45 protein-coding genes and 2 pseudogenes (1 of these 47 cut by a window edge) are annotated in these 57,671 nt (G+C 71.9%); 22 read left to right on the top strand and 25 right to left on the bottom strand.

Translation table 11 applies throughout. The features are described 5' to 3' along the window. Nucleotides 1-549: the 3' portion of a hypothetical protein gene (locus ACLQ27_RS21815; RefSeq protein WP_425868378.1), read on the top strand. 411 nt of this gene lie to the left of the window's left edge; the window shows 549 of its 960 coding nt (coding positions 412-960); its start codon lies beyond the left edge, outside the window; it ends in the stop codon at nucleotides 547-549. Nucleotides 550-614: 65 nt separating this feature from the next. Here ACLQ27_RS21815 and ACLQ27_RS21810 read toward each other — a convergent pair whose 3' ends face one another. Together ACLQ27_RS21810 and ACLQ27_RS21805 are read right to left on the bottom strand one after the other, a co-directional pair. Further along, the gene (locus tag ACLQ27_RS21810) at nucleotides 615-3,281 is read right to left on the bottom strand and encodes an AAA family ATPase (protein ID WP_425868377.1); all 2,667 of its coding nucleotides are present in this window, start codon (nucleotides 3,279-3,281) and stop codon (nucleotides 615-617) included. 113 nt (nucleotides 3,282-3,394) lie between these two features. Then, nucleotides 3,395-4,498, bottom strand: a complete 1,104-nt coding sequence (locus tag ACLQ27_RS21805; protein ID WP_234582260.1) for an NYN domain-containing protein — start codon at nucleotides 4,496-4,498, stop codon at nucleotides 3,395-3,397. 220 nt (nucleotides 4,499-4,718) lie between these two features. On the opposite strand from ACLQ27_RS21805, the gene ACLQ27_RS21800 reads away from it, so the two are divergent. Beyond that, nucleotides 4,719-6,755 carry a glycosyl hydrolase family 28-related protein gene (locus tag ACLQ27_RS21800; RefSeq protein ID WP_357574457.1) on the top strand — a complete coding sequence of 679 codons (2,037 nt, stop codon included), beginning with the start codon at nucleotides 4,719-4,721 and terminating at the stop codon, nucleotides 6,753-6,755. Nucleotides 6,756-6,795: 40 nt separating this feature from the next. On the opposite strand, the gene ACLQ27_RS21795 is transcribed toward ACLQ27_RS21800, so the two are convergent. The 5 genes from ACLQ27_RS21795 to ACLQ27_RS21775 form a co-directional block, all read right to left on the bottom strand. Beyond that, the gene (locus tag ACLQ27_RS21795; protein ID WP_357495183.1) at nucleotides 6,796-7,428 is read right to left on the bottom strand and encodes a CG0192-related protein; all 633 of its coding nucleotides are present in this window, start codon (nucleotides 7,426-7,428) and stop codon (nucleotides 6,796-6,798) included. A 15-nt stretch (nucleotides 7,429-7,443) separates the two neighbouring features. Next, nucleotides 7,444-8,541 carry an SRPBCC domain-containing protein gene (locus ACLQ27_RS21790; protein ID WP_357574459.1) on the bottom strand — a complete coding sequence of 366 codons (1,098 nt, stop codon included), beginning with the start codon at nucleotides 8,539-8,541 and terminating at the stop codon, nucleotides 7,444-7,446. A gap of 67 nt (nucleotides 8,542-8,608) precedes the next feature. Continuing rightward, entirely contained in the window at nucleotides 8,609-9,658 is a 1,050-nt protein-coding gene (locus tag ACLQ27_RS21785) for a nitronate monooxygenase (RefSeq protein WP_357574460.1), read from the bottom strand. An 84-nt stretch (nucleotides 9,659-9,742) separates the two neighbouring features. Further along, nucleotides 9,743-10,864, bottom strand: coding sequence for a hypothetical protein (locus ACLQ27_RS21780; RefSeq protein ID WP_357574461.1), 1,122 nt, complete (start codon nucleotides 10,862-10,864; stop codon nucleotides 9,743-9,745). A gap of 168 nt (nucleotides 10,865-11,032) precedes the next feature. Further along, nucleotides 11,033-12,142: a lectin gene (locus ACLQ27_RS21775; protein ID WP_357495191.1), complete on the bottom strand. Its 1,110-nt coding sequence runs from the start codon at nucleotides 12,140-12,142 to the stop codon at nucleotides 11,033-11,035. A 331-nt stretch (nucleotides 12,143-12,473) separates the two neighbouring features. On the opposite strand from ACLQ27_RS21775, the gene ACLQ27_RS21770 reads away from it, so the two are divergent. The 7 genes and pseudogenes from ACLQ27_RS21770 to ACLQ27_RS21740 all read left to right on the top strand — a co-directional run bounded on the left by ACLQ27_RS21770 (nucleotide 12,474) and on the right by ACLQ27_RS21740 (nucleotide 20,191). Continuing rightward, on the top strand, nucleotides 12,474-12,941 hold the full coding sequence (locus ACLQ27_RS21770) for a hypothetical protein (RefSeq protein WP_234582301.1): 468 nt from the start codon (nucleotides 12,474-12,476) through the stop codon (nucleotides 12,939-12,941). After that, complete coding sequence (locus ACLQ27_RS21765; protein WP_425868372.1) at nucleotides 12,941-14,332, top strand: hypothetical protein; 1,392 nt, start codon at nucleotides 12,941-12,943, stop codon at nucleotides 14,330-14,332. The genes ACLQ27_RS21770 and ACLQ27_RS21765 overlap by 1 nt, the downstream gene beginning before the upstream one ends. Then, nucleotides 14,329-14,589, top strand: a pseudogene (locus ACLQ27_RS21760) (VWA containing CoxE family protein); the annotation flags it as partial. The gene ACLQ27_RS21765 and the pseudogene ACLQ27_RS21760, both read left to right, overlap by 4 nt. Nucleotides 14,590-14,742: 153 nt before the next feature. Beyond that, a pseudogene (locus tag ACLQ27_RS21755) lies at nucleotides 14,743-15,825 on the top strand (VWA domain-containing protein); the annotation flags it as partial. Nucleotides 15,826-15,839: 14 nt separating this feature from the next. Next, entirely contained in the window at nucleotides 15,840-16,952 is a 1,113-nt protein-coding gene (locus ACLQ27_RS21750; RefSeq protein ID WP_234582269.1) for an ATP-binding protein, read from the top strand. Then, nucleotides 16,949-19,801, top strand: coding sequence for a DUF5682 family protein (locus ACLQ27_RS21745; RefSeq protein ID WP_425868370.1), 2,853 nt, complete (start codon nucleotides 16,949-16,951; stop codon nucleotides 19,799-19,801). The genes ACLQ27_RS21750 and ACLQ27_RS21745 overlap by 4 nt, the downstream gene beginning before the upstream one ends. A 117-nt stretch (nucleotides 19,802-19,918) precedes the next feature. Next, complete coding sequence (locus ACLQ27_RS21740; protein ID WP_425868368.1) at nucleotides 19,919-20,191, top strand: hypothetical protein; 273 nt, start codon at nucleotides 19,919-19,921, stop codon at nucleotides 20,189-20,191. A 137-nt stretch (nucleotides 20,192-20,328) separates the two neighbouring features. Here ACLQ27_RS21740 and ACLQ27_RS21735 read toward each other — a convergent pair whose 3' ends face one another. Next, nucleotides 20,329-21,597 (bottom strand): Nramp family divalent metal transporter, encoded by a 1,269-nt coding sequence (locus ACLQ27_RS21735; RefSeq protein ID WP_425868366.1) that lies wholly within the window; start codon nucleotides 21,595-21,597, stop codon nucleotides 20,329-20,331. A gap of 179 nt (nucleotides 21,598-21,776) precedes the next feature. On the opposite strand from ACLQ27_RS21735, the gene ACLQ27_RS21730 reads away from it, so the two are divergent. Genes ACLQ27_RS21730 through ACLQ27_RS21720 form a run of 3 tightly spaced genes read left to right on the top strand, consistent with a single transcriptional unit; the run spans nucleotide 21,777 to nucleotide 24,072 of the window. Then, nucleotides 21,777-22,184 (top strand): GntR family transcriptional regulator, encoded by a 408-nt coding sequence (locus tag ACLQ27_RS21730; protein ID WP_007457663.1) that lies wholly within the window; start codon nucleotides 21,777-21,779, stop codon nucleotides 22,182-22,184. A gap of 20 nt (nucleotides 22,185-22,204) precedes the next feature. After that, nucleotides 22,205-23,095 (top strand): ABC transporter ATP-binding protein, encoded by an 891-nt coding sequence (locus ACLQ27_RS21725; protein ID WP_425868364.1) that lies wholly within the window; start codon nucleotides 22,205-22,207, stop codon nucleotides 23,093-23,095. Then, nucleotides 23,092-24,072 carry an ABC transporter permease gene (locus ACLQ27_RS21720; RefSeq protein WP_357495206.1) on the top strand — a complete coding sequence of 327 codons (981 nt, stop codon included), beginning with the start codon at nucleotides 23,092-23,094 and terminating at the stop codon, nucleotides 24,070-24,072. The genes ACLQ27_RS21725 and ACLQ27_RS21720 overlap by 4 nt, the downstream gene beginning before the upstream one ends. Nucleotides 24,073-24,162: 90 nt before the next feature. On the opposite strand, the gene ACLQ27_RS21715 is transcribed toward ACLQ27_RS21720, so the two are convergent. From ACLQ27_RS21715 to ACLQ27_RS21690, 6 genes are all read right to left on the bottom strand, one after another. Continuing rightward, nucleotides 24,163-25,356 carry an ROK family transcriptional regulator gene (locus ACLQ27_RS21715; RefSeq protein WP_425868697.1) on the bottom strand — a complete coding sequence of 398 codons (1,194 nt, stop codon included), beginning with the start codon at nucleotides 25,354-25,356 and terminating at the stop codon, nucleotides 24,163-24,165. Between the two features lie 168 nt (nucleotides 25,357-25,524). Beyond that, complete coding sequence (locus ACLQ27_RS21710; protein ID WP_357495208.1) at nucleotides 25,525-26,628, bottom strand: sugar-binding protein; 1,104 nt, start codon at nucleotides 26,626-26,628, stop codon at nucleotides 25,525-25,527. Nucleotides 26,629-26,682: 54 nt separating this feature from the next. Beyond that, nucleotides 26,683-27,981: a multiple monosaccharide ABC transporter permease gene (gene mmsB, locus ACLQ27_RS21705; RefSeq protein ID WP_357495210.1), complete on the bottom strand. Its 1,299-nt coding sequence runs from the start codon at nucleotides 27,979-27,981 to the stop codon at nucleotides 26,683-26,685. Continuing rightward, the gene (gene mmsA / locus ACLQ27_RS21700; RefSeq protein WP_357495212.1) at nucleotides 27,978-29,525 is read right to left on the bottom strand and encodes a multiple monosaccharide ABC transporter ATP-binding protein; all 1,548 of its coding nucleotides are present in this window, start codon (nucleotides 29,523-29,525) and stop codon (nucleotides 27,978-27,980) included. Before mmsA (ACLQ27_RS21700) ends, mmsB (ACLQ27_RS21705) begins: the two co-directional genes overlap by 4 nt. A 534-nt stretch (nucleotides 29,526-30,059) precedes the next feature. Next, nucleotides 30,060-31,238: a glutathione-independent formaldehyde dehydrogenase gene (locus ACLQ27_RS21695; protein WP_425868361.1), complete on the bottom strand. Its 1,179-nt coding sequence runs from the start codon at nucleotides 31,236-31,238 to the stop codon at nucleotides 30,060-30,062. Nucleotides 31,239-31,325: 87 nt separating this feature from the next. Beyond that, on the bottom strand, nucleotides 31,326-31,718 hold the full coding sequence (locus ACLQ27_RS21690; protein ID WP_357495216.1) for a PPOX class F420-dependent oxidoreductase: 393 nt from the start codon (nucleotides 31,716-31,718) through the stop codon (nucleotides 31,326-31,328). Between the two features lie 158 nt (nucleotides 31,719-31,876). Here ACLQ27_RS21690 and ACLQ27_RS21685 point away from each other — a divergent pair, with 158 nt between their 5' ends. Then, complete coding sequence (locus ACLQ27_RS21685) at nucleotides 31,877-33,616, top strand: ATP-binding cassette domain-containing protein (protein ID WP_425868358.1); 1,740 nt, start codon at nucleotides 31,877-31,879, stop codon at nucleotides 33,614-33,616. Continuing rightward, nucleotides 33,606-35,054, top strand: coding sequence for an aminotransferase class V-fold PLP-dependent enzyme (locus tag ACLQ27_RS21680; RefSeq protein WP_357495220.1), 1,449 nt, complete (start codon nucleotides 33,606-33,608; stop codon nucleotides 35,052-35,054). Before ACLQ27_RS21685 ends, ACLQ27_RS21680 begins: the two co-directional genes overlap by 11 nt. Nucleotides 35,055-35,066: 12 nt before the next feature. Here the strand turns inward: ACLQ27_RS21680 and ACLQ27_RS21675 are convergent, their stop codons facing one another. Then, nucleotides 35,067-35,465: a hypothetical protein gene (locus ACLQ27_RS21675; protein ID WP_425868356.1), complete on the bottom strand. Its 399-nt coding sequence runs from the start codon at nucleotides 35,463-35,465 to the stop codon at nucleotides 35,067-35,069. 277 nt (nucleotides 35,466-35,742) lie between these two features. On the opposite strand from ACLQ27_RS21675, the gene ACLQ27_RS21670 reads away from it, so the two are divergent. The 4 genes from ACLQ27_RS21670 (at nucleotide 35,743) to ACLQ27_RS21655 (ending at nucleotide 39,863) form a co-directional block, all read left to right on the top strand. Continuing rightward, entirely contained in the window at nucleotides 35,743-36,999 is a 1,257-nt protein-coding gene (locus tag ACLQ27_RS21670) for a family 16 glycosylhydrolase (RefSeq protein ID WP_357495222.1), read from the top strand. A 169-nt stretch (nucleotides 37,000-37,168) separates the two neighbouring features. Beyond that, on the top strand, nucleotides 37,169-38,191 hold the full coding sequence (locus ACLQ27_RS21665) for a DUF4331 family protein (protein ID WP_425868354.1): 1,023 nt from the start codon (nucleotides 37,169-37,171) through the stop codon (nucleotides 38,189-38,191). A 126-nt stretch (nucleotides 38,192-38,317) separates the two neighbouring features. After that, complete coding sequence (locus tag ACLQ27_RS21660; RefSeq protein ID WP_425868352.1) at nucleotides 38,318-38,863, top strand: hypothetical protein; 546 nt, start codon at nucleotides 38,318-38,320, stop codon at nucleotides 38,861-38,863. Nucleotides 38,864-38,990: 127 nt separating this feature from the next. Beyond that, a complete protein-coding gene (locus tag ACLQ27_RS21655; RefSeq protein WP_357495228.1) occupies nucleotides 38,991-39,863 on the top strand; it encodes a hypothetical protein in 873 nt (290 codons plus the stop codon). Nucleotides 39,864-39,966: 103 nt separating this feature from the next. On the opposite strand, the gene ACLQ27_RS21650 is transcribed toward ACLQ27_RS21655, so the two are convergent. The 3 genes from ACLQ27_RS21650 to ACLQ27_RS21640 form a co-directional block, all read right to left on the bottom strand. Beyond that, on the bottom strand, nucleotides 39,967-42,948 hold the full coding sequence (locus tag ACLQ27_RS21650; protein ID WP_425868350.1) for a fibronectin type III domain-containing protein: 2,982 nt from the start codon (nucleotides 42,946-42,948) through the stop codon (nucleotides 39,967-39,969). Nucleotides 42,949-43,134: 186 nt separating this feature from the next. Further along, nucleotides 43,135-43,365, bottom strand: a complete 231-nt coding sequence (locus tag ACLQ27_RS21645; protein WP_357495232.1) for a DUF2188 domain-containing protein — start codon at nucleotides 43,363-43,365, stop codon at nucleotides 43,135-43,137. Between the two features lie 73 nt (nucleotides 43,366-43,438). Then, entirely contained in the window at nucleotides 43,439-44,125 is a 687-nt protein-coding gene (locus tag ACLQ27_RS21640; protein ID WP_425868348.1) for a M23 family metallopeptidase, read from the bottom strand. 89 nt (nucleotides 44,126-44,214) lie between these two features. Between ACLQ27_RS21640 and ACLQ27_RS21635 the strand changes: the two genes are divergently transcribed. Together ACLQ27_RS21635 and ACLQ27_RS21630 are read left to right on the top strand one after the other, a co-directional pair. Then, complete coding sequence (locus ACLQ27_RS21635) at nucleotides 44,215-44,880, top strand: hypothetical protein (RefSeq protein WP_357495234.1); 666 nt, start codon at nucleotides 44,215-44,217, stop codon at nucleotides 44,878-44,880. A gap of 45 nt (nucleotides 44,881-44,925) precedes the next feature. Beyond that, nucleotides 44,926-45,504, top strand: coding sequence for a TetR/AcrR family transcriptional regulator (locus ACLQ27_RS21630; RefSeq protein ID WP_357495236.1), 579 nt, complete (start codon nucleotides 44,926-44,928; stop codon nucleotides 45,502-45,504). 17 nt (nucleotides 45,505-45,521) lie between these two features. Here the strand turns inward: ACLQ27_RS21630 and ACLQ27_RS21625 are convergent, their stop codons facing one another. Next, a complete protein-coding gene (locus ACLQ27_RS21625) occupies nucleotides 45,522-45,857 on the bottom strand; it encodes an SH3 domain-containing protein (protein WP_357495238.1) in 336 nt (111 codons plus the stop codon). A gap of 10 nt (nucleotides 45,858-45,867) precedes the next feature. Here ACLQ27_RS21625 and ACLQ27_RS21620 point away from each other — a divergent pair, with 10 nt between their 5' ends. Further along, nucleotides 45,868-46,488: an ATP-binding cassette domain-containing protein gene (locus ACLQ27_RS21620; RefSeq protein WP_357495240.1), complete on the top strand. Its 621-nt coding sequence runs from the start codon at nucleotides 45,868-45,870 to the stop codon at nucleotides 46,486-46,488. Between the two features lie 16 nt (nucleotides 46,489-46,504). Here ACLQ27_RS21620 and ACLQ27_RS21615 read toward each other — a convergent pair whose 3' ends face one another. The 4 genes from ACLQ27_RS21615 to ACLQ27_RS21600 all read right to left on the bottom strand — a co-directional run bounded on the left by ACLQ27_RS21615 (nucleotide 46,505) and on the right by ACLQ27_RS21600 (nucleotide 51,753). Further along, nucleotides 46,505-47,821, bottom strand: a complete 1,317-nt coding sequence (locus tag ACLQ27_RS21615) for a hypothetical protein (RefSeq protein ID WP_425868345.1) — start codon at nucleotides 47,819-47,821, stop codon at nucleotides 46,505-46,507. A 12-nt stretch (nucleotides 47,822-47,833) separates the two neighbouring features. Continuing rightward, complete coding sequence (locus ACLQ27_RS21610) at nucleotides 47,834-49,360, bottom strand: alkaline phosphatase D family protein (protein ID WP_425868343.1); 1,527 nt, start codon at nucleotides 49,358-49,360, stop codon at nucleotides 47,834-47,836. 123 nt (nucleotides 49,361-49,483) lie between these two features. Further along, nucleotides 49,484-50,470: a TolB family protein gene (locus tag ACLQ27_RS21605; protein WP_425868341.1), complete on the bottom strand. Its 987-nt coding sequence runs from the start codon at nucleotides 50,468-50,470 to the stop codon at nucleotides 49,484-49,486. Further along, nucleotides 50,467-51,753, bottom strand: a complete 1,287-nt coding sequence (locus ACLQ27_RS21600) for an MFS transporter (RefSeq protein WP_357495248.1) — start codon at nucleotides 51,751-51,753, stop codon at nucleotides 50,467-50,469. The genes ACLQ27_RS21605 and ACLQ27_RS21600 overlap by 4 nt, the downstream gene beginning before the upstream one ends. A gap of 215 nt (nucleotides 51,754-51,968) precedes the next feature. On the opposite strand from ACLQ27_RS21600, the gene ACLQ27_RS21595 reads away from it, so the two are divergent. Beyond that, the gene (locus ACLQ27_RS21595) at nucleotides 51,969-53,345 is read left to right on the top strand and encodes a DUF7594 domain-containing protein (RefSeq protein WP_425868340.1); all 1,377 of its coding nucleotides are present in this window, start codon (nucleotides 51,969-51,971) and stop codon (nucleotides 53,343-53,345) included. A gap of 1,409 nt (nucleotides 53,346-54,754) precedes the next feature. Here ACLQ27_RS21595 and mmsB (ACLQ27_RS21590) read toward each other — a convergent pair. Both mmsB (ACLQ27_RS21590) and mmsA (ACLQ27_RS21585) read right to left on the bottom strand, forming a co-directional pair. Then, entirely contained in the window at nucleotides 54,755-56,005 is a 1,251-nt protein-coding gene (mmsB, locus tag ACLQ27_RS21590; RefSeq protein WP_234582840.1) for a multiple monosaccharide ABC transporter permease, read from the bottom strand. Further along, on the bottom strand, nucleotides 56,002-57,540 hold the full coding sequence (gene mmsA / locus ACLQ27_RS21585) for a multiple monosaccharide ABC transporter ATP-binding protein (RefSeq protein WP_357495254.1): 1,539 nt from the start codon (nucleotides 57,538-57,540) through the stop codon (nucleotides 56,002-56,004). The genes mmsB (ACLQ27_RS21590) and mmsA (ACLQ27_RS21585) overlap by 4 nt, the downstream gene beginning before the upstream one ends. Between the last annotated feature and the right edge of the window lie 131 nt (nucleotides 57,541-57,671).

Raw genomic sequence — 57,671 nt, 5'->3', positions numbered from 1 at the left:
GGGGACGCGCTGCCCGAGGGGCAGGGCGAGCCGGTGGGCGACGCCGTTGAGGAGGGTGAACCGGTGGGCGACGCCGTCGAGGTGGGGGCGGTGGCGGTCGCGGCGGGAGCCCGCTGCGCGACAGGCTGGGCCGTCACCGGCGGCCGGGTCTGCCGGGTCGGTGTCGCCGACGTCGAGGCCGACGGCGAACCACTCGGGTCCGGGCAGTCGGCGGCGGCAGCCGCGTTCTGGGTACGGATCTGCGCGAGCCGCGCCTCGACCTCCACCGGAAGTTTCCCGCCCGCCTTGACGCACGGGTCGAGCAGCCAGGTCGTGCCCTCCAGCTCCCGGGTGCAGGGCGGCGCGTCGTACGACACCGCGGCGGGTGTGGCGCTCACCGGGGTGGGCGAGGCGCCGCCGGCTGCCGGAGCGACGACCGCGGTGACCATGGCGACCGCCACCGCCACCGTGGCGGCGAACAGAACATTGTGGACGTGGAACGACCTGGTGGGTCGCTGTCCTGGTGGTCCGCTTGGATCCAGTTGGCTCATGCCGTCCTCCAGGGACTGAGTGCACCGGTAGGTGTGTTACCGCACGGTAGAAAGGTGTGCGGTAACCCGGTAGATCAGTCGCCCTTACCTACTGTCGAGGCTGGATCGCTCGCGGTGACCCGCCGCCCGTACGTCCGGCCGCTCGTGGCCGAGCACGACTGCCAGCTCCCGGCGGTTGCGCACGCCCAGTTTGGTGAAGACGCGGGCCAGGTTGTTGTTGACGGTGTTGACCGACAACCCGAGTCGGTCGGCGATGCTGCGGCTGGACAGGTCGACCGCGAGCAACGCGACGTCCCGTTCGCGGCGGGTCAGCGTCGCCTGCTCCGCGCCCGGAGCGGTAGCGGCGAGCAGTGGTGTGCGGACGCCGTGGCAGGCACGGGCCAGCGTCGCCGCTCGCTGCGCCACCGCCAGCCGGGGTCGACCACTGCGGGCGTACGCCCGGGCGGCGGCGCCCAGCGCCTCGGCGGCGAGCAGGGTGTGGCCGCGGGCGACGAGGTCGTCCACGGCCGCCTCCAGGGTCGGTCCGTCGTCGCGGAGCAGACCGTCGGCAGCGGTGGCGAGGGTCGACGCGAGCCCGCCGAGCCGGTCCGCGAGGGCGGTCAGCCGGTCCCGCACCGGCTCCGGTGCGCCCAGCCGCGCGCACTCGTAGAGCGCCACCGCCTCGATCGTGGGCTGCTCGCTGCCCCGGGCCAGGTCGGCGGCATTCTGGGCGGTGCGGATGGCGGCGGTGAGATCCCCCTCGGCGACCTGCACCCAGGCGCGGTTCAGCTCCACCCACGGGTGGAAGATCCGGTTCGCGGTCCGCTCCCGCGCGTCCGCCGCGGCCAGCCAGCGGCGGGCGCCGGGCAGGTCGCCGGCCAGGGCCCGGACGCCGGCGAGCTCGGCCCAGTACGTCCGCACCAGGTGGTACTGGTCGTTCTCCTCGACCAAGGCGACGGCTTCGCGCAGGTCGGCTTCCGCGCCGTCGAGCTGCCCCTGCGACTTGGCGATGATCCCCCGGAACCCGGCCCACACGGCGACCATCCCCCGCGCGTCGCTGGCCACCGCCGCGCGGTAGCCCTCGTCGGCCAGCTCGACGGCACCGGCCAGCTCGCCGGCGGCGTACCGGGCGTAGCAGAGCCCCAGCCCGACCTGCGCCTCGTTCCAGGGCAGGTGCTCGGGCTCGGCGGCGAGCACCGCCCGGCCCTTGTGGGCCAGCTCCGCCGCGAGTCCGAGCCGGCCGAGCATCCCGGCCGCCGAGGCGGCGCCCATTGTCGCCCAACTGGCCGCCCGCACGCCGGTGTCGGCCCGGGCCAGCACGGCCTGGCCCACCGCCAGCGCCGCCTCGCAGCGGCCGTCGTAGAACAGCACCCACGACCGGGTGGCCTCGGCCAGGTCGTACCCGGGCGAGCCCGCCGGCACCATCCGCAGCGTCTCGTGCGCCTCGTCGATCCGGTCCAGACCCCAGTAGAGCAGCCCGGCCCGGGTGATCGCCCAGATGGCGAGGTGTTTGCTGCCCGGCGGCGGCGCCGGTGGCAGCATGTCGAACGCCTCCTGGCTGCGCGCCTGGTACTGCAGCACCCGGGCCAGCAGCCACTGCGCCTCCCAGCCCTGCCCGGCGTCGTACGCCGTGCGGGCCAGCCGCTCGGCCAGGTCGATGTCGAACCGGTCGATGGCCTGCCGCGCGGCGGCCAGCGCGATGCCCGGATGCCGGACGCTGCCCGAGCGCAGTTGCCACACGCCGGCGACCAGCGCGTCGTCGCGGCGGCGCAGCGGCATGCTCGCCAGCACGTCGGCGAGCTGCCCGAAGACGGTGCGCGACCGGCTGGCGGGCATGCTCGCGCGCAGCGCCTCGCCGTAGAGCGGATGGGCCATCCGCAGCGCGGTCCGCGCGCCGGAGCGCTCCGCGACCACCATGCCGCTGCGCTCGGCCGCCTCGATGGCAGCCGGATCGACGAACCGTTCCAGCAGGGCGAGCGAGAGCGGTTCACCACAGGCGACCACCTCCAGCACCTGACGGACGGCCGGTTCCAGGGCGCGCTGCCGGGCGCTGACCAGCTCGGCCAGCCGAGGGCTGCCCGACGCGGTGCCGCGCCACCGCCAGACGCCTCGCGACTCCCGCAGCCCGCCGGTGTCCAGCGCATCGGCGAGCAGCTCCCGCAGCAGCAGCGGGTTGCCGTCGGCGAGCTGGCGCAGCCGGCGGCGGCTGAGCGCGTCGAGCGGCCCCGGCGCCGCCTCGTCGAGCAGGTGGTCCACGGCGGTGGCGGGCAGGGGGCGTACCTCCAGCCGCCGGCCCGAGCCGGTCCACAGTGAGGTGAGAGCGTCGGAGAGTGGTTCACCCGCGCGGACCGTCGCCACCGCCACCGCCAAGCCGTGTACGGCAAGTTGGTGCAGCAGCCCGGCGGACGGTTCGTCGAGCAGGTGCGCGTCGTCGATGCCGATCATGACGGGGCGGCCGGCGCTGCGGCGGGCGAAGTCGCGCTCCACCGTGACGACCAGGCCCATCGGGTCGACGCGCGGACGCTTGGGCGCGGGAATGAGGTGCGAGACCGCCCCGAACGGGATGGAGCGGGCCGCGCCGGTCGCGGAGACCCAGTGACACTCCACGCCGTTCTCGGCGGCCCGCGCCAGCGCCTCGCGCAACAGCCGCGTCTTGCCCACCCCGGCGTCGCCGACCAGCACCAGGCCGGGCGCCCGCGCCGACACGACGTCCTCGATGGTCTTCAGCTCGTCGTCGCGGCCGACGAGTGTCCATTCGCCACGTCCCGACATGCCGACCGTCACCTCGCCCTCGGGGCAGCCCTGCCGTCCACCCTATGGGCAGTCCCGGCACTTCCGCTCGACAGCTGTCGATGGCCGGCGGGGGCCTTACCGGAGGCGGTCGCTCACCCCTGGGCGGTGAGCAGGTAGTCGTCGGCCTCCGGGCTCCACCGCAGGTCGACCGCGCCGCTGGTGGCGGCGGCCTTGCAGAACTGCAGGAAGCTGCGGTAGCCGAGCTTCTTCTCGCTGAAGTCGGGGCGGGCCCGGCGCAGCTGGTTCTTCAGACCGGAGAGCGCGACCGGATTCCCGGCGCTGCCGAGCTCGCCCACCACGCCCCGGAGCAGCCCGAAGGCGACCTCCCGGTCGCCGTGCTCGGGCAGGGACACCTCGGGGTCGCCCTTCGCGGGCCCCTCGGCCAGGTCGATCACGTTGTGCTCGGCGAGGTGGCGCAGCAGCTCACCGAAGGTACGGAAGCCGTAGTCGGACTCGCTGAACGTCGGGTCCTTGCGCAGCAGGGTGCGCTTGAGCCGGGAGGCGGTCACCTCGCCACTCGCGCTGCCCTGCAACCCGGCCACCGTCTGGGCCACCTGTACGGCGAGGGCGTCCACGTCCCGGCCGGGCTCCTCACCCGCTGGCCGCCCCTCGGCCTCCTGCTCGTGTTCCTGTTCGCGCTGCTGTTCCGGCTCGGGCGGACGCTGGTCGGGGCCGGGTTGCCGGGTCGGGCGACCGCGCCGGCTGCGGGTGGGCGGGATGTCCACACCCTCCAGCCGGTCGTAGTAGAGGAACTCGTCGCACGCCGGGGGCAGCAGCGCCGACGTGGACCCCTCGACCCCGACGCCGATGACCCGCTTGTTCAGTTCGCGGAGCTTGTGGACCAGGGGTGTGAAGTCGCTGTCGCCGCTGCAGATGACGAAGGTGGAGATGTAGTCGCGCTCGAACGCCAGCTCGATCGCGTCGACGGCCATCTTGATGTCGGCGGCGTTCTTGCGGGACGCGCCCATGCGCTGCGGGATCTCGATGAGCTCGACGTGGGACCGGGTGAGCATCCGGCGGTCCTCGTCGAAGTACGACCAGTCGGCGTACGCCCGGCGCACCACGACCCGCCCCCGCTCGGCCAGCGCGTCGGCGATCGGCCGGAAGTCGAAGTCCGCGCCGCCACGGTGGTCGCGGGCCCCCAACGCCAGGTTCTCGTAGTCGAGGAACAGTGCGATCCGGTCTTCTTGATCCACGCGGCTCAGCCTACGCCGGCCGGGGTGGTCAGGGCGCACGCGACGCGCGACACCTCAACTCGCCAACCGTCCATTTCTTGCGGCCTTATAGTCGGCTCTTTTCAATCTTCGATTGTTGTCTTGCAGTGCGATGTGCGGTGCTGCATCATGACGATCAATGTCGGGCGTCCGGGGGTACGCCGGGCGGACCTCCACCACCACCCCACCAGGAGGGTCACCGATGTTTCGCAGCATCCTGCCGGCACGGGGACGCCCGGGCCGCCCGGTCGCCACCGCCGTCGCGTTCGCGACCGGCCTCGCCGTGCTGGTCGCCGGGCCCACAGTGGCCGCCGCCGGCCCACCCGGCTCGTCCGGCGCACAGCCGGTCGTCACCCGGGCGGCGCTCGACCCGGCGCTGGTCGCCGGACGCGGGGCCGACGTCGACTTCGTCGAACAGGAGGCCGAGAACGCCCGGACCAACGGCGAGGTCATCGGCCCCGACCGGTCCGCCTACACGCTGCCCGCCGAGGCGTCCGGCCGCCGCGCCGTCCGGCTCACCCCCGGCGAGTACGTCGAGTTCGTCCTGCCCAGCGCGGCGAACGGGATCACCGTTCGGTACAGCATCCCGGACGCGCCCGCCGGCGGCGGGATCACCGCGCCGCTGCGGGTGGCCGTCAACGGCAGGAACGTCCACACCATGACGCTGACCTCGCAGTACTCGTGGCTCTACAACCAGTACCCGTTCACCAACGACCCGCAGGCCGGGCTGCTGCACCCGGACTGGTGGATCACCGAGTGCCAGTGCGTGCCGTCGGCCACCACGCCGTACCCGAGCATCAGCACGCCGTTCCGGCCCACCCACTTCTACGACGAACAGCGGCTGCTGCTCGGGCGCACCTACCGGGCCGGCGACACGGTCCGGCTCACCGCGCCGGCCGGCAGCGCCGCCGCGTGGACGGTCATCGACCTGCTCGACTCCGAACTGGTCGCACCGCCGCGCGTACGGCTGCTCGCCGCGAACGTGCTGGCGTTCGGCGCCGACCCCACCGGTCGCCGGGACTCCGCCGACGCCCTGGACAAGGCCGTCGCCTTCGCCCGGCGTACCCACCTGAAGGTCTACGTCCCGCCGGGGACGTACCAGGTCAACCGGCACATCATCGTCGACGACGTGACCATCGAGGGTGCGGGCAACTGGTACACGGTCTTCAAGGGCCGCGAGGTGGCCCTGTCCACGCCCGCGCCGGACGGCTCGGTGCACACCGGCGTCGGCTTCTACGGCCGCGACGCCGCCGACGGTGGCAGCCGGAACGTGCATCTCTCCGGCTTCGCCATCGAGGGCGACGTACGCGAGCGCATCGACACCGACCAGGTCAACGCGATCGGTGGTGCGATGAGTGACTCCACGATCGACGGGCTGCACCTGCGGCACACCAAGGCGGGTCTGTGGTTCGACGGGCCGATGCGCAACGTCCGCGTCACCAACACCATCGTCGTCGACCAGATCGCCGACGCGCTCAACTTCCACACCGGCGTGACCGACTCCCTCGTCGCGCACACCTTCGTGCGCAACACGGGTGACGACGGCCTGGCGATGTGGTCGGAGAAGACGGCAAACGCCCGCAACACGTTCGACCACAACACCGTGCAGTCACCGACGCTCGCCAACGGCATTGCCATCTACGGCGGCACCGACACCACCGTCTCCAACAACCTCGTCGCCGACCCGGTCCGCGAGGGCAGCGGGCTGCACGCCGGGGCGCGCTTCGGCGCGGAACCGTTCGCCGGCTACCTGCGGTTCACCGCCAACACCACAGCCCGCGCCGGGACGTACGAGCTGAACTGGAACATCGGGCTCGGCGCCATCTGGATGTTCGCGCTGGACCGCAGCATCGACGCGAACGTCGAGGTGACCGGCGACGCGTACCTGGACAGCACCTACAACGCGATCATGCTGGTCAGCGACTGGCCGGTGAAGGACCTCTACTCGATCACGAACGTGCGCTTCCGCGACGTCCGGGTCGACGGCACCGGCACGTCGGTGCTCAGCGCCCGCTCGGCCGGATCGGCCTCGTTCGCCAACGTGGACGCCCGCAACGTGGGAGCGGTGGGCGTGAACAACTGCGGGTCGTTCCACTTCACCCCCGCCGGGTCGGAATTCACCCTCACCGACCTGGGCGGCAACGACGGCGGCTGGCTCGCCCCGTGGCTGCTGCCCAACACCATCACCTGCGACGACCGGCCGCCGGTGGCACCACCGCCGCCTCCGGCCCAGTGGTGAACGCGGTGGGCGGCCCGATCGCTCGGGCCGCCCACCGCAGTCACCGCCTCCGGGCGTACGCCAGCGGCACGGTCGTCGGCTGCCCGTCCCAGGCGCCACTCAGGACGGCGCCCTGCGCCCCGACCGCCCCGGCGGCCGGCCGGCGGACCACGACCAGCTCCACCGCGTCGGTGACGATGACCGTGTCGACGTCGTCGACGACCTGCCGGACGGCGCCGATCGCCGGCACCGCCCCACCGTCGCCGCTGACGTCGATCGCCATCGTCGGCGGTCGCACCTCGCGCCGGCCGTCGACCTCGAAGTACTGCTCCGCCTGCCCGGCGCCGGCCAGGATGGCGTGGGTCAGCGCCGCCGCGTAGACCGGGTCGGCGCAGCCGTCGTACACCCACCGGCGGCCGAGCGCCGAGTGGTCGGTCGTGCCGACCAGCCACTCGTCGGCGTCGCGCAGGGGCTCGGCGCGGTAGGTGAGCGGGACCTGGTGGACCGGGGAGTCACCGGCGGCGACCAGTATGGTCTCGATGCCGACCTCGCCGGCCGGGTCGTCGAAGCGGTACGCCCCCCGACTCACGACGTCGACGCCGGCCGGCCCCTGCCACCACTGTCGGTCGGGCAGCCAGGTCGTCAGCAGTTCGAGCTTGGTGGGGCGCAGTGTCGCCCGGTGCAGCAGTGCCATGCTTCAGGAGCCTAGTCAGAGCCCCGCGCACGGGTTGCCGCCCACCGTGCAGCCCTCCGGCTCCCTGGCCTTCGGCCGACTGTCGCGGACGTCGAACCGGATCGTCCGCGAACCGCCGGCGGGCACGGCCAGGCCGCTGAAGGTGATGGCCTGCCCGTCCTGACGCCAGTCCGCTCCCTCGACGTCGTCGACGCTGCTGCCCTCGGCGAGGGTCAGCACCACCACCCACTGCTCCGCGGGCGCGGGGCCCGGGTTGTCGACCACCACCTCCCCCGTGTAGCCGAACAGCCGGCTCGAGTCGGTGTCGTAGCGGGCCGCCAGCGGCGGTGGGGGCGGTGGCACCGCCGCAGTCGGCGTACGCGACGGCGTCGCCGACGGGGTGCGGCTCGGACGGGCGGTGGTCGGCGTGACGCTGCGCGACGGTCGCGCCGACGGTGTCACAGTCGGCTGCGCGGTCGGCGCCGCCGCCGCCATGCTCGGCGGCGTCGTCGGCGTGGGCGTCGAGGTGGGAGTCGGCGCGGCGGAGTGCTCCGGCTCCCCCGGCAGCGTCAGCCACGCCGCCAGCCCTGCCGCCAGCACGACCGCGGCCAGTCCGGCGACCGCCGCACGACGGCGACGCCGGGACGGCGCCGGGCCGGACGCGCCGAGCACCGGCAGCTCGGTGGTCATCCCCGCGACGCCACGCCGCAGATCGACCTGCTGGAACGCGAGCCAGTCGAGGATGGCCGGCAGGCGCACGGTCAACGCCTGCCGGAGCTGCTGTTCGCGTGGCCCGTGCTGCTCGTCCGACCACGAACCGTGGGTCGGGACCTCCCGCACGGTCAACCGGCTGCCCTGCTTGGTGGCGGTGACGGCGCAGGTCAGCTCGGTGAGCCGACCGGCCTCGTCGCAGCGCAACACCAGCAGCTCCGGCACCCGCCGCTCGGTCACCTCGACCTCGACGTCGGTGTCGAAGCCGGGCAGGCCGGCCGTGTGCAGCAGCAGCCGGTCCGGCACCCCCTCCACCATGTCCGCCTCGGCGAACCAGCGGCCGAGCAGCTCTCGATCCGTCAGAGCGAGCCAGACCCGGTCGGGTGGGTGGGACAGGTCGACGTCCGCGCCGATCTCGATCACGGCGAGACTCTAACGGGTTGCGCGTCCGGGCCGTTCCGCCCGCCCGGATCGACGACAGGTCGCCTGGTCAGCCCCAGCGGGTCGCCCGTTGCGCCGCCACTGTCAGCGCGGCCCGGGCGGCGGCGCTGACCTCGACGACCAGCTCGGCCGCCGGTACGTCCCGGGCGAGCGGGTGCGCCTGCCCGGCCCACAGGTTCACCACCGAGGCGTCGCCGTCGCGCCGGGCGGCGGCGAGCAGCGGACGGGTCAGGTGCAGCACCTGCGGGTAGCCGGCCGGCGCGACGGCGTCGTGCGTACGCAGGAATTCGTTGACCACGCCGCGGGCCCGCTTGCCGGTGTAGGCCCGGGTCAACGCGGTCGGCGCGGCGCTGGCCACCGCCGCGCGGTGCAGGGGTGAGCTGCCCGCCTCCGGGCAGCGCAGGAACATGGTGCCGAGTTGGGCGGCCTGCGCCCCGGCGGCCAGCGCCGCCGCCAGAGCGGGGCCGTCGGCGATGCCACCGGCGGCCACCAACGGCCGGTCACACCGCGCCGCGGCCAGCCGGAGCAGCGGCAACAGCGCGTAGTCGTCGTCGTCCGGCATCCCGCCCCGGTGCCCACCGGCCTCGGTGCCCTGCACCACGACGGCGTCCACGCCCAGCTCGGCGGCGGCCGTGGCGGCGGCCGGGCCGGTGACAGTGGCCCACACCTCGGTGCCGCGCTCCCGCAGGGCGGCCACCACGGCACGGTCGGGCAGCCCGAACGCGAAGGACACCACCGGGACCGGGTCCGCGAGAAGCGCGGCCAGCTTCTGCGGGTACGCGTCGTCGCCGCCCACCGGCTCGCCCAACCGCACCCCGAAGCGGTCGGCCTGCGGGGCGAGCCGCCGCGCGTACTCCCCGACGGCGGCCTCGTCGACCGTGTCGTCGCCGGGCAGGAAGACGTTGACCCCGAACGGCCGGTCGGTACGCGCGCGCACCTCGGCGATGTCGGCTACCAGCCGCACGGTGTCGATCATGCCGGCGGCCAGGAAGCCCAGCCCGCCGACGGCGGATACGGCCGACACGAGGGCCGGGGTGGACGGGCCGCCGGCCATCGGCGCGGCGACGATCGGGTGGCGCAGCTCGGACAGCACGGACATCCACCCATCCTGCCGCAGCGCGCCGGCCCTGCGGCTCGCGACGCGACGCCCGCCCGCACACCGTGGCGCGCACGCCGCCGTCGGTCAGCGTCGGTCGGTGTGCCGCCGCCACAGCACCCCGGCCACGGCGAACAGTGCCAGCAGCGTCCCGGCGCCGGCGGCCAGCGGCCAGGCCCGACCGCCCCCGATGCCGGCCGCCTGTGCCGCCGGGCGGGCCGGCGGGGACGACGGCGGCGCCGCCGTGGTGGACTCCGCCGGGTGCGGGGCGGCGGCCGTCGCCGTCGGGGCCGGATACCGCAGGATCGTCGGGCGGCTGCCGGCCGGCTGGTCGGCGGACTCGGAGACGGTGAGCAGGGACCGGCCGTCGCGGCTGTAGGTGACCGACTCGCCCTGCGGCTCGTCGGGCAGCGGCATGACCCGTGGGGTGCCGCCGGTCAGCGCGGCGACCACGTCACCGCCGGTCACGTCGTACTCGAACGCGTCGGCGTAGGTCCGCAGCACCACCCGGCGGCCGTCCGGCGCGTTCGCCGCCCCGGTGACGACGCCCCGCCCGAGGAACGAGAACGGGTTGCTGGTGGTGCTGGACGGGAGGACCACCCGGCCGACCGAGGCCAGCGGTGTGGTGGCCCCCGGCTTCAGCGCGGTGGTCGGCGAGTACAGCACGACGGTGCCGCTGCCGCCCTTCGTGATGATCAACGGCCGGCCGGCCGCGTCGAGCAGCAGCGCCTCGGCGTCGTGCGGATTGTCCGGGTATTTCATCCGGTACAGCACCGGCTGGTCCGCCCCCGGCGCGAGCCGCCACAGCGCGATCGTCTCGCGGTTGCGGTCGTTGTCACCGGTGTCGGCCACCCAGATGGTGCCGTCCCGGCCGAGGGCCAGGTCCTCGGTGTCGCGGGGCCGGGAGGGGTAGCTGACCGTCCGCTCCACCGCGCAGCGCCGGTCCAGGAAGAAGATCCGGAGGCGGGCCTCGTCGTCGGCGCCGTCGTTGACCACGACGTACCCGTCGTCGGTGGCGACCATCCCGGAGATCTCGGTGAGCCGGTCGTCGCGGACCTGGCACACGCTCACCCCGGCCGACGCCGCGCCGGCGACCGCCGGACCCGGCGACTGCACCGCGGCCAGCGGCACCGCGCCGGCGACGAGAGCCGCCAGTGTCGCCGCCGCGCGGGCGTACCGCCCCCGGTCCACCCAGCCGCGTACCCGCATCGCCCGCCTCCTCGCCGCGGCCGTGGCCCGGCCGCCCCGCCCATCCTGGCCGATCGCGACCAGCGGCGGCGACGATCCGCGCGGACCCGACGACATCCGCGCGGCCGACCGGGCGCAAAGGAGCGGGCGCCGGTCCACCGGGGCACGAGGTGGACCGGCGCCGGACCGCTACCTCGTGGACCAGCGCTGCGCGCCGCCGCCGTTGCAGGTCCAGAGCTGGACGGCTGTCGCGTTGGCCGTGCCGGCCGATGCCACATCGACGCACTTGCCGACGCTGGTCAGCATGATCGCCCCGTCGGATCGGAAGGTGAACCGTTGGGCGGCGCCGCCGTTGCAGGTCCAGATCTGCACCCTGGTGCCGTCGGCGCTCGCGCCGCCCGGCACGTCCAGGCAGCGGTCACCGTAGACCCGCAGCTCCCCGGCGGCGGTGCGGGTCCAACGCTGGTTGGCGGCGCCGTGACAGTCCCAGATGATGACCGGGGCGCCGGCGGTGGTGCTGGCGCCGGAGACGTCCAGGCAACGCCCGGAGTTGGGGTTGACCAGGCCGACCGGGGTGCCGACCGGCGGAGCGCCCGGTGGGACGAGGCTGCCCGGCACCGAGCGCAGCGCGTCGTACCAGCGGGCGGCCATCTTGTCGTACCCGCCGGCGTTGGGGTGGACGCCGTCGGCGAGATCGGCCGTGCTCAACGCCTCGTGCATGTCGACCAGGTGCACCCGGCTGCCCTTCTGCGCCACGATCCCGGGGATGGCCGCGTTGTACGTCCGCACCCGGGCCTCCAGATTCGGGTCGGACTCCGGGACGATGGTGGCGACGAAGAGTTCGGCCTCGGGCGCGGTCGCCCTGATCTTGTCGATCAGCGCGGAGAGCCGGGCCGGCGCGTTGGCCAGGTCGTAGTTCTGGTTCATGTCGTTGGTGCCGATGTGCAACAGGACCGTCCGCGGGTCGGTGGCACGCAACCAGGTGACGATGTTGGCGTCGAGCTGGTCGATGCGCCAGCCCGAGTGGCCCTCGTGGTCGTGGTCACCGAGGCTGGCCGGCCCGTTGAACTGCGAGCCGACGAAGTCGACTGTGTAGCCGCCGCCGGCCAACCGCTGCCACAGGTTGACGCGGTACCCGCCGGGCACGTTGAAGCCGTCGGTGATCGAGTCGCCGAGCGGCAGCACGCGTACCCCGCCGTTCGACTCGGCCTGAGCGGGTGCGACCTGGGCCAGCGCCAGTACGGCACCCAGTGCGAGCCCGAAGGCCGCGGCGGCGGCCCGTCGTGCGTTCCCTCGCATGGTTGATCCCTCTCCTCGTGGGTCGTTCGGGACCGTCGTGGCACGCCGTCCGCCCCAACGGCGACCACATCCGAACCGATCCATCGATGATCGACTATCAGCCAGGTGCTCCGGACCCGGCCCGGCACGGCCACGAGCCGAACGCCGTGGTGGCTGCGCCGAACGGTTCGCGGGACCGGCGCCGCCACCGGACCTGTCGTACCCGTAGTCCATGATCGTGTCGTCGTAGCGGCACCGGCACCGGCCGGCGTGCGCACCATCCTGGATTCTTCTCGATGTGGGAGGCCGTGACGTGACGAACGCCGACGGAGCCGACTGGCGGCGGCGCAGCGTGGTGGCGGTGGTGCCGCCGGCCCGCCCCCGCAAGCTGGCCAAGGTGCCCTTCGTCGAGCTTGCCGACGGGCGGTTGCAGGGCGTGGTCTCCAGCGGATCGGACGTCGAGCGGGTCTACGTCTCGTCGGTCGCCGCCGGCACCCACGCCTACCAGTGCAGCACCAACAACAACCGGCCCTGCGGCGGCCTGCGCGGCATCCCGTGCAAGCACCTGCACGCGCTCGCCGACGAGGCCGTCCTGCAGTACGGCGTCGACCGGGTGGCCCGCTACCTGCGGGTCGACGTCGGCGACGGGGTGGCCGACGGCAGCGGGCTGCTGTCCCGGCTCGACGGCCAGCCCGAGCCGGCCTCGGCGGCGGTGGTGTTCAGCCGCTTCCTGCGCCACCTGGCCTACCTGGAGCTGCCCGTCAGCACTGTCGCGCTGCCCGAGCTGCACTGGTTCCCGGCCACCGGGGCGGGCCGCTGATGCGCGGGGCCCAGGTCGCGCGCCTGCACGCGGTCCCGGCCGGGTTGAGCGACGCGCTCGACGTGGTCGCCGGCTTCGACGACGCCCTCGCCGACGGCTTCGGTCGGATCGGCGAACGGGGCGCTGCGGCGCTCGCCGCGCTCGCCGACGCGCTGGCCGGCACCCCACTGGGTGACCCGGTGACCGCAGCGGTCGACGCGGTCACCGCCGGGTCGGTCGCCCCGGAGCACCTCGCCGCGCTCGCCGGGGCGCGCTCGGCGCTGCTCGGCGCGGCACACGACGCCCTGCTCGGGCAGCTCGACGAGGCGGTGGGCCGCACCCGGTCGCCGTGGACGACGCCGACCAGCAGGCCCGCCGAGACGCCGCCCGCGCTCGCCGGAGCGCGGGCGTGGTGGCACGAGGTGGCGGTCACCGGCTGGCGTGGCGTCGACCACGAGCTGCTCTCCGCAGCCGCCGGGGTCGTTGAGGCCAGCCTGGCCGTTCCGGAGCTGCGCCGGATCGCGGTGCTGCTCGACGGTCTCGCGGCGGAGCTGCGGGCCTGCGTGCCGGTCGCCACCATGGCGCAGGTGCCGGCCCGCCGCTGGGCCGACCTGTGGGCCCGGGGCGTCCTGCTCACCGAGGGCGCACCGTCGACCGGCGAGGCGACGGCGGTCTCCGGGCGGCTGTTGCCGCTCGGTGTGGACGTGCACAGTCACGACACCGCCGTGCAGGTCCAGCTGCACGGCGTCCTGGAGCCGGCGGACGGCGGGCCGGTGCTGCTGGTCCGCACGGCGGTCGCCGCCGCGAAGGTCGACACGATCGTCGGGCCGGCGATCTGGCGGCTGCTGTCGGCACACCCGCTGCTGCTCACCGCGCTGGCCGAGCGGCGGGCGCTGGTCGTGACCGACCTGCCGCTGCGCGGCGGCGACCTGGGCTGGGTCGACGACCGGGTCCAGCTCGACGAGCCCGCCGACCCGTTCGCCACCGCCCGCGTGCGGTTGCCCGCCGCGCGCACGACCGCTACCGACCCGCTCGACCGGCACCCGACGGGCATCGCCGAGCCGGTGCTCGTCGAGGGCCCCGCGAGCCGCGACGAGGACGGCACGCTCGGCATCGAGGTGGACGGCGAACGGGTGGCGCTCGCCGTCGACCGGCTTCCCGCCGCCGGCCCGCTGACCGCCGACCTGGTCGCCGCCGCGTCGGCCTGCCTGGGCCTCCTGCGCTGGGACGACGGCCGCTGGCTGCTCCAGCCGCTGGCGGTCCGGGCCACCGTGAAGCGGCGGACGGTGCAGGCACACAACGGCGACTGGGCCTGCGGCGTCACCGATCCGAAGGTCGCCAAGGAGGAGGCCCGGGCAGGCGATGCCGTGGCCGTGCTGCGCGAGCGCGCGGGACGGTTGCTGCGCCGATGACCGCGCCGATCCCCACCGGCGGTTACGCCGACGCCAACCGCCGTCAGGTCCTCTACTGGCGGCTGCTGTCCCGCCTCTTCGACCGCGACGAGCAGCCCGGCCTGGAGTCGGCGAGCGTGGCAGTTGTCGACGACCTCGGGCTGCCTGCCGCCCTGCTGGACCCGTCGGTCTCGGTGGACACCATCGTGCAGCGCTTCCCGGCGCTCGCGGCGGAGCTGCGCGGCCTGCTCACCTCCGCCGACGCCCCGCCGGACGCCGGCGAAGCGCGGCCTTCCGCCAGCGAAGCCCCGGCCGCCACCGAGGCGCACGCCGCCGCCGGTCCGGATACCGCCGGGCCGGAGGGCGCCGAGGCGCACGCCGCCGAGCCGGAGGGCGCCGGGCCGGAGGGCGCCGGGCCGGGTGGGTCGGAGGACGACAGCGCGACCTACCGGCCGGGTGCGGCCGAGGTGCGCCGGGCGGCGCTGGTGTCGAAGGTGCTGCTGAACGTGTTCGCCACTGGCTCCGGTCCGGTCAGCGCCACCCAACTGGCCCGCTGGCAGTCCGACGCCGGCTGGTTCGAGCAGGCCCTCGGGTGCGAGCCCGGGGAGCTGCGCCGCCAGGGCGGCGGGCTGGGCGGCACCCTGGCCGGGCTGGAGGGTGACCTGGTCCGGCGGATGCACCTGCGGGAGGTGCTCGCCGATCCCGCGCTGGCCAGCCAGCTGACCCCGAGCATGTCGCTGATCGAGCAGTTGCTGCGCGACAAGGCCAACCTGTCCGGGGTGGCGCTGGCCAACGCGAAGGCGCTGATCCGGCGCTTCGTCGACGAGGTCGCCGAGGTGCTCCGCACGCAGGTGCAACAGACAAGTGTCGGCGCACTGGACCGGTCGGTGCCGCCCAAGCGGGTGTTCCGCAACCTGGACCTCGACCGGACCATCTGGCAGAACCTGACCAACTGGAGCCCGGACGACGAGCGGCTCTACGTCGACCGGCTCTACTACCGGCACACCGCGCGGCGTACGACGCCGTCCCGGCTCATCGTCGTTGTCGACCAGTCCGGTTCGATGGTCGACGCGATGGTCAACTGCACGATCCTCGCCTCGATCTTCGCCGGGCTGCCGAAGGTCGACGTGCACCTCGTCGCGTACGACACCCGGGCACTGGACCTCACCCCGTGGGTGCACGACCCGTTCGAGGTGCTGCTGCGTACCCAGTTGGGCGGCGGCACCGACGGCACGGCGGCGCTGACGCTGGCCCGGCCCAAGATCGCCGAGCCGAAGAACACGGTGCTGGTGTGGATCTCCGACTTCTACGAGGTCAACCACCAGGCGGTGTTCGACGGGCTCCAGGCCGTACACCGTTCCGGCGTCAAGGTCATTCCGGTCGGCTCGGTCAGCAGCTCCGGGCAGCAGAGCGTCAACCCCTGGTTCCGGCAACGCTTGAAGGACCAGGGCACCCCGGTCATCTCCGGTCACATCCGCAAGCTCGTCGTCGAGCTGAAGAACTTCCTCACCTAGGAGAGCAACCCCTCATGTCCGAGATGCTGCGCGCCCCCGCCGAGGTCACGTACGCCGACGAGCTGGACTTCCTGGAGTCGGTCGACACCGGCCCGAAGCCGTTCTCGTGGCGCCTGAGCCCGCGCATGGTCCGGCTGTTCGTCCTCGGCTCGGAGCGGGCCGACGGCCTGTCCCGCGAGATCCCGCAGAAGTGGTTCGGCGACCGCAGTTTCGTCGAACGGGCCATCGTCACCCTCGCCTCGGACCGGGGCCTGCTGCTGATCGGCGATCCCGGCACCGGCAAGAGCTGGCTGGCCGAGCTGCTGGCCGCCGCGATCTGCCGCAACTCGACACTCGTCGTGCAGGGCACCGCGGGCACGACGGAGGACCACATCAAGTATTCGTGGAACGTCTCCATGGTGATCGCCAAGGGCCAGTCCCGCGAGTCGATGATCCCCTCGCCGATCATGACGGCGATGGAACGTGGCGTGGTCGGGCGTTTCGAGGAGTTGACCCGCTCCACCAGCGACGTGCAGGACGCCCTGATCTCGATCCTGTCCGAGAAGTACGTCGCCATCCCCGAACTGGACCAGGACAACATCGTCTTCGCCCAACCCGGCTTCTCGATCATCGCGACCGCCAACAGCCGGGACCGGGGCGTCAACGACCTCTCCTCGGCGCTCAAGCGGCGGTTCAACTTCGTGCGGATCCCGGTGGTGACCAACAAGCGCAGCGAGGCGGAGATCGTCCGGTTCCGCACCGAGGAGCTGCTACGCCGGCACCGCATCGAGTTGGACGTCCCGCCGACCCTCCTGGACATCCTGTTGCAGAGTTTCGCCGACCTGCGCGCCGGTGCGGCCGCCGCGACCAGCGACGACGAGAAGTTGGAGTCAGCGCTGTCCACCGCCGAGCAGATCGGTGTGCTGGAGGACGCCATCCTGCACAGCCAGTTCTTCGGCGACCGTACGCTGCGCGCGGCGACGCTCGCCGGGTCGCTGGTCGGGTCGCTGGCCCGGCGCAGTCCGGAGGACCTGGCGATCCTCAACAAGTACCTGCACGGTGTGGTGGAGCCCCGGGCCCGCAAGGACGACGACGGGTGGGCGGGCTTCCTCGACGGCGGTCGTCAGGCGATCGCGTCCCTGTCGTGACCGCGCCCACCGTCGCCGGCCCGTTCGGCGCGCTCCGCGAGCAGCTCAGCGACGCGGCGGCAGCGTTCGCGGGCTCCGCCGACGCGCTCGGCGCGATCCTCGCCGGCATGGTCGACGACGTCGACCGGGCACTCGGCGAGCGGCTGGAGATCTTCCCGGTCTGCCACCACTCACCGGCCTCCGCGCTGGCCATGGTGCGCCGGTTGCGGGCCAAGCAGCCCCGGGTGATCTATTTGGAGCTGTGCGAGGATCTCCAGCCGCTGCTCGGGGAGCTGCGCAACTGCCGTCTGCCCGTCGCGGTGCAGGCGTTCGCGTCGGAGCTGTCCGGCTTTCCCGCCGACTGGGGGCCGCTCAGTGTCGTCGCGCCCGTCACCGAGGCGTCGGCGGAGTACCAGGCCATCGCGTACGCGCTGGAGACCCCCGGCGTCGAGCTGGTGCTGGTGGACCGCTCCACCGACCACGTCTTCCAGTGGTCGCCGCGCGATCGACCGAGCGACGGGGGCGGCACGGCCGGGGCTACCGACGGGGGCGGCACGGCCGTTCCGACCGCCACCGGCGAGGAGTCCGGGCTGCACGGTGACGCCGTCGGGGTGGAGATCGGCGACCTGCGGCCGCGGTTCGCGGAGCTGGAGGCGTACCTGCTGCACCACGGCAAGGTGCGGCACTGGTCGGAGTGGTGGGACCAGTACGTGGAACGCCCGCTGGCCGACGCCGACCACGACACCTACCGGCAGGTGATGGTGCTGATCGGCAGCCTGTTCCGGCGGCTGCGCCCGGCCGGCGAGGATCGGCTGGACCGCGACGAGGATCGCGAGCGGTACATGTGGACGAGGATGCGCCAGCACCTCGCCACCTCCGGCGTCGATCCGGCCGACTGCCTCTACGTCTGCGGCGCGTTCCACGCCGCCAGCCGGGTCGAGCAGTTCGGGCTGGGCTCCGCCGCGCCCGACTTCGAGATCACCCCGCGCACCGACACCCGCTGGCGGTACGGGCTGATCCCGTCCAGCCATTCCGCGATCGAGGCCCAGTTCGGGCTGGCACCGGGCTCGGTGTCGATCGCCGCGGCGACCTGGACGAAGGCGGTGAGCCGGCACAAACTGTCCCCGTACCGGCTGGACGGCCAGCGCACCGGAACCAGCCGGGGGCGGCGGGGCCGGGCACCGACGGCGCCCGTCCCCACCGGGCCGGTCAGCGACCGGCTCACCGGCTTCCTCGCCGCGGCGCCCGACCTGGACGGCCTGGACGAGGCGGAGCTGCGCGGCTGGTGCGTGGACATCGTCCGACTGGCCCGGCGCAACGGATACCTGGCCAGCACCGCCGACGCGATCGCCGTCTTCGAGACCTCGGTCCTGCTGGCCGGCATGCGCAACCGGGCCCGGCCCACCCCGTATGACTTCGCCGACGCCGCGGTCACCTGCATCGAGAAGGACGTGGTGCCCGGCCGGCGCGACGTCCGGCGGCTCTGCGAGATCCTGCTGGGCGGCGACCGGATCGGTCAGGTCGGCTACGACGCCCTCCCGCCGCTGGCCCGCGACGTGCTCGATCGGCTCCAGCCCCTCGGCCTGGCCCTGGAGAAGCGGACGGTGCAGCGGGCGTTGCTGGATCTGGCCGCCCAGCCGGAGCTGGGCCGCTGCTCGGACCTGCTGTGGATCCTGCGGCACCTGCTGCCACCGGCCGCGGTCCGCCCGATCATGGGCGAGCGGCGGCTCGGGCACCGCTCGGTGCAGGAGAGCTGGGACCTGGCGCTCGGCCGCCACCAGCGGGCGCTGATCGAGCTGGGCTACGAGGGCGTGACGGTCGAGCAGGTCCTGGAGCAGCGACTGCGGCGTGCGGTACGCGGCCCCGACGCCACCGCCGCGGGTGCGCTGGCCGCGGTCGAGGACGCCATCCGGTTGCTCGACAGCCCTCGCCTGGTGGACGAGTTGGGGGCGCGCGCGGTGGACCTGCTCGCCGCCGAGCGCACCGTCGACGACGCCCCGGACGTGCTGCGCCGCATCCGGCGCCTGCTGGCCCACTACCGGGCCACCGCGCCGACCCTCCCGAGCTGGTGCGCGGCCTTCGTGACCACCGGGTACGCGCACTACTGCACCCTGCTGCCGACCGCCATCACCGCCGAGGAGACGGGCGTCCGGCAGGTCGGCGCGATGCTCGGCTTCCTGTTCTCGATGGAGGGCCTGGCGCTGTCGCTGGGCTGCGACCGCTCTCAGCTGGAGCTGGCGGTCGGGCAGTCGCACCCGACGGCGCCGGCGAAGGTCGCTCTGCTCTGGGCGGCCCGACACCAGCTCGGCCTGCTGCCGCTTGCCGAGTTGCGGGCCCGGTGTGCCGAGCTGCTGGCCAACCCGCTGGTGGTGCCGGCCTTCCCGCAGTATCTGGCGGGCTTCGTGCACGCGCTGGAGCCGGTGCCCACGCTGGCGCCGTTCGTCGTCGAGACGATGTCGACCGCCTTTGCCCGGCTGCCCGATCCGGTGCTGCTGCCGTGGCTGCCGACCCTGATCACGACGCTGCGGGACCAGGGGCCGGAGCTGGTCCCGTTGCTGATCCGCGAGGCGGGGCGGACCTTTCCGGAGGCGCTGCCGGAGCTGGATTCCTGGGTGCCCCCGTGGGTGGCGCCTCCGTCCCCCGCGCCTCCGTCCGCGGTGCCAGCAGCCGCCGTCTCCGTGCCGCGGCGGCGCGTGGGCGTGCTGCTCGCCGCCCACCCGGAGGCGGTCGACGCGGTCGCCGCCCTGCTCGGTCACGACGGCCGGTGGCAGCCGATGCCCGACCCGCCCGTCGACCGGTCCGGGGCGTCCGCCCTGCTGACCGGGCATCCCGAGACCGCTGCCGCGGTGTCCGTTCTCCTGGGGGTGTGACCGCCTCCCGGCGCATGCCACGGCTGAGGCGTGGATGGCGGGGCGAGGCGTGAGTGCCGCGACGGCGGGTAGGCAGCGGCCCGGCGGCCTGTCGACACCCGCCGGGTGGAGGCTCCGATGAGCACGTACCGGGATGAACAGGGCGGAACGATTCCTCCTCCGGAGGCGGACGCCCTTGAGCAACGACATGACGCGTTCGACGTCGGCCCGCCGGACCGGGTGTCGGGTGACGTCGACCCGGAGGCGGCCGAGGCCGACCTTGCCGAGCAGGGTGCCTTCCCGGCGGGCACGCTCGAGGAGGTGACGTCGCTGCCGGCCGACGCCAACGCGGCGGACGCCCTCGAACAGCGCCAGGAGATCCCGGCCCGCGACGAGGGTCGTCGCACCTGACCCTTCCCGTTCCCGTCCAGGTAGCCGCCCCCGCGCCAGCCGCCCGAGACGGCGTTGCGGGTGATGCCTGTGGGTCATCAAGATGACTCACAGGCATCACGCTCGCAGGAGTGCCCGGACGCAGGCGGCCGGCCCGCTCAGCCGGCGACGACCTGCCACAGCAGGAACGCGTTGAGCGCGACGACCAGGACGGCGACCAGGGCCGCGGCGGCCGTGGTGAGCGGGTGGTTGACCAGGTTGCCCATGAGGTCGCGGCGGCGGGTGAACGCGACCACCGGGATCAGCGCGAACGGGATGCCGAAGCTGAGGATGACCTGCGACAGCACCAGGGCGCGGGTGGGGTCGAGGCCGATGGCGAGCACGGCCAGCGCGGGTGCCAGGGTGACCAGCCGACGCAGCAGCAGCGGCACCCGGCGGCGCAGGAAGCCCTGCATGATCACCTCGCCGGCGTAGGTGCCGACGCTCGTGGAGGCGAGCCCGGAGACGAGCAGGGCGACCGCGAACCCGAACGCGGCGGCGGTGCCGATGCTCTGACCGAGGCCGGCGTGCACCCCCTGGAGGCTGTCGGCCCCCACCGGACCGCCGCCCCGGAAGCTGGCCGCGGCGATCAGCAGCATGGCGAGGTTGACCGCGCCGGCCGCCGTCAGGGCCAGCAGCACGTCGGTGCGCTGGCCACGAAAGAGGGTCCGACGCTCGACGTCGTCGGTCGCGGGGATGCGGTCGCGGGTCAGCGCGGAGTGCACGTAGATGACGTGCGGCATGACTGTGGCGCCGAGGATGCCGGCGGCCAGCAGCACGCTGTCGGTGCCCTGGAGTCGGGGCGCCAGGCCGGCCAGGGCGGAGCCCGGATCGGCGCCGGCGGCGAGCAGGTTGGCCGCGAAGGCCAGGACGATGACGCCGAGCAGCACGGCGATGGCGATCTCGAACGCGCGGAATCCGCGCGAGCGCAGGGCGAGCACGACGAAGGCGGCGGCGCCGATGATGAGCCCGCCGGGCAGCAGCGGGATGCCGAAGAGGAGGTACAGGGCGACCGCGCCGCCGATCACCTCGGCCAGGTCGGTGGCCATCGCGACGAGTTCGGCCTGCACCCACATCATCCGGTTCACCGGGCGGGGCAGGCGCTCGCGGCACAACTCGGGCAGGCTACGGCCGGTGGCCAGGCCCAGCTTGGCGGTGAGGGTCTGCACCAGCATGGCCATCAGGTTGGCCACGACCACTACCCAGACGAGCAGGTAGCCGTAGCGGGCGCCGGCAGCCGAGTTGGTGGCGAAGTTGCCCGGGTCGACGTACGCGACGGCGGCGACGAACGCCGGGCCGAGCAGGATCAGCCGCCCGCGTACGCGACCCCGGGCGCGGGCGACCTGCAACGGCGTCGCCCTCGTCGTCGTGAGTTCGTTGGTGACCACCGAGCACCTCCCCCTTGCGCACGGATCGCGTGCCTGTTCCCTTCCCGGCCGGTTGGCCCGTCGGTGCCAATCGCTGGCCCCGGGGCGACAGGTGGGTCAGCCGCTTGACAGGGGTCCCGCGTCCCACCAAGCTGTCTATTAGTCCTACTGTCGTAGGACAACAGGAAGGATCATCACGAGTGATCGAGTTCGTGCTGGACAGCCGGTCGAAGGTGAACACCTACATGCAGCTCGTGCAGCAGGTGAAGCAGGCGCTGCGCGTCGGTCTGCTCGCACCCGGGGACCAGCTGCCGAAGGTCCGGGACGTCGCCCAGTCACTGGCGATAAACCCGAACACGGTGCTGAAGGCGTACCGGGAGCTGGAGATCGAGGGCCTGGTCGGCGGCCGACCGGGGGTGGGCACGTTCGTCCAGCGCACCCTCGCCGGCGCGTCCCTGCCCAATCAGGCCGAGCTGCGCGACGACCTCGTGGCGTGGCTGCACCGGGCACAGGCAGCCGGTCTGACGGCCGAGGACGTCGTCGCCCTGGTGGAGACCACGCTGCGCGCCACCCTCACCGACGACACCCCACAGAAGGAACCCGCGTGAGCGGTACGAGAGGACAGAGGATGGAGATGGTCTTGGAGGCCGACCGGCTGGGCAAGCGGTACGGCAGGACGTGGGCGTTACGGGACTGTTCGCTGCACCTTCCCGCCGGCCGGATCGCCGCGCTGGTCGGGCCCAACGGCGCGGGCAAGAGCACGTTGCTGCACCTGGCCGTCGGGCTGCTCAAGCCCGACGAGGGCGCGGTGCGGGTGTTCGGCAGGTCGCCGTACGGCGACACGGACGGGCTGGCCGACATCGGGTTCGTCGCCCAGGAAACCCCGCTGTACCGGGACTTCACCGCCGCCGAGCTGGTCATCGCCGGCGGCAAGCTGAACAGGCGGTGGGACGCGGCGCTGGCCCGGACCCGGTTGGCGCAGCTCGGGATACCGCCCGACAAGCCGGTCGGCAAACTCTCCGGCGGCCAACGGGCCCAGGTGGCGCTCGCCCTGGCGCTGGCCAAGCAACCCCGGTTGCTGCTGCTCGACGAGCCGGTGGCCAGCCTCGATCCGCTGGCCCGGCGGGAGTTCCTCCAGTCGCTGATGGGCAGTGTCGCGGACTCGGGGACCACGGTTCTGCTCTCCTCGCACCTGCTGGCCGACCTGGAGCGGGTCTGCGACTACCTGATCGTGCTCAACGCCGCCCAGGTGCAGCTCACTGGCTCGGTCGACGACCTGGTGGCCGCGCACCGGCAGCTCGTCGGCCCGCGGCACGACGGCGGTCCGATCGGCGGCGTCGCGCACGTGGTCCGGGCCAGCCACACCGACCGGCAGTCCACGCTGCTGGTGCGTACCGACGGCCCGGTCACCGACCCCGGCTGGACGGTGCGCGACGTCAGCCTGGAGGACATCGTCCTGGCCTACCTGGCCGACGGCGTCGCGCAGACCAGTCACAGCGAGTGGGGGGTGGCGGCATGATCTGGCTGACCTGGCGGCAACACCGCAAGCTGGCGTTCTACACCCTCCTGGGGTTCCTGGTGCTCGCCGCCGTGCTGGTGCCGATCGGCCTGTCGATGCGGCACACCTTCGCCGACCTCGGGCTTGCGGGTTGCCTTCGTCCGTCCGAGCTCAGCGAGGCTGCCGCGCAGACCTGCGACGTGGGACTGCGCCGTTTCACCGACCGGTACGACAGTTTGAACCTGGTGGCGGTGCTGCTGATCACCCTGCCGGTGCTGGTCGGCCTGTTCTGGGGCGCACCGCTGGTGGCTCGCGAGGTGGAGCAGGGTACGCACCGGTTCGTCTGGACCCAGGGCGTCGGCCGCGCCCGCTGGGCGCTGGTGAAGTTCGGGCTGGTCGGCGGCGCCGTCGTGCTCCTCGCGGCCGGCTACGGACTGGGCGTGTCGTGGTGGGTCGACCCGCTCACCAAGGCCGCGCACGAGGGTCGACTCGGTGTGATCGTCTTCGACCTGCAGGGCATCGTGCCGATCGGCTACACCCTCTTCGCCGTGGCGCTCGGCATCTTCGCCGGCACCATCTTCAAGCGGATGCTGCCCGCCATGGGCATCACCCTGGCCGGGTTCATCGGCGTACGGGCGGCGGTGGAGATCCTGGCCCGACCGCACTACCAGCCCGCCCGCACCCAGACCTTCCCGATCGAGGGGCCCGGGATTCCGGAGGGAGACCGGGGCAACTGGGTGCTCGCCGTGGGAATCCGCAACGCGGACGGAACGATGGCGGCGGAGAACACCCGGATCCAGTGCCCGCCCGGTGGCAAGGGCCCGACCGGCCAGACCTGCGGCGCCGAGCTGGGCCTGGGACCGGGCGCGTACAACTGGGAGCTGTACCAGCCGGCGGACCGGTTCTGGTTGTTCCAGGGCATCGAGACGGGCATCTTCGTCGCCCTCGCCGTGCTCCTGCTCTACCTCGCCGTGCGTCGGGTCCGCCGGATCGCGTAGCCCGGACGGGTGACGGTCGAGTCGATCGTTGGCTGCTGAGCCGCACGACACGCGGATGGTCGTGCTGCTCAGCCGCCAAACGATCACGGATTACGCCGACTGGCCGGCGACACCGACGTTGAGCGGATCGGCCAACAGCTTGTCGAAGGCCAACTCGGCGGCGCCGATCAGGACGGCGTCGCGGCCGAGCGCCGCCGCGCGCAGCCGCAGGTGCTCGCGGGAGGCCGGCAGCGGCATGGCGTCCAGCCGCCGACGCACCGTGTCCGCGCCGGCGATGAAGATGTCGCGCAGCGAGCCACCGAAGACCACGGCGTCGGGATTGACCACGTTCACCAGGTTGGCGACGCCGAAGCCGAGCCAGTCGGCGACCTGTTCGACGGCCTGGCGGGCGGCCGGATCGCCGTCCGCCGCCGCGCGCAGCACCTCGGTCACGGCGGCGCGGTCGTCAGGGTCGCGCCCGGCGTGGCGCAGCAGCGCGGCTTCACCGATCTCGGTCTCCCAGCAGCCACGAGAGCCGCAGCCGCAGGGCAGCCCGTTCGGGTTGACGACCATGTGCCCGACCTTGCCGCTGTGACCCCGGTGGCCGATCATCAGGCGGCCACCGACGACGATGCCGGCGCTGATGCCCAGGTCTCCGTGCAGGTAGATGAGGTCGTCGATGCCGGGAGCCACGCCCCGGATGTGTTCGGCCAGGCCCGCGATGTCGGCGAGGTCGCCGGCCACGAACCCCGGGCCGGCGGTGAGTTCGGCCTCCAGCGCCACGCTGAGGCCCTCGTCGACGCCGACGATCCGGAGTCGGCCGTCCGCGTCGCGGGTGGTGTCGGTAACCGCTACCGCTCCCCCGACCAGCAGCGCGCCGGGGGCGACGCCCTGTTCCATGTCGCGAACGAGATCGGCCAGTGGGCCGACGGCGTCGACCGCCGACATGCCGCTGGGACGGGCGACCTCGCGCCGGTCGAGGATGCGGCCGCCGAGGCCGACCCGCGCGGCGCGCAGCCGGTCCGCGTCGATGCTGAGCGCGTGCGCGTAGACCCGCTCGGAGCGGGGGCTGACCACCAGGGAGGGGCGGCCGGCCCGTCGGGCGGTGGTCGGCACCTCCTCGGTGACGAGGCCGCTGGCGGTCAGGTCGGCGGCGAGCGCGCCGATGGTGCTGCGGTTGAGGCCGAGGCGGCTGGTCAGCTCGGCCCGCGACGTCGGCCCGTGCAGGTGCACGTAGCGCAGCACGGCGCCGAGGTTCTGCCGCCGGATCTCCTCCTGGCTCGCACCGGGGAGCGGGGGCAGCAGCGGGGAATCAGGGTTACGGCCGGCGCCGGCTGGCCTGGACCGCACGGGTGTCTCCACGGTCAGACCTCCTTAAGGATCGGTGCCGGGTGGCGAGGAGGCACGGACGACGATGGGTCCCGGAAGAGGAGATCCCGGGACCCATCGGCGTTGCTGCCTACCGTGTGGTGATTACTTGGTGAGCGGCGCGAGCTTCGGGTCGTTCGCGTACGCCTCGGCCGCGTTCGCCTTGGTGACGGCGACCGGCGGGAGCAGGAACGTGTCCACGACCTTGCTGCCGTTGTTGTAGGACTTGGTGTCGTTCACCTGCGGGGTGTTACCGGCCTGGAGAGCCTTGACCATGTTGATGGTCTCCTTCACCAGGTTGCGGGTGTCCTTGTTGATCGTCATGTACTGCTCGCCAGCGACGATCGACTTGACCGACTCGACCTCGGAGTCCTGGCCGGTGACGACCGGGATCGGCTTGCCGGCACCCTTGACCGAGGTCAGGATGGCGCGGGCCAGCGTGTCGTTCGGGGACAGGACGCCGTCCAGCGTCTTGCCGCCGTAGGTGGAGGTCAGCAGCTGGTCCATGCGGGCCTGCGCACCCTCGGCCTTCCAGCCCTGGATGGCGGTCTGCTTGACGTCCTTCTGACCCGAGGCGACGACGACGGTGCCCTTGTCGATCTCCGGCTTGAGCACGCTCATCGCGCCGTCGAAGAAGACACCGGCGTTGTTGTCGTCCGGCGAGCCGGAGAACAGCTCGATGTTGTACGGGCCGTTCGGCTTCTTGGCCTTCATGCCGTCCAGCAGGGCCTGGCCCTGGAGCTGGCCGACCTTGAAGTTGTCGAACGCGACGTAGTAGTCGAGGTCCGGCGTGTTCTTGATCAGACGGTCGTAGGCGATGACCTTCACGCCGGCCTGGTGGGCCGCGGCGACCTGGGTCGACAGCTGCGCGGCGTCGGTCGCGCCGATGACGATGACCTTCGCGCCCTTGGTCACCATGGCGGTGATCTGGGCCTGCTGGTCGGCAACGGTGGTCGACGCGCCGGCGTACTGCACGTCACCCTGGAAACCGGCCTCCTTCAGGCCGTTGGTGAACAGGTCACCGGCGAGAACCCAGTTCTCGGAGGTCTTGGCCGGCAGGGCGACACCGATCAGGGAGTTCGCCGCGAAGCCCTTGGCCTCGCCACCGGAGCTACCGGAGTCGCCGTCGCGGCCGGAGCCGCAGCCAGCGAGGGCCAGCATGGCGGCGGCGCTGACCGCGACCACCGACGTGCCGAAGAATTTACGCATGGTGAGGACTTGCCTTTCTGGAAGGTGGAACCGGGTGGAGAGAGTCGGTGGCCGTCAGCCGGACACCGCTGCCGTGGCGGGCTTGCGCTCCGCGTCCGGCGGTGAGGCGGGTGGGGCGGAGTCGTCGCGGCGGAACGGCCGCATCAGGCTCCCGATGATGGAGAAGCGCCCCTGGCTCTTGTTGTAGACATCGATGGCGACGGCCAGCAGCAGGACCAGGCCCTTGATGATCTGGACGCGGTCGGTGCCGACGCCCATCAACTGCAGGCCGTTGTTGAGCACGGCCATGACGAGACCACCGACGATCGAGCCGCTGATGGTGCCGATGCCGCCGGCGACCGCCGCGCCACCGATGAACACCGCGGCGATGGCGTCCAACTCCCAGCCGTTGCCGTCCTGCGGTCCGGAGGCCGCCGACCGGGCCACGAAGATCATGCCGGCCAGCGCGGCCAGGACGGACATGTTCATCATGACGAAGAAGTTGACCCGCTTGAGCTTCACGCCGGACAGCTCGGCCGCCCGGGAGTTGCCGCCCACCGCGTAGATGTGCCGGCCACCGGCCGTGTTGCGGGTGTAGAAGGAGTACGCGATGACCAGGACCAGCAGGATGATGCCCGAGATCGGGAAGCTGGTGCCGACGCGACCGCTGGCGAAGCGCAGCGACGCGAAGGCGATGACCCCGACCATGATGGCCATCCGCAGGATCGAGATCCACATCGGCGCCGGGTCGGCGTCCATCTCCCGACGGGTCTTGCGGGCCTGGAGTTCCCGCCACACCACAGCCACCGCCGCGGCCAGACCCAGTAGCAGCGTCGCGTTGTTGTAGCCGGTGTTCGGGCCGAACTCCGGCAGGAAGCCGGCGCCGATCTCCCGGAAGCCCTCGGGCACCGGAATGCTCTGCGCGTTACCGATGAACTGGTTGCCGCCGCGGAACAGCAGCATGCCGGCCAGGGTGACGATGAACGCCGGCACCCCGATGTACGCCACCCAGAAGCCCTGCCAGGCGCCGATCGCCGCGCCGATCACGAGACCGAACAGGATGGCGGCAGGCCAGGGCAGGTTCCACTCGGCCATCGACTTGGCGACCAGGATGCCCGCGAAGGCGGCGACGGAGCCGACCGAGAGGTCGATGTGCCCGGCCACGATCACCATGAGCATGCCGATGGCCAGGATCAGAATGTACGAGTTCTGCTGGAACAGCGCGATCAGGTTGTCCGACCGCAGGGTGAGGCCGTCGGTCAGGATCTGGAACAGGACGACGATCGCCACCAGGGTGAAGATCATCCCGAACTGGCGCGCGTTGGAGGTGGTACCTCCGAACAAATTCTTCTGAAGGTCCTTCAATCGGCTCATCGTGTGGCCATCTTCTTCGTCGAGGTCATCTGCTTCATGAGGTTTTCCGGGGTGGCGTCCGCCCGGGCGATCTCACCCGTGATGGCGCCTTCGAACACGGTGTAGATGCGGTCGCAGAGCCCGATCAGCTCAGGCAGCTCCGAGGAGATGACGACGACGCCCTTCCCCTGGTCGGCGAGCCGCTGGATGATGCCGTAGATCTCGTACTTGGCGCCCACGTCGATACCGCGCGTCGGCTCGTCGAGGATCAGCAGGTCCGGGTCGGTGAACATCCACTTCGCCAGGACGACCTTCTGCTGGTTGCCGCCGGAGAGCTTGGAGACGCTCTCGTCGACAGTCGGGGCCTTGGTCCGCAACTCCTTGCGGTACGCCTCGGCCGCCTGGTATTCCTCGACCTCGTTCAGGACGCCGCGGTGCGAGATCTTGGACAGCTTGGCGGCGACGGTCGACGCCTTGATGTCGTCGAGCAGGTTGAGGCCGATCGCCTTGCGGTCCTCGCTGACGTACGCGAGCCCGTTGTCGATCGCGTCCGCGACCGACTTCAGGACGATCTCCTTGCCGTCCTTGATGATCGTGCCCGACTCGTACACCCCGTAGGAGCGGCCGAAGACACTCATCGCGAGTTCCGTGCGGCCCGCGCCCATGAGGCCGGCGAAGCCGACGATCTCGCCGCGGCGCACCACGAAGCTCTCGTTCTTGCAGACCTGGCGCTCGGCGGAGATCGGGTGCCGGACGTTCCAGTTGCGGACCTCGAAGAAGACCTCGCCGATCTTCGGGGTGTGGTCCGGGAACCGGCTGCCCAGCTCGCGGCCGACCATGCCCCGCACGATCCGGTCCTCGTCGACCCCGTCCGCCTTGACGTCGAGGGTCTCCACGGTCCGGCCGTCGCGCAGGATGGTGATCTGGTCGGCGATCGCCTCGATCTCGTTCAGCTTGTGCGAGATCATGATCGAGGTGATGCCGCGCGAACGGAACCCGCGCAGCAGGTCCAGCAGGTGCTTGGAGTCCGCCTCGTTCAGCGCCGCCGTCGGCTCGTCCAGGATGAGCAGCTTCACGTCCTTGGCGAACGCCTTGGCGATCTCCACGAGCTGCTGCTTGCCGACACCGATGTCCTTGATCAGGGTGTCCGGGTCCTCCTGGAGGCCGACCCGGGCCATCAGGTCCAGCGCCATCCGGTTCGCGGCCTTCCAGTCGATCGCGCCGTGCTTGCGCGGCTCGTTGCCGAGGAAGATGTTCTCGGCGATCGACATGCCCGGGATGAGCGCGAGCTCCTGGTGGATGATCACGATTCCGGCGTTCTCACTGGCCCGGATGTCGGAGAACCTGCTCTCCGACCCCTGGTAGATGATCTGGCCGTCGTAGCTTCCGTACGGGTAGACCCCGCTGAGGACCTTCATCAGCGTGGACTTGCCCGCACCGTTCTCGCCGCAGATGGCATGGATCTCGCCGGCGCGAACCACCAGGTTGACGTCGGAGAGGGCCTTGACTCCGGGGAACTCCTTGGTGATGGAGCGCATCTCAAGGAGGGTGGGCACGTCGTTCATCGCTCGTACCACCTCGCCAACGTCATCGTTGCCTCCGGAAGGTTGAACCTTCACTTGGTTTTGTTGTTGACGGCAACGTATTGCGGCGAACAGGCCATCCGCAAGGCGAGGGCCTGTTGAAAATGTAACAATCCGGCAATATCGACGTTGCAGAGTATTCGCCCGTCACAGCCGCCCCCGCAGCCTCTCCCGGCACGATGACCTGTCGGTGGCAACGTTGTCAAATGCGGAGCCACTCCATGATCAATTTTGATCGCTGCCATCAGGCCCGCCACCAGGCACGATCCACGGCGGCGGGACGAGGGACAGCCTACCCACGAGTACGAAACTATCGGCGGATCTTGATCAGGCCGCACCGCCGGCACGGTGCCGAGGACGCGACGACCGGTCTCGGTCGACTGTGTGACCCACGCCTCCCCGGACCCGACGGATCGACGGAGGCGATCTCGTCGATCGCACCACCAGGAGAGGGGTCAACGCCTGGACGTCCCTTACGTGCCGGATCGGGCCCGAACGGACGGACGCGCCGGCCGGTCAACTCGGGCGCAGCACCGCCTTGATCACCCCGTTCTCCCGCCGGTCGAAGCTGCGGTACAGCTCCGGCGCGTCGGCGAGGGCGCCGTGATGGGTCACGATCACGCTGGGCCGGGCGCGACCGGCGACGACCAGGTCGCGCAGCAGAACCGTGTAGCGGCGGTCGTGCGTACGGCCGAACCGGACCTCGACGCCCTTGCTGAACAACGTCCCCCAGGGTGCGACCAGATCCTCGTGGGCGCTCGCGCCGGGGCGGGGATGCAGGTCCTTGTCCGGGTAGACGCCGGCGACCGCGATCGAGCCGGCGGGGTTGACCAGCCGGGCCGCGTCCGCGATCACCTGGTCCGGGCGCTCCTGGTCGGGGTGCACGCGGTCGCGCGCCTGGAACCCGACCGCGTCGATGACCCGGTCGATCCCGCCCAGCTTCTCCTCGCCGAGCGGCAGACCGGCCCGCGCGCGGTCGGCGCGGATCTGCTCGACCGGGTCGCCGCGGCGGAAGTCGACCGGAACGGCCCCGATCTCACCGGCCTTGTCGAGTCGGGCGTCGACACCGTCGACGCAGTACACGACCCGCGCACCCCGCAACAGCGCCGAGTACGCGCCGAGCAGGCCGATGGTGCCGGCGCCGAACACGGCAACTGTGTCGCCGGCCTGGACCCCGGCGAGGGTGGCCGCGGCGTGCCAACCGGTGACGAACGCGTCGGCGAGCAGCACGAAGTCGTCCTCGTACGCGTCACCCGGCTCCCCCGGCACCGGCACGCAGTTCGCGTCGGCCCACGGCACGCGCAGCAGGTCGGCCTGGGCGCCCCGGTACGGGCCCATCCCGGCGTAGCCGTACGCGGCGCCCGGCCCCTCGGCCCGGGCCCGCAGGCAGGCCGCCGACAGCCCGCGGGCGCACATCACGCAGGTGCCGCAGAACAGGTGGGTGGGGATCACCACGCGGGTGCCCGGACGCACGGTCTGCACCGCCGAGCCGACCTCCTGCACCACACCCAGCGGTTCGTGGCCGAGCACCAGCCCGGGGTCGGCGCCCGTGCGCCCGTCGTACATGTGCAGGTCGGTGCCGCACAGCGCGCTGGAGGTGATCCGCACGAGCGCGTCGGTCTCCGCCTCCAGCGTCGCGTCGGGCACCTCCCGCACCTCGACGGTCCGGACGTCCGCGTAGACGACGGCTCTCATCCCGACTCCCCTTCCGCTGCTGGAATGTCGGTCTTCCCCCGGCCGGGTCGTTCATGCCGAAGCGACGTCGGGCGGCCGGTGGGCCGGTCAGCCCATCGACCGGACCCGGTCGGCCTCGATGGTGAGGATGATCCGGACCTGGTCGCGACCGCCGAACCACGGGTACGACCCGCCGAGGTAGCGCTGCGCCAGCCGCTCGATGTGCTCGGCCGCGCCCTCGGTGCTCACGTCGACCACCCGACCCCGGACCTCGTGGTAGCGGCCCGGCTTGTCCGGGTCGGAGATCGCCACGGCGACCCGGGGGTCCCGACGGACGTTGCGCGTCTTCTGGTGCGTCTCCACCGTGTTGATCAAAAGGTGGGTGCCGTCGGTGTCCACCCACGTCTGGGTGAGCTGCGGCGAGCCGTCCGGCATCAGTGTCGTCAGGTAGCAGGTGCTCGGAGCGCGCAGCAGCGCGAGCAGGTCGTCGGGCAGGTTCACGGGTGTCCCTTTGTCCGGTGGCGCCCAACCCGGCGTTGGTCGCTTCGCAACAGTCGCACGTCGTGATCGACGGCCGGGGCGGGACCCCGCACCGACGTAGCATCGGCGAGGCACGATGTCAGGCGCACACGTCACCGAGCGGATCGGGCATCCTCGACATGACGACCGAGCAGACCGCCGCACCACCGCGTACCGGCGTCGCCATCGTGGCCGACGGCCTGGGCCAGAGTGTCCGAGATGGACGCCGGATCCTGGACGACATCTCCCTGGCCGTCGCGCCGGGCGAGCTGGTCGCGATCATCGGGGCCAGCGGCGCCGGCAAGACCACCCTGCTGGAGACGCTGGCCGGGGTCCGCCGACCGGCTGCGGGCACCGTGGCGTACGACGGCAGCAGCGCCGCGCCGGGCGCGGTCGGCTTCGTTCCGCAGGACGACATCATCCATCGCGAGCTACCGCTGGCCCGCACCCTGCACTACGCGGCCCGGCTACGCCTGCCCTCCGGGACCGGCCCGGCCGAGGCGGCTCGCCGGGTCGCGGCGGTGCTCGCCGACCTGCGGCTCACCGAGCGGGCCGACGTGCCGGTGGGCCGCCTCAGCGGCGGTGAGCGCAAGCGCGCCAGCATCGCCGTCGAGCTGCTGACCCGACCCGGCGTGTTCCTTCTCGACGAACCCACCTCCGGGCTGGATCCGGCGATCGCCGTGGAACTGCTCCGGGTACTGCGTACCCTCGCCGACGCCGGGACCACTGTCGTGCTCACCACCCACCAGATCACCGACGTGGACCGGTGCGACCGCGTCGTCGTGCTGACCCGCCAGGGCCGCCTGGCCTACGCCGGCACGCCCGCCGCCGCCCGGGAGTTCTTCGGCCTGCGGTCCCTGGCCGAGGTGCACCTGCGGCTCGACGAGGAGTCCGATCCGGCCGGGTGGCCGGATCGCTTCGCCGCGTACCGCGACACCGGCCGGGCCGCGGACACGGACACGGCCGGCCCGCCCATCGTCGGGGCCGAGCCGAGGGCGATGGACGGCGCGGGCGGTACGGACCACCCGGGCCGGACGGCCCGGCGGGTCGGTCGGCTCCGCCAGTTCGCGCTCCTCGCCGCCCGCAACGCGGAGATCGTCGTCCGCAACCGGTTGACGCTGGCGATCCTGCTCGGCTCACCCCTCATGGTGCTCGGCATGTTCGCGCTGCTGTTCCGCCCCGGCGCCTTCGACCCGACGAACCCCCGCCCGACCGTCACCGTGATGATCCTGTTCTGGATCGCATTCGGCGGTTTCTTCTTCGGGTTGACCTACGGGCTGCTCCAGATCTGCACGGAGCTGCCGATCCTGCGTCGGGAGCGGCTCGCCGGCGTCCGGCTGCTCCCGTACCTGCTGGCGAAGGTGGCGGTGCTGCTGCCGCTGCTCGCCCTGGTGGATCTGGCCCTGCTCGGGGTGCTGCGCGCCATGGACCGGCTGCCTCCGGTCGACGGCGGCGCCTTCGCCGCCCTGTACGCGACCCTGCTGCTCTCCTCGGCGGCCGCGCTCGCGCTCGGTCTGCTCTGCTCGGCGGCCGTCTCCGACCCGGCCCAGGCGACGCTCCTGCTGCCGATGCTGTGCTTCCCGCAGGTGCTGTTCGTCGGTGCGATCCTGCCGGTGCCGGCCATGGCGGCCGGGGGCCGGTGGCTCAGCTACGCGATGTCGAACCGGTGGGCGTTCGAGGGGCTGGGGCACACCGCCGGGGTCGAGCGGCTGTGGCGCGACGGTGGCTCACCGCTCGGCCCGCCGCTGCTGCAGACGTACGGCGACAGTTTCTCTCGACCGATCTGGGTCGACTGGCTGGTGCTCGGCGGGTTCGTGCTGCTCTTCCTCGCCGCCGCGTGGGCGGTCCTGGTGCGCCGGGAGGCCCGCCGTGCGTCCTGAACACGCCCCCTACCCCGAACCGGCGGCGCTGCCCGGGTACGCCGAGACCGCCCGGATCGACGAGCTGCGCGCCACCGAGTACCAGCACCTCGACCGGCACGGGCAGGTCTACCTCGACTACGCCGGCGCCGGGGTGACCGCGCAGGCTCAGGTGCGGGCGCACCACGACCGGCTGCTGGCGAGCCTCTACGGCAACCCGCACTCGGAGAGCCCCACCAGCGCGGCGGCCGGGTCCCTGGTGGAGTCGACCCGGCAGGCGGTGCTCGACTTCTTCCACGCCGACCCGGCCGAGTACGCGGTGGTGTTCACGCCTAACGCCAGCGGCGCCTGTCGACTGGTCGGCGAGGCGTACGACTTCGGTCCGACCGCGCCGTTCGCGCTGACCTGGGACAACCACAACTCGGTAAACGGCATCCGGGAGTACGCCCGGGCGGCCGACGCGCCGGTGCGGTACGTGCCGCTGAGCGGGCCGGAGCTGCGGATCGCAGAGGCTGACCTGGTGACGGTGCTCGACGCCGGACGGCGGGGCCGGTCCGGCCGCCGTGGACTGTTCGCGTACCCGGCGCAGAGCAACTTCTCCGGTGTGCAGCACCCGTTGAGCTGGGTGGAGCTGGCCCACCGGCACGGCTACGACGTTCTGCTGGACGCCGCCGCGTTCGCCGCGACGAATCGGCTGGATCTGCGTGCCGTCCGACCCGACTTCGTCTGCCTGAGCTGGTACAAGCTCTTCGGCTACCCGACCGGCGTCGGCGCGTTGCTGGCCCGCCGCGACGCGTTGGCCCGGCTGCGCCGGCCGTGGTTCGCCGGCGGCACCATCCGTGCGGTGAGCGTGCAGGGCGACTGGCACCGCTCGATGGACGACGAGTCGGCGTTCGAGGACGGCACGCTCAACTTCCTGAGCATCCCGGATGTCGAGTTCGGGCTGCGGTGGCTCGACTCGATAGGCGTGGACCTCGTGCACACCCGGGTCGGCCTGCTCACCGAGTGGCTGCTGGGTCGCCTGTCCGCGCTACGGCACCGCACCGGCGAACCGTTGGTGCGGGTGTATGGGCCGACGACGGGCGTGGGCCGGGGCGGCACCGTGACGTTCAACGTCCTACGCCCGGACGGATCTCCGGTGGACGAGCGGCTGGTAGCGCGGGAGTCCGCCGCGGCCGGCTTCTCGCTGCGGACCGGCTGCTTCTGCAACCCGGGGGCGGGCGAGGGCGCGTTCGAGATCAGCGGGCCCGCGTTGCGGCGCGGGCTGCTCGCGCGGGTCGACACGATCGACGAGTACCTTGGCGCGCTGCGGTTGCCGACCGGCGGCGCGGTCCGGGTCTCGTTCGGCCTGGCCTCCAACGCCTCCGACGCGCAACGCCTCCTCGCCTTCGTCGAGGCGTCCTACCTCGACCGGGACGTCAGCGCGGAGCCACCGCTGCCTCCCCGCCTGCGCTGCTGACGCGCCCCGGGGTCAGACGGCCTGCGACACCGACGCCGGACGGTGCTTGATCTCCTCCATGAACGCGAAGCGGGCGGTCAGCTCGGCAAGCGTCAGCCCGGCCCGCCAGGCCGAGGCCACCTGGGCGACCTGGAGAAGGTCCATGCAGTCACCGCGCGCGAGCACCTCACCCGCGGACCGGACGTCGATCATGAAGTATCGGGCCTGCGAACCCAGCCCGATGCAGACCACGCCCTGATCGGAGTGCAGCTCCGCGCAGGTGAATTGGGCCCGCCCCTGCTCGGGGGCGGTCACCCGCCCGATGTCGAGCTGGTGGCGGGCAGCGGTCTCGATGAGCGCGGGGGCGAGGCCACCCCGCTCGACCAGGTCCGGGTAGAGGCGCACACCCAGCGCCGTCGACGCGTCGCTCATGACTGACTCCCACTTCCTTGTGACAGAGACCAGCAGCACGCAGGTTACGGGGAGGTTTCCTGCGGACCTCGTCATCCTGTCCCGCGTGGACGCTCCACGGCAATAGGAAGGTTCGATTCGACAGCTATCGAGGGGTGCGATCCGCCGGGTAACGGACCCGCCGTCACATTGGAAACACTCTTGACAGTAACCCGTTAAATCGACATGCTTCGTCATAGAGAGCGCTCTCTGTCTCTCCGGCGCCGCCCCCTCCGCCACCTGAACCGAGGAGCCTCCCGTGTTCACAGCCCGTCCCGCACCCCGCCTGCGGCCCCTCGCCCTCGCGGCGGTCGCCCTCGTCACCACCCTCGCCTCCCTCACCCTCCCGGGGCAGTCCGACCGGGCCGAGGCCGCCATCGGCCCGATCACCTGGCAGGACGAGTTCAACGCCCCCGCCGGCACACCTGTCGACCAGAGCAGATGGCGCTTCGACATCGGCGGTGGCGGCTGGGGCAACAACGAGCGGCAGTACTACACCAACAGCACCAGCAACGCGGTGCACGACGGCCAGGGCAACCTCGTCATCACCGCCCGCCGGGAGAACCCGGCCAACTACCAGTGCCACTACGGTCGCTGCGAGTACACCTCGGCCCGACTGCTGAGCGCGGCGACCTTCACCCAGACGTACGGCCGCTTCGAGGCCCGCATCAAGATTCCGCGCGGCCAGGGCATCTGGCCGGCGTTCTGGATGCTCGGCACCGGCGGCGGATGGCCCGACGCCGGCGAGATCGACGTCATGGAGAACATCGGCCGGGAGCCGAACACCGTCTACGGCACGGTGCACGGGCCCGGCTACTCCGGCAGCGGCGGCATCACCGGCAGCCGGACGATCGGCAGCCCGCTCGCCGACGGCTTCCACGACTACCGGGTGGACTGGGAGCCGAACGCGATCACCTGGTACCTGGACGGGGTGCAGTACCACCGGGTCGATCCCGCCCGGCTCGGCGGGAACCGGTGGGTGTTCGACCACCCGTTCTTCATGATCCTCAACGTGGCGGTCGGCGGTAACTGGCCCGGCTACCCGGACGGCTCCACGCAGTTCCCGCAGCAGATGCTTGTCGACTACGTCCGGGTGTCGAGCTACACCTCCGGCGGCGGCGACCCGGCGCCCGGCACCACCCGGATCAGGGGGGCGCAGAGCGGGCGCTGCATCGACATCCCGAGCGCCAACCCGGTCGACGGCGCCAAGCTGCAGATCTGGGACTGCAACACGACCGCGGCGCAGGCGTGGACGTTCGCCTCCGACGGCACCGTTCGCGCGATGGGCAAGTGCATGGACCCGGCCTGGGCCGGCACCGCCAACGGCACCGAGGTCAACCTGGTCAGCTGCAACGGCAATCCGGCCCAGCGCTTCACGCTCAACGGCGCGGGCGACCTGGTCAACCTCAGCGCCAACAAGTGCGTGGACGTGCGGGAGGCCAACCCCAACAACGGCGGCAAGCTGCACCTGTGGGACTGCCTCGGCGCGGCCAACCAGAAGTGGTCCCGTTTCTGACGAGGCCGGCACGAGCGGTGGGTCGTCCGGGAACCGCTCCGGACGGCCCACCGCCGCGCGCGACAGCACCGTCCACCGGCCCGGCCTAGTTCGGTCGATGGACCGGGCAGGCGCATCCCGACCGCTATGTTCGTTTTAATCCGAATATAGCCGTTACGGGAGTGAGCCCATGTCGCACCACCTTGACACCCCCCTCGCCGCCCAGGGCGGCCAGCTCTACATCGACGACCTGTACGTCTTCAACGGCGACCGCGCCACGGTGTTCGTCATGGACGTCAACAGCTCGGTGACCAAGGCCGACATCAAGCGCGGCTTCCACGCCGAGGCCCGCTACGAGTTCAAGATTCACTTCAACGGCTCGGACCTGGAGGAGCTGACCTACCGATTCGCCTTCGGCGAGCCGGACGGCAACGCCACGCAGACCCTGGAGCTGTACGAACTCACCGGCGCGGACGCCCGCGACGACGCCGCCATGGGAACCCCCATCGCCCAGGGCAGGACCGGCGAGGTGACGACCGGGCAGCGCGTCCGGATCTGGGCGGGCCGGATCACCGACCCGTTCTACATCGACCTCGACGAGCTCGCCACGGTCAACGGCGCGGTCAAGAACGGCGCACGGGTGGATCGCTCGGCGTGGCGGGCGGACCAGGCCAAGAACAGCTTCGCCGGCACCACCGTCGAGTCGATAGTCCTGGAGGTCTCGCACGACGAGCCGCTGCTGCGCGAGGGCACCGAGATCGGCGTCTGGTGCCGGACCCTGCTGGCCACCGACGCGGGCGGGTGGCGGCAGATCAACCGTGCGGGCCACCCCATGATGTGGCCCGTCTTCTGGCCCCACGACACCGACTTCTCCGACCCGGCGAACTTCCGGCACCCCAGCCAGGACCTGTCCGAGGACGGGGAGGAGATCGCCAAGGCCGTCGCCGGGGTCGTCGCGGCGAACGGCACCGCGCCGGACCCGCAGGCGTACGGCTGGAGCGTCGCCCGGGTGCTCTACCCCGATGTGCTGTCGTACACGGTCGGCACGGCAGCGAACTACGGCTTCGCGGTCCACAACGGCCGCACCATGGCCGACAACGCGCCCGAGGTGATGTTCTCCCTGGTCCTCAACACCGGCACCACCTCGGGCCTCACGCCCGAGGTCACGAAGGCCGCCCGCGCCGACACGTTCCCGTACGTGGTGCCGGCCTGACCGCGACAAAAGGCCAGGTCACAGGCGTGGCCCGGGTGATGTTGAGGCTTTTGCCGGTTTTCGGGGTTTTTGCGTAGATACGCTCTGAACCGCATCCCATGGGCGATTCAGGACGAAGGAGACTTGATGCGCAGGAAACTTCTGGCGGGCGTGGCCGGCATTGCCGCCGCCTTCGCTCTCGCAGCGCCGGCCGCCGCCGACACGACCGGCGAAACGGTCGTCACCCTCACCGTCGACGCCGCCGGCGGCCTCTCGATCACGGTGCCCGCGACGGCGAACATCGGGCACGGCGTGGAAGGCTCGAGCGTCTCCGGTCAGCTCGGGCCGGTCACGGTGCTGGACCAGCGGGGGTCGCTCACCCCCAACTGGACCGCCACCGTCATCTCCACCGACTTCGTCACCGGTGGCGGCACCTCGGGAGAGACGATCCCGAACATCAACGTCCAGTACTGGTCGGGCCCCGCAACGGCCACGGCCGGCGGCGGCACCTTCACGCCCGGTCAGCCAACCTCGGCCCAGCAGGTGATCATCAACGTCCCGCGGACGGCGATGACCCACACCGGCGGCACGGGCAACAACTTCGCCACCTGGAACCCGACGCTGGTGGTGAACGTACCGGTCGGCACCGTCCAGGGTGTCTACACCGGGACGGTGACACATTCGGTGTTCTGAGCCGCTCGGCCGGCTGGCGCTGCTGGCCTCGGTCGCCCTCGTGGCGCTCGGGGTTCCGGCGGCGCCAGCCGCTGCCGTGCGGGAGCACCGACAGGATCCCGCCGACGACGCCGCGATCAGCATTCGCATGCTGGACATTCCCGCGAGTCGGGCGCAGGACCCCCGCGCACAGGTCTACATCGTGGACCACCTGAAGCCGGGGACGACCATCGAACGCCGGGTCGAGGTGCAGAACACCTCGGACGAGACGCAGAAGATCGAGTTCTACTCCGGCGGGGCGTCGATCGAGAACAACGCCTTCACCGTGCCCGACGGCCGCACGGGCAACGAGCTCAGTGGCTGGGTCCGACTGGAAACCGCCAGGATGGAGCTGGACCCGGGCGAACGCCGGCCGGTCGGGGTCGAGATCGCCGTGCCGAGGAAGGCGTCCGAGGGCGAACGGTACGCCGCGATCTGGGCGCAGGTCACCAGCGCGAAGGAACGCACCGGCAATGTCACCCAGATCCACCGGGTGGGCATCCGGGTCTACCTCGACATCGGCCCGGGCGGTGAGCCGCCGACGGACTTCCGCATCGGCGCGCTCGCCGCGGAGCCCGGTATCGGGAAGTTTCCGGTGGTCACCGCGCAGGTCACCAACACCGGTCGCCGCGCCCTGGACATGACCGGGACCCTGACGCTGAGCAAGGCGGCGGTCCGGGCCGGGCCGTTCAAGGTGACCAACGGCGTGACGATCCTGCCCGGCGAGACCGGCCAGGTCCGGATCGACGTGAATCAGGACCTCCCCGCGGGGACCTGGGACGTGCGGGCACAGCTCGCCAGCGGCACTGTGGAACGCACCGCGACCGGGACGATCGTCCTGCCCGTCGCGGCGCCGATGGCCGTCTCGACGTCCGCGGGGCCCGGCCTGCTGCCGTACGCGGGCGGCGGGATCGCACTGCTGGTGCTGATCACCGTCGGTGGTTGGTATCTCGTGCGCCGGCAACGGACCCGCCTGGCCTGAGGTCCCCACCCTCCGGCGACTGCCCGGCCCTTCCCTCTGGAGGAAGCGGCCGGGCAGCGTCGTTGCGCCGGTCGCTGGCCCCTGGTGGCGGCGGCGCCCGGTGCTAGATGACCGAGTGCGTCACGACCGCCGTGTAGTCGCCGACCACCAGCCCGGGCGGGAGCGCAACCAGCAGCGTCGGGTTCCAGGTGGCGGAGTTCGGGTCGCCGCTTCGGCCGGACCACCCGGCGGCCGTACGCGGGGTGTCCAGCACCGCGCCGGGCTGCGGGAGGAAGGTTCCGTCGCCGGTGGTGGCGAGGGCCGCACCGGAGGCGTACGTGACGCTGCTGTTCGGGATGGTCTCGCCACCCGAGCCGGACCCCGTGGTGAAGTTCGTGGTCGAGACGACGCTTACCCACCGTCCGGAGAAGGGACCGCGGTCGTCGGTCACGGTCACCGGGCCGAGCTGGCCCGAGACGCCTGTCGCGTCCGAGGTGACGGTGCCGAGCGGGGAGATCGCCGGGACGCTGATGGAGAGCCCGCCGAGCGGGTTGATGACCAGGTCGACAGGTCGGGTGGCGGACTGGTTGTCCGAGTCGGTCACCCGCACCGTGAACGGGAACGTCCCGGACGCGGTGGGCGTGCCGGAGAGCAGACCGCTGAACGGGTCGAGGGTCAGCCCGGCGGGCAGGCTCCCGGCGCTCACCGACCAGACGAAGGGGCTCGTTCCGCCGGCCACGGTGAGCTGGTACTGGTACGGCACGTACGCCTTTCCGGGTGGCGGCGGCGCGAAGGTCAGCGTCGGCGGCGGGTTGACCGTCACCGCCGCGGACGCTGCCGACTGCCCGCCGGTGCCCGCCGCGTTGATCGCGGCCACCCGGAAGGTGTACGTCGCGCCGCCGGTCAGTCCGGTGACGGTCTGGGTCGTGGCGGTCCCGGTGAAGGTCTGCGGCGTCTGCGCCACACCGTTGAGGTACGGCGTGACCGTGTAACCGGTGATCGGCGAACCGCCGTTGGCCGGGGTCGTCCAGCTCAGCGTGGCTGCGGTGGTCCCCGCGGTGACCGAGGTGATCGTCGGTGCGCCCGGCAGGGTGTACGGGACGACCGCCGCCGAGGCCGGACTGGCCGCGCCGGTGCCGTACGCGTTCACCGCCGCCACGCGAAAGGCGTACGAGGAGCCGGCGGTCAGCCCGGTCAGGGTGCGGCTGGTGGTGGCGGCGTCGAAGGTGAGGGTCGGCTGGGTGACGCCGTCCCGGATCGGGGTGATCAGGTAGGTCGTGATCGGGCTTCCGTTGCTCGCCGGCGCGGTCCAGCTGACGGTGGCGCTGGTGATGCCCGCGACCGCCGTGGGCGTGGCGGGCGTGCCGGGTGCGGACGCGTAGACGTAGCTGGCCGATCCCGCCGAGCCGCGGGTGACGACGCTGACGGTGACCGTGGCGGCGCTGGAGCGGGCGGGCATGGAGGAGATGCCGAGTGTGCCGTCGGAGTTCACTGTGAAGCAGCCGGCGGCCGGGCCGGACGTGCACGGCAGCAGCAGCACCGCCGTACCGGCCTGCTGTTCGGCGGCCGTGCCGATGGTGATCGCGGTCGCTGCGGTGAGGCCGCTGCCGCCGACGATGACCGCGATGCCCCCGGCGATCGAGCTCTGCGCCGGGGTGACGGTCACGCCGCTCGGTGCCGTGGCCGGCGCCACGGGCGTGGTGGCGGAGGAGTAGCCCGGGTTGGCGTCGATCGAGGACGAGGTCGCCACCGTGGCGGTCTGGATCAGCGCCGGCGTCACCCCGGTTCCGGTCACGGTCGCGACAACTGTGATCGGCGGCAGCGAGGTCCCGCCGGGGAACGGGCCGTTGCTGTTGGTGCAGCTGATCGTCTGCCCGGATGGTGCGCCGCAGACCCAGCCGGAGCCGAACGCCCCGCGCGGCACGACACCTGTGGGCACGGTCTGGGTGACCGAGATCGGCGCCGTCTCGGTGGCCCCGGCGTCGACCCCAGCGGTGATCGAGTAGGTGACGGGATCGCCGGGCTGCGGGCTCGGGCCGACCGCGCTGGTCTGCGACACGTTCAGGTCCGGCACCGGGTTGAAGGTGACCGCGCGGGCGTTGTCGAGCTCGTGGAAGTCGGTGACCGAGCCGGTCGAACCCACCCAGCCGAAGGCGAGTTGCCGGGGGAAGCCGCTGGCGTTGAGCCAGGTCGGCGACGGGTACAGGCTCGGCGACACGACCGGGAGGCTCCCGGCCAGCGTCCGCGCCGATCCTCCGACCGGCGTGAACCGCACCCGGTACTCACCGGCCGGCACGGTGATCCCGGTGTCGGTCGTGTACGGGGACGAGGTCGTGTTGGCGACCACCTCGACCGGCACCACCGAGGCGGCGCGGGTGGTGGCACGCAGTGTCAGCGGGGGCGACGAGGTGGTGGTGGCGGTGCTGTTGATGGCGCAGTAGCCGACACCGTTACGGCCCGGTCCGCGGATCACGACCTGGCCGGGCACCCGATTGTTGGTGGTGGAGATGTACGGCGGATTCGTGCAGCCGGAGCCCTGGTAGAGGCTGTTGCTGAAGTTGCCGAAGACGTCCAGCCCGACGCCCAGGTAGCCGTTGGACAGACCCACCGAGGCGCCGTTGAACGCCGCCGAGTAGCCGAGGGATCCGCCCGGCTGGCCGATGACCGCCGGGGACAGCGGGTTGGCCGGATCGACGGCGGCCAGCGCGAACGCCATGCCGTCCGCTCCCGGGCTGGAGCCGCCGTACTGGTAGGTGTTGAACGAGACGTGCAGGCCCTGCGAGGTGGGCACGCTCACCGCGCCGAACACCCCGCCCTGGCGGGTGGCCGTGGCCGGGGTGAGGCGCAGCTTGCCCGCGCCCTGCGGGTCGGTGGACGTGGTGCAGCTCAGCAGGGGGCCGTTTGTCGAGTTGCCGGCCGCGCTCAGGCAGGCGGTGTTGGTCGCGGTGGGGGTGGGGACGCCCGGCACCGTCACGGGGCCGATGCCGTTCGCGGTGTTGTTGTGGAACGGTTGGTCGAACAGGACCGACCCGACCGCCCACGCGGAAGGCGGTGCGAGCGCGAGGGTTCCCGCGGTGACGGCGACCACCAGAGCCGCAGCGCTCACGGGACGACGCCGCCGACCCCGAAACGTCATGTCCACTCCCAGCTTTCACTTCAGCCCCGAAGTGGACTATATCCCTCCAAATCCCCCACCCTCGGTGGACGGCGATAAAGCTGGAGTGGACGCGCGCACAGACGGACCGACCTCCTCGGTCATGCCGAAGAGGTCGGTCCGCAGGCGGTGCGGCGGTCAGCCCGGGATCTCCCGCGGGTCGCGGCTGCGCGGGTACGTGTTCTTCTCACCGATCGTGCCGTCCTGCTTCTTGATCACATGCTCGACGCCCCGGTCGGCTGCCATGTCGCGCCCCTGCGCCTGCGCGTCGGCCTTGGAGTCGTGCGTGCTGCTGGCCCGGTCGTTACCCTCCGGACGGTTCTTCCACTGCCCGTCTTCCTGGTACGTGTCGACGTCACCCTTGGCCATCGCCAACTCCTCCCCTGCGTCTGAACTGTCACCAGGATCAGTGCCCCGAGCCGTGCCCGGTAAACCGCGCTCCTCAGGAGACGGTCGGGCAGTTGTCGCTCACCCGCCGGAGTATCTGTTCGCGTTCGTCCGTGGTGATGCCCGACGGCGTGCCGCCGAAGTGGGTCTCGACCTTGTCCCAGCCGCGTCGCTGCTCGTAGTGCAGGTGCGGAGCGCCGGAGTCCCCCGTACTGCCGAGCCGTCCGATCTGCTCACCCTGGGCGACCTTCTGCCCGACCTTGACCAGTGGCGGTTCGAGCATGTGCAGGTACTGCGTCTCCCACTTGCCGCCGTGATCGATCTTCACCCAGTAGCCACCACCGCGACCGCGCGGGCCTTGCGGATTCTCCGGCGTACGCCCACCCAGCGAACCGTTGATGCCCGCCACGGTGACCGTGCCGCCGTAGGACGCGAGCACCGGACGCCCCCACGCCTCGCCCTCGGTGGGGAACAGGTCGACGTCGAAGTCGTCGTGCCCGGGGTAGGTGCTGAGCTGCCACGTCTCGCCGCAGGCGACCGGCATCTGAAAGAGCGGGCGGGGACCGGCCGGGCGCAGCAGCGGCACGACCACCACGGCGACGCCGGCCACGGCAGCCACGACGACGAGCGCGAGAAGCACGGGGATCACCCGTCGGCGGGTGCGGCGGTGGCTGCGGGCTGGAGTGGGGCGGCCGGTCGTCACCGGCCCGAGCATGGCAGACGCCGGCAACGCTCCGGCCATGGGTGGCCCCGCTTCGCGTTGCAGTCGAATCGTAAAAGCGTTATCGTCTTTGCAATGCACTTGCATTGGAACCATTGCGGGAGGCGACCATGACCGACACCAGGACGCCGACCAGCGCGAGAGTGGGACCGCTGGTGCGCCGGGCGGCCGTGGCCGAGGCCGCGATGTGGCGCAGCCTCTACCTGTGGGCACGGCGCCGTCCACTGCCGTTGGGGCCCGGCGACGAGCCGTTCGGCTACCTCGTCGTGGTCAAGCCGATCCTCGGCATCTTCATCGCCCTGTCGGTGGTCGAGATCCCGATCTTCGACCTGATCGTCACCCACGTGGTGCCGTGGCGGCCGGCCCGCTGGATCGTGCTCGGCCTGGGCGTCTGGGGCGTGCTCTGGATGCTCGGCCTCTGGGCCGGCATGACCATCCATCCCCACGTCGTGGGTGACACCGGTCTGCGGGTGCGGGTCAACTCGGGCATCGACATCTGGATCCCCTGGACGGACGTCGAGGCGCTGCGCAAGCGCCACCGCTCACTGCCGTCCAGCAGGTCCGTCCAGATCGAGCAGGAGGGTGACCGCCGCGTCCTGCACCTCTCGGTCGGCAGCCAGACGAGCATCGACGTCCTGCTACGCCGGCCGACGACGTTCGACCTGCCCACGGGCCGGTCGGCGCCGATGGACGAGCTACGGCTGTACGCCGACGACCCCGACGGACTGCTGCGCAGCGCCCGGGGCACACCCGCGGGCGACACCGCCCGCCACTAGCGTCGTCGGGGTGTGCCAACGACCCACTGTGAAACGATCGAGGTCATGCCCAGGAAGGTCGATCACCAGCAGCGACGCACCCTCATCGCGGACGCGTTGATGCGGGTCGCCGCCGATCAGGGCCTGGAGGCGGTCAGCCTGCGCCACGTGGCCACCGAGGCGGGCGTCTCCGCCGGGATGGTGCAGCACTACTTCCGCACCAAGGACGAGATGATGACGTTCGCGTTGAGCGTGGTCCGCGAGCGCAGTCAGGTCCGGGTCACCGAGGCGGTGGCGGGCCTGGGCGAGAACCCGTCCCCCCGGCTGCTGCTGCGCACGATGATCGCCGCGCTCCTGCCGCTCGACGAGCACACCCGCGACGACGGTCGGGTGGCGCTCGCGTTCCTCGCGTACACGGCGGTGCGACCGTTGGCCGCGGCCAGCCTCCGCGCGGACACCGCGCAGCTCGCCGCGTTCATCGCCAGCGTCCTGCCCAGCAACGACGCGGCCGCGGCGGCCGGCCTGCTGGCGCTGATGGAGGGGCTGGGCGTGTACCTGCTCGGTGGCCAGTACACCGCCGAGCAGGCCCTGGACGCTCTGGACGCCCACCTGGACCTGCTCTTCGGCGCACCGACCACCTCCTGAGCGACGACGCCGCTACCTCAACAACGCGGCACGTTCGGGATGTACCCGTCGTAGCCGGTGAGCAGGTACGCGTCGGACACGTAGCGGTTGGTGCCGATCCGGTCCCAGACGGAGGTGGTGCCGTACGGGCCGGTGACCGTGCTGCCGACGGCCTGGCAGTAGACGGACACGGTGGCGCCGTCGGCGACCGAGCCGACGACCGGATAGCTGGCGCCCGGGCCGGAGCGCACGTTCAGGGTGCTCGCGCTGGTGGTCACCGTGCCCGAGCCGATGCCGGTGATCCCGTTCACCAACTGCAGGTAGTAGCTGTCCCGACTCTCGGCCAGGGGCCTGGCCGCCCTGCGCGGGGCCACTGTCGGCACTGTGCTCCAGGGCGCCGAACGCAACCTGCTGCCCTACCTGTCGCTGTCCCGCAACATCTGGTTGGCGCAGCGACCCGTGGCACGCCTCAGCAGACGCCGACTCGACCCGCCGGAGGCGATCCTGGAGCTGGTCGGTCTCGCCGGCGCCGGCGCGCGGCGGGTGAGCGACCTGACCCCGGGGCAGCGCCAGCGGGCCGCTCTGGCGCAGGGGCTCGCCGCCGGGCCCGGCCTGCTCCTGGTCGACGAGCCGACGAGTCAGCTCGACGTGGCCGGTCGCGACGACGTGCTCGCGGCGCTGGCCACGGTCAACGCCGAGCGGGGCACCACAGTGGTGGTGGTGACCCATGACGGCGAGGTGGGTGCCCGGCTGGGCCGAGCGGTCACCATCCGCGACGGCCGGGTCGGCGCCGAGGGGCGTGACGGCCGTGACTTCGCAGTGGTGGCAGGTGACGGCACGATCCAGTTGCCGCCCGAGACCTGGGCGGCCTTCCCGGCCGGGACGTTGTTCGAGGTCGACCAGACCGATCAGTCGATCACTCTGCGCGCGGTGGCCGCCCCGTCGTCCCCCGGCGGAGACGACGGGGCGGCCAGCGCCGGCGGCAAGCCCGACCAGGCCCTCTGAACGGACCGGGTCCGGCTCAGTTCACCCGGGCGGCGGCCCGCGCCTTGCGCTGGCGCAGTTCGTCGGCGGTCATCAGCCAGGTCGAGTTCGTCGCCCCGAGACCGAGGAGCACCTGGTCGAAGCCGTTGCCGTCGTTGTCGTCGGTGTAACAGAGACTCACCTCGCCCCACGGGGATGCCGCGACGGCCAGGTGTTCCTGCCGGCCCGTCGTGGTCTGGCTCAGCGCCTGCGCCGGCAGCCGACTCGCGGATGTGCCGTCGGGGTTGAGGCCGCGCGCCCAGACGTCCGGGTTGGCGCCGGACACCGTCCAGCCCACCACGACGTTGTCCTCGTCGTCGATGCCGACGCCCGGCGCGACGGCCCCGGTCCCGGTGGACACCTGGACCTCGCCGTGGCGGGCGGTGCCGGCAGCGGTGAACGAGCGCGCCCACACGCCCCGGGTGCCGGTGTGGTCCGACTCCCAGCCGACGGTGAAGTCACCGGCGAACGTCGCCGCTACCGACGCCCGCTGCTGCTGCCCGCCGCTCTGCGCGTTTGCCGTGCGCCGGGACAGCACCACAGCGCCGTTCGACCGGGCCAGCCGGGTCAACCCGATGTTGTACGAGCCGTTGGCGTCGGCGTCCTCGTCCCAGACCACAAGCGCCTCGCCGGAGGCGGACACCGCCACGTCGGGGCGGTGGTGTGTGCCGGTCGTCTGCGAGGCCGTCACCTCGTACGCCCTGGTGGTGGCGGCGGTGAAACCGGCGGCCTTGACGGTGGCTCCAGCGGTGCCCTGCACGTCCTCCCAGACGACCGTGAAGCCGACGCCTCCGGTGGTGGGGGCGCCATCGGGGTCGAGGGCCACCTTCGGCCAGATCTGCTGCCCGGCGTCGCTGGCGTTGGCCTGCCCCGACCCGAGGATCGCGCCGGCCGGTGACACCACCCGGTACTGGATGTTGTAGACGCCGTTGCCGTCGCCGTCGGCGGCCCAGACGACCACGGCGTTGCCCCGGTCGTCGATGCCGACGTCCGGGCTGATGTGCCGCCAGGCGGCCCCGCTGGTGCCGCCGGCGGAGAGCTTCAGCTCGTAGCCGGGTGTGCCGTCGCGGAACAGGCGCACGTAGATCTCGCTGTGGGTGTCGTCCTCGGGGGCGGTGCTGTCCCGGTCGTCCTCCCAGGCGACAGCGACCTGACCGTTGCGGTTCATGGCGATGGCGGGCAGGTCCTGGTCGCCGCTTGCCACGCTGTTGGCGGTGGTCCAGGTGATCGCCTCTGCGGTCATCGCGGTCGGGGCGGGCGCCACGACGGTCGGGGCCAGCAGGGACGCGGCGAGCAGGGTCGTGAGTGCGGTCATGGGGTGCTCCTTCTACCCGGCCTGCAGGCCGGGCTGGCCGTCGAGGATGACGAACGAGCGCACCGTCGACGCCGGCGCGTCGTGCTCGGTCACCGTGTTGACCGCCCGGAAGTCCGCGCGGACCTGACTGCGTCCGATCGTGGTACGGACGTAGCCGCGCCGGTCGGAGTAGAACTTCAGGTGCGGGTTGGTCGCCGCGTTCGGGATGGTCGTGCTGCCGGTGCCGTTGCCGGTCGAGGTGATCGACGTGCAGACCAGTTCGGTGCCGATCGTGGCCGACGACGGGTTGGCGTAGTCGGCCTTCAGCTCGTTGGCCCAGGACCTGTGCACGTCCCCCGTGAGCACGAGCGGGTTGCGCACCCCACGCTGCTGCCAACCGGTCTGGATGCGGCTGCGGGAGGCCCGGTAACCGTCCCAGGCGTCCATGCTCGCGGCCCCGCTCGCCTCGAACTGGCGGGCGAAGAACACCTGCTGGCCGAGGATGTCCCAGGTGCCGTAGTGCTGGGCCAGCCCGTCGAGCAGCCACGCTTCCTGGGTCGCGCCGGTCAGCGACCGGGAGGTCAGGTCGGCGTCCGCACAGACCTTCCAGCCGTCACCGCAGGCCTGGTCGTCGCGGAACTGCCGGGTGTCGAGCATGTGGAAGGTGGCGAGCTGCCCCCAGCGGACCCGTCGGTAGAGCGGGATGCTGTTGCCGCTCGGCGCGGAGGCCGGCCGCAGCGGCATGTTCTCGTAGTAGGCCCGGTACGCGGCGGTGCGCCGGGCGGTCCACTGGGCCTCGGTCAGCGTCGGGCTGCTGTCGGCGCGGACCATGTTCGCGTAGTTGTTCTCCACCTCGTGGTCGTCCGGCACGACGAGCCAGGGCGCGGCAGCGTGCGCCGCCTGCAGGTCCGGGTCGGACTTGTAGAGGGCGTACCGGCGGCGGTAGTCAGCCAGCGACACGATCTCCGCGCCGACGTGCTGGCGTACCGCTGCGGTGTTGACGCCGCCCTCGTAGATGTAGTCGCCGAGGTGCAGGATCAGACCCGGGTTCTCCTCGGCCATCCGCCGGTAGGCGGTGTAGTAGCCGGCCTCGTAGTGGGCGCAGGACGCGAACGCCAGGACCAGGTCGCGGCCGAAGGTGCCCGGGGCCGGTGCCGTCCGCGTACGTCCCACCGGGGAGATCTGCCCCTGGGCCCGGAACCGGTAGTAGTAGTCGGAGTCGGCGGCGAGGCTGCCCGCGACGACGTGCACCGAGTGGGCGTCGGCGTAGCGGGCGACCACCGAGCCGGACGCGACAAGTGACGAGAAGCGGTCCGTCGTGGACACCTGCCACTCGACAGTCACGTCGGCGTTGGCCATGCCGCCCTGCCCGTCGGCGTTGAGCGGCGAGGATGCCAGCCGGGTCCACAGGACCACGCTGTCGGGGGCCGGATCACCTGACGCCACACCGAGTTTGAAGGGGTACGGCACCGCGGCGCGGGCACCCTGCCCGGGTGTCACCGCGACGCCGGCGACTGCGAGTCCACTGAGGACGAAGATGCGACGGCTCAGCCCTGTCATGGTCAATACCCTCGGGGCCGTCGATGAATGGCGAAGGCTGCGGCGTGGAAGCCGACGTGACGGGACGTTTACCGCGGCATGGCGGTCAGGTGTCCTGGCCGCCCGAGGTTCGCGGCCGGACCGTCAGGTCAGCGGCGACGGCGACTCGGCGCCGGGGATGAGCAGCCTCGGCGTACCGGAACCGTCGGCCGGGACGCTGAACACGTCGGGACGACCGTCGCTCTGGCGCAGTGTGTAGGCCACCGTGGCGTCGTCGAGCCAGGCCGCCTGATCGTCGACGCTTGTGGTCTCCGCCGTCGCGGTGACCCGTCCGGACGCCAGGTCGAGGACGGACAGCCGCCAGCCCTTCGTCGGGTCGGCGTCGATCGCCTCCTTGAAGGCGATCCGGGTGCCGTCGGGCGACAGCGACGGACACTCCACGTTCGTCCGCATCGTCTCGACGGTCCGGGCGGCCACGTCGCCGCGCACGAGATACCGCTTACCGCCGGTGGCCATCGTCGCGTAGAAGTGATTGTCGTCGGCGGTGAAGGTGACACCCCAGTAGTTGACGTCGGGGCTGCGGTAGCCGCGGCCGTCCCGCGTGATCGCGAACTCCTCCAGCGACGTCACGGTGGCGCCGGTGACGGTGTCGAGGATGCCGGTGCGGGTGGAGAAGCCACTCGCCGTGTAGGAGTCGCCCCCGACGAACGTCGTCCAGGAGACCATCCGGCCGGAGGCCGAGACCCGGGCCCGGTTGGGCAGGCCGGGCACGCTGAGCGTCCGCTTCTGGCGCAGCGCCGCGTCGAGCACCACGACCTGGTACGACCACGCGGTCTCCGGCCGCAGGCAGACGCCGGTGCCGGCGGCCGCGTACACCCGCAGGCATTCCAGACCCGAGACGGTACGCGGCCCGGCGGGATCGGCGGTCGCGACGCTGGAGACGTACCGGTCGGTGATGGCCAAGAGGCGCGGGCCCGGCGCGAGGGTGACCGCCTGGTCCCCGGCGGCGGCCGGCGGTGGGGTCCGGGCCGGCTCGGCGGCGATGGCGGCGTAGCCGGCCGCCACGCTGGCCAACAGGACCGCGCTGGCGGCCACCACCCCGAGCTTGGCCCGGGTCGACATCGCGCTCATGGGGACACCTTCCGAGGAGCGGGGCGGAACGGGGAGGCCAGCAGAAGGACGGTGCCGACCAGGACGCCGACGACTGCCACCGCCGCCACCCGAACCGCCGTCTGCGGCCCCCACGCCTGCCAGGCCAGCCCGAACAGGACCGACGAGACGAGGTACGCCAGCGCCTGCCCGGTCTGGACCAGGGCGATCCCGGTGGTCCGCAGCCGTGGTGGAAGCACCGGCCCGGCGAGCGCGATGAGCACGCCGTCGGTGGCCGCGTAGAACGCGCCGTACAGCGCGAGTGTCAGCGCGAGCGCCGGCCAGCCGTGCGCCGGCCCGGACAGCAGCAGGTAGGTCGCGCCGAGGGCCACGTAGCCGCCCACCACCACCGGCAGCCGCCCGATCCGGTCGGCGAGCACACCGAGCGGCGCGGCGAGCACCAGGTAGGCCAGGCTGGTGCCCACGGCCAGCAGCGGGAACCACCGCAGACCAAGGTCCTCCCGGCGCTGGAGCACCAGGTAGACGAAGCCGTCGCCGATGGTGGCCAGGCCGAGCATCGTCGCGGCCAGCAGCAGCCGACGGGTGGGCCGGCTGCGCAGCAGGCCGAACGCCTCGCGGACCGAGACCCGGGGTTCGTCCGGCCCGTCGGCCGCCGTGCCGGTCGGTCGCTCCCGGACGAACAGCACGAGTACGACGACGGCCAGGGCGGCGACGCAGAAGCTGGTGACGAAGACCGCGTCGTACGACTGCCCGACGACCAGCAGGACGGCGAACGCGGCGAGCGGCCCGAGGAACGCCCCGACGCTGTCCATCGCCCGGTGCACCCCGAACGCACGGCCCAGGGCCTCGGGCGGGGTGGAGAGCGTGATGAGCGCGTCGCGGGGCGCGCTGCGCACACCCTTGCCGAGCCGGTCGACGGTGATGACGGCGCCGATCGCCGGCACCGACCGGCCGGCGAGCAGCAGGCCGAGCTTGGCGACGGCGGAGAGCGCGTAGCCGACGCCGGCGACCAGTTTGCGCCGTCGGAACCGGTCGGCGACAAAGCCGCCGACGACCCGCAGCAGCGCGGTGGCGCCCGTGTGGACCCCGTCGAGCACGCCGAAGGCCACCGGGCTGAGTTGCAGGCCCAGCACCAGGTAGAGCGGGAGGACGGCGGCCACCATCTCGGCCGAGATGTCGGTGATCAGGCTGACCGTGCCGAGCGCGACCACGTTGCCGCTGACCAGCGCGAGCCGGCGGCGTCGTGGCCCGGCGTCGGGCGGGTCGCTGACCGGCCGGGAGACGGACGACAGGTACACGCGCATCTCCTCTGATCGTGGGCGACGGTCAGCCATCGTGACGATCCGATCGGGGGCGTCACAAGGGACCGCGAGGGGCGGACAGGCATGCGGCGGGTGAACATCGGACAAACATCGAGGTGTTTCGCTGCCTGAGCGTACTGTTCACCTGGCGGCAGTCCGCCGGTTCATCGACCTTCCTACATTCCTTGCGCTTTCCACCCGCAACGAAGGGGTCCTGGATGGACATTCGAATCGCCCGCCCACCGGTCACGATCGGGACGGTCGCGGTGCTCGTCGCCGCCACCGCCGCCGTCGTCCTGACCGGCTCGGGCACGGCCTCCGCGGCGAGCGTGACGTTCACGCCGGTCGCCGACACCTACGTCCAGAGCGACACGGCGTCCACCAACTACGGCACGTCCACGCAGGTCGTGGTCGACAACTCACCCGCTCGGCGGATGTTCCTGCGCTTCACGGTGAGCGGTGTCAGCGGCACGGTGACCAGCGCCAAGCTGCGGCTGCGCACGATCAGCGGCAACAGCGGTAGCGACGCCGGCGGCACGTTCCGGACGATGTCCAACACCACCTGGTCGGAGACCGGCACGACCTGGAGCAACCAGCCGACGATCGACGGCGCCACCCTCTCCTCGCTCGGCGCGGTCGCCGGCAACACCTGGTACGAGGTCGACGTCACCTCCGCGGTCACCGGCAACGGCACCTTCAGCTTCGGCGCGACCTCGACCAGCGGCGACGGCGCCTACTACGACACGCGCGAGAGTGGAGGCGACGCCCCGCAGCTGGTGGTCACGACCGGCACCACGACACCTCCGTCGGGCGATCCGGTCCTCGTCGGGGCCGGTGACATCGCCACCTCCGGCTCCGGTGACACCGCCACGGCGGCGCTGCTCGACGGCATCTCCGGCACCGTCTTCACGACCGGCGACAACGTCTACGACAGTGGCACCGCGTCCCAGTTCGCCAGCTACTACGAGCCCACCTGGGGCCGGCACAAGGCGCGCACCCGCCCGTCACCGGGCAACCACGACTACAACACGTCCGGCGCGACCGGCTACTACAACTACTTCGGCACGTCCGCCGGCCCGAGCGGCCGCGGGTACTACTCCTTCGACCTCGGCAACTGGCACATCGTGTCGCTGAACTCGAACATCAGCATGTCGGCCGGGTCGACGCAAGAGCAGTGGCTGCGCGCCGACCTGGCGGCCAGCAGCAAGCCGTGCACGTTGGCGTACTGGCACCACCCGCTGTTCACGTCCAGCTCCAACCACGCGCCGTCGACCTCGACGCGCCCGCTGTACCAGGCGCTCTACGACTACAACGCCGACGTCGTGGTCTGGGGGCACAACCACGTGTACGAGCGGTTCGGCCCGATGAACCCGTCCGGTGGCTACGACGCCAGCCGAGGGATGCGCAGCTTCGTGGCCGGGATGGGCGGCGCCGACCACTACGGCTTCGGCACCATCCAGCCCAACAGCGAGGCCCGCAACAGCTCGGCGTTCGGGGTCCTGAAGTTCACCCTGCACTCCGGCAGCTACGACTGGCAGTTCGTGCCGGTCGCCGGTCAGACCTACAACGACAGCGGCACGGGCACCTGCCACTGACCGAGTGATCCCGCCGCACCGGCAGCGGTGCGGCGGGATCACCCCGCGCAGCGACGCGTGACAGTGCGGCACTCGCAACACCCGCACCTCCCCCACGCGATGCCCGCAGCACTGCGCGGCACTCTGCGGCACTGCGCGGCACTGCCACAAGCGGCAACTCGGCACGGCGGGCCGGCGGGCCGGCGGCACGGCAGCACGGTCGCCCGGCGGCACGGCGGCGCTGGACGGTCCGGCAGCACGGCAGCGCGGCACCACGGCGGCCCGGCAGCACGGCAGCAACTCGGCGCCGCGGCCTGCGGCGCTGATCGGCACAACGGCACGGCGACCTGCCGCGCTGTCGAGACGGTGGCACGGCGGGCGGCGGGCGGCGGGCGGCGGGCGGCGGGCGGCGGCCCAGGGTTCCGTGCGGTTCCCTGTAGAGCTGCCCCAGATATGGGCCACTACCCGCCGGGCGGGACAGTCGTCATGCCGGTCGAGTCAGCGGATCATGCGCAATCGCCAGCAAGACAGACCCCTCCCCTCGCTCCCGCTCGCCAGCGGCACGCCAGGCCGCATGCGAAGGACCACACACGCATCAAGACACCTCGCCAATGCAGATCTTGGACAGTTTCCGTTAAGAGAGAACGGAAACTGTCCAAGATCTGCGGCACCGACAACCCGACGACGCCGTCCGTCCCCGGGCGGCGGGCCGTCCGGGGAGCACGCAAGGACGGCGGCCCGTCCAGGGACCGGCAAGGACGGCGCGTCCGGGGATTCCCCAAAGGCGGCGTGACCGCGCGGCCATCGTCACCCGGCACGGCCGTTGTCACGAGCAAGGCCGTCGTCACAAGACAGCCATCATCAGGACAGCCGTTGCCGACCGGCACGGCCGTTGCCACCAGGACGGACGGCGTCAACACGACAGCCCTTGCCAAACGGCACGGACATCGGCACCTGCACAGCCGTTGCCAACCGGCACGGACATCGACACCAGCACGCACGTTGCCGCCGGCGTCACCGGCGCGGCAGTGAACACTGTCGCGCGCCGCGGGGGTGCCGCCCCATATCTGGGGCAGCTCTACAGGGCTTGCGGAGGGTGGGGCCGGCTCCGGATGGGGGCACGGACAACGGCGCGAGCCTTCCCCGACGACGCGGCGCGGGTCTCTGTGGGCGCCGCCGCGCGGAGTCGACGTGGCCGGTGATCGAACGCCCCACACCCCAAACGCCCCACACCTCAAACGCACCGCACCGTCGAACGTCCTTCACCGCAAACGCCCCGCACCGCCGACCGCCGGCACCGCCGGCACCGCCGGCACCCCACACCGCCGAACGCCTGCACCGCCGAACGCCCTCGCTCCGAACGCCCCCGCCCCGAACGACGTGTGCCCCTGCCCGTGGGACGGGCAGGGGCACACGTACGCGGTGTCGCGTCAGCGGGCCGTGCCGGCGCGACGCTTGTTGTAGACGTCGAACGCGACGGCGACGAGCAGGACGAGCCCCTTCACCACCGACTGCGTCGACTGGTCGATGCCCATCAGCTGCATGCCGTTGCTCATCACCGCCATGATCAGACCACCGACCATGGCCCCGACCACGGTGCCCACGCCACCGGTGACGGCCGCGCCACCGATGAACGCCGCAGCGATCGCGTCCAGCTCGAACATGTTGCCGGCCGCGGGCTGCGCACCGTTGGACCGCGACGAGTAGATGACGCCCGCCACCGCCGCGAGGAAGCCCATGTTGACGAACATCCAGAAGTTGACGGTGCGGACCTTCACACCCGACAGCGCCGCGGCCGAGAGGTTGCCGCCGATCGCGTAGACCTGGCGGCCGAAGACCGTACGCCGGGTGAGCAGGCCGTAGACCAGCACCAGCACGGCCAGGATGATCAGTACGATCGGCAGTCCTCGGGCGTGCGCCAACTGCCAGGCGAAGTACATCAGGACCGCGCCCACCAGGACGACCCGTGCGACGAACAGCGGGAACGACTCGACCGGCTGCTGGTAGCGGATGCGCGCCAGGCGGGTGCGGAAGCCGCTCACCGCGTACCCGGCAACGGCGAGGGCGCCGATGAGCAGCGTGAACGCGTCGAAGCCCTGACCGCCGAGCAGCCCGTTGAGGAAGCCCGCCGCGACCTTCTGGTATTCGGCCGGGAAGGGCGACAGCGAGATGTTGTCGAGCACCTGCAGCGTGAGACCCCGGAAGAGCAGCATGCCGGCCAGGGTCACGATGAAGGCCGGGATGCCGGCGTACGCCACCCAGAACCCGTGCCAGGCGCCGACCGCGATACCGACGGCCAGTGCCGCCGCGATGCCCACCCACCAGGGGTGACCCTGCTGGATCACCAGGACGGCGGAGACCGCGCCGGTCAGCGCGACCACCGAGCCCACCGACAGGTCGATGTGCCCGCCGATGATGAGGATGACCATCCCGATCGCGAGCACCAGGATGTACGAGTACTGCAGGACGATGTTGGTGATGTTGCCGGGACTCAGCAGCACCCCGTCGGTCAGGAGCGCGAAGAGCGCGACGATGACGACCAGGGCGACGTAGATCCCGCTCTGCCGAAGGTTGTTCAACACCAGCGCCCGCAGGTCGCTCGTCCCACTGTGCAGGGCGGCGGCGGGTGTGCTGTCCGGGGGCGTCGGGCGCTCCGTCGAAGGGGTTTTGATGCTGGTCATCCGACGAGCTCCTTGTCCTTGGTCATCAGCTCCATGAGGCTTTCCTGGGTCGCCTCGCCGACCGGCTTCTCGCCGGTGATCCGGCCAGCGGCGAGGGTGTAGATGCGGTCGCACATGCCGAGCAGCTCCGGCAGCTCGGACGAGATCACGATCACCGCCTTACCCGCGGCCACCAACCGGTTGATGATCGTGTAGATCTCGTACTTGGCGCCGACGTCGATGCCGCGGGTGGGCTCGTCCAGGATCAGCACATCCGGGTCGGTGAACAGCCACTTCGACAGCACGACCTTCTGCTGGTTGCCTCCGGAGAGCTTGCCGACCACCGCCATGACGCTTGGCGTTCGGATGTTCATCTCCTTGCGGCTGGCCTCGGCAACCTTGATCTCCTCGTTGCCGTTCACCCAGCCCAGGTTGGCCAGCTTGTCCAGGGCCGCGGCCGAGACGTTGCGCCGGACGTCGTCGATGAGGTTGAGGCCGTAGCGCTTGCGGTCCTCGGTGACGTACGCGATGCCGTTGTCGATGGCCTCCGCGACGGTACGGGCGTTGACCTCCCGCCCGCGGACGAAGAGCTTGCCGTGGATGTCGCGGCCGTAGGAGCGGCCGAAGACGCTCATCGCCAGCTCCGTCCGGCCGGCGCCCATCAGCCCCGCGATGCCGACGACCTCACCGGCGCGCACCGACAGGCTGACGCCCTCGACGACCATCCGCTCCTGGGTCGGGTGCCGCACCGACCAGTCCTCGATCCGCAGCACCTCCTCCCCGGGCGATGAGACGCGATCGGGGTAGAAGCTCTCGATGTCGCGCCCGACCATGCCCCGGATGATGCGCTGCTGACTCACGTCGTCAGCGCGCATGTCCAGGGTCTCCACCGTGCGGCCGTCGCGAATGACCGTGGTCGAGTCGGCGATCGCGGTGATCTCGTTGAGCTTGTGCGAGATCATGATGCAGGTGATGCCCTGCTCCTTGAGCTGCCGCAACAGGCCGAGCAGGTGCGCCGAGTCGACGTCGTTGAGGGCGGCCGTCGGCTCGTCCAGGATGAGCAGGCGCACCTTCTTCGACAGCGCCTTGGCGATCTCCACCAGCTGCTGCTTGCCGACGCCGAGCTGGATGACCGGGGTGACCGGGTTCTCGTGCAGCCCGACCGACGCCAGCAGCTCGGCCGCCTCGGCGTTGGCCTTGTTCCAGTCGATGAGCCCGCCACGACCACGCCGCTCGTTGCCGAGGAAGAGATTCTCGGCGATCGACAGGTAGGGCACCAGGGCGAGTTCCTGGTGGATGATGACGATGCCGTTGGCCTCGCTGTCCCGGATGCCCCGGAACTGCATCGGCTTGCCGTCGAACAGGATCTCCCCGTCGTACGAGCCGGAGGGGTGGACGCCGGACAGCACCTTCATCAGGGTGGACTTGCCGGCGCCGTTCTCACCGCAGATGGCGTGGATCTCCCCCCGGCGCACCGCGAGGCTGACGTCCTCCAGCGCGGTCACCCCGGGGAACGTCTTCGTGATTCCACGCATCTCGAGGATGGTGTCGTCCATGGTCACTGTCCTCTGTCGGGTCTGGACGCGGTCCATCACGGCGTGGGGGGGGGGGGGGGGGGCCCCCCCCCCCCCGGGGGGGGAGAAAGAAGGTCGCCCCCCACGCCGCACCCCCCGCCCACCCCAGAACC

This window comes from Micromonospora sp. DT63, assembly GCF_049841615.1.
GTDB lineage: Bacteria > Actinomycetota > Actinomycetes > Mycobacteriales > Micromonosporaceae > Micromonospora.
Note: the sequence above shows the minus strand (reverse complement) of the source record. Positions and strands in the feature narration are given on the sequence as shown.

Coding starts and splice junctions, on each gene's coding strand:
- ACLQ27_RS21725 (WP_425868364.1), top strand. CDS start 22,205: ATGGAGATGGTCTTGGAGGCCGACCGGCTGGGCAAGCGGTACGGCAGG.
- ACLQ27_RS21595 (WP_425868340.1), top strand. CDS start 51,969: ATGGACATTCGAATCGCCCGCCCACCGGTCACGATCGGGACGGTCGCG.
- ACLQ27_RS21775 (WP_357495191.1), bottom strand. CDS start 12,142: ATGCGAGGGAACGCACGACGGGCCGCCGCCGCGGCCTTCGGGCTCGCA.
- ACLQ27_RS21645 (WP_357495232.1), bottom strand. CDS start 43,365: ATGGCCAAGGGTGACGTCGACACGTACCAGGAAGACGGGCAGTGGAAG.
- ACLQ27_RS21695 (WP_425868361.1), bottom strand. CDS start 31,238: ATGAGAGCCGTCGTCTACGCGGACGTCCGGACCGTCGAGGTGCGGGAG.
- ACLQ27_RS21795 (WP_357495183.1), bottom strand. CDS start 7,428: ATGGCACTGCTGCACCGGGCGACACTGCGCCCCACCAAGCTCGAACTG.
- ACLQ27_RS21740 (WP_425868368.1), top strand. CDS start 19,919: ATGAGCACGTACCGGGATGAACAGGGCGGAACGATTCCTCCTCCGGAG.
- ACLQ27_RS21660 (WP_425868352.1), top strand. CDS start 38,318: ATGCGCAGGAAACTTCTGGCGGGCGTGGCCGGCATTGCCGCCGCCTTC.
- ACLQ27_RS21675 (WP_425868356.1), bottom strand. CDS start 35,465: ATGAGCGACGCGTCGACGGCGCTGGGTGTGCGCCTCTACCCGGACCTG.
- mmsB (WP_234582840.1), bottom strand. CDS start 56,005: ATGACCAGCATCAAAACCCCTTCGACGGAGCGCCCGACGCCCCCGGAC.
- ACLQ27_RS21655 (WP_357495228.1), top strand. CDS start 38,991: ATGCTGGACATTCCCGCGAGTCGGGCGCAGGACCCCCGCGCACAGGTC.
- ACLQ27_RS21685 (WP_425868358.1), top strand. CDS start 31,877: ATGACGACCGAGCAGACCGCCGCACCACCGCGTACCGGCGTCGCCATC.
- ACLQ27_RS21610 (WP_425868343.1), bottom strand. CDS start 49,360: ATGACAGGGCTGAGCCGTCGCATCTTCGTCCTCAGTGGACTCGCAGTC.
- ACLQ27_RS21785 (WP_357574460.1), bottom strand. CDS start 9,658: ATGTCCGTGCTGTCCGAGCTGCGCCACCCGATCGTCGCCGCGCCGATG.
- ACLQ27_RS21780 (WP_357574461.1), bottom strand. CDS start 10,864: ATGCGGGTACGCGGCTGGGTGGACCGGGGGCGGTACGCCCGCGCGGCG.
- ACLQ27_RS21800 (WP_357574457.1), top strand. CDS start 4,719: ATGTTTCGCAGCATCCTGCCGGCACGGGGACGCCCGGGCCGCCCGGTC.
- ACLQ27_RS21765 (WP_425868372.1), top strand. CDS start 12,941: ATGCGCGGGGCCCAGGTCGCGCGCCTGCACGCGGTCCCGGCCGGGTTG.
- ACLQ27_RS21615 (WP_425868345.1), bottom strand. CDS start 47,821: ATGACCGCACTCACGACCCTGCTCGCCGCGTCCCTGCTGGCCCCGACC.
- mmsA (WP_357495254.1), bottom strand. CDS start 57,540: ATGGACGACACCATCCTCGAGATGCGTGGAATCACGAAGACGTTCCCC.
- mmsB (WP_357495210.1), bottom strand. CDS start 27,981: ATGAGCCGATTGAAGGACCTTCAGAAGAATTTGTTCGGAGGTACCACC.
- ACLQ27_RS21635 (WP_357495234.1), top strand. CDS start 44,215: ATGACCGACACCAGGACGCCGACCAGCGCGAGAGTGGGACCGCTGGTG.
- ACLQ27_RS21665 (WP_425868354.1), top strand. CDS start 37,169: ATGTCGCACCACCTTGACACCCCCCTCGCCGCCCAGGGCGGCCAGCTC.
- ACLQ27_RS21630 (WP_357495236.1), top strand. CDS start 44,926: ATGCCCAGGAAGGTCGATCACCAGCAGCGACGCACCCTCATCGCGGAC.
- ACLQ27_RS21600 (WP_357495248.1), bottom strand. CDS start 51,753: ATGCGCGTGTACCTGTCGTCCGTCTCCCGGCCGGTCAGCGACCCGCCC.
- ACLQ27_RS21710 (WP_357495208.1), bottom strand. CDS start 26,628: ATGCGTAAATTCTTCGGCACGTCGGTGGTCGCGGTCAGCGCCGCCGCC.
- ACLQ27_RS21605 (WP_425868341.1), bottom strand. CDS start 50,470: ATGAGCGCGATGTCGACCCGGGCCAAGCTCGGGGTGGTGGCCGCCAGC.
- ACLQ27_RS21720 (WP_357495206.1), top strand. CDS start 23,092: ATGATCTGGCTGACCTGGCGGCAACACCGCAAGCTGGCGTTCTACACC.
- ACLQ27_RS21640 (WP_425868348.1), bottom strand. CDS start 44,125: ATGGCCGGAGCGTTGCCGGCGTCTGCCATGCTCGGGCCGGTGACGACC.
- ACLQ27_RS21750 (WP_234582269.1), top strand. CDS start 15,840: ATGTCCGAGATGCTGCGCGCCCCCGCCGAGGTCACGTACGCCGACGAG.
- mmsA (WP_357495212.1), bottom strand. CDS start 29,525: ATGAACGACGTGCCCACCCTCCTTGAGATGCGCTCCATCACCAAGGAG.
- ACLQ27_RS21810 (WP_425868377.1), bottom strand. CDS start 3,281: ATGTCGGGACGTGGCGAATGGACACTCGTCGGCCGCGACGACGAGCTG.